At 60.2% G+C, this 57671-nt stretch carries 41 protein-coding genes, 1 tRNA gene and 1 other RNA gene (1 of these 43 running past the window's edge); 13 read left to right on the forward strand and 30 right to left on the reverse strand.

Features of this window, described 5'->3' with window-relative positions; translation table 11 throughout:
- Positions 1-214: 214 nt before the first annotated feature.
- Positions 215-1438: an iron-containing alcohol dehydrogenase gene (locus KSY82_RS00005; protein ID WP_195240295.1), complete on the reverse strand. Its 1224-nt coding sequence runs from the start codon at positions 1436-1438 to the stop codon at positions 215-217.
- A 500-nt stretch (positions 1439-1938) separates the two neighbouring features.
- Here KSY82_RS00005 and KSY82_RS00010 point away from each other — a divergent pair, with 500 nt between their 5' ends.
- The 4 genes from KSY82_RS00010 to KSY82_RS00030 all read left to right on the forward strand — a co-directional run bounded on the left by KSY82_RS00010 (position 1939) and on the right by KSY82_RS00030 (position 6656).
- Positions 1939-3015, forward strand: a complete 1077-nt coding sequence (locus KSY82_RS00010) for a tetratricopeptide repeat protein (RefSeq protein ID WP_217749766.1) — start codon at positions 1939-1941, stop codon at positions 3013-3015.
- Positions 3015-4058 (forward strand): hypothetical protein, encoded by a 1044-nt coding sequence (locus KSY82_RS00015; RefSeq protein WP_148346519.1) that lies wholly within the window; start codon positions 3015-3017, stop codon positions 4056-4058. Before KSY82_RS00010 ends, KSY82_RS00015 begins: the two co-directional genes overlap by 1 nt.
- A 45-nt stretch (positions 4059-4103) precedes the next feature.
- Positions 4104-6281 (forward strand): MurT ligase domain-containing protein, encoded by a 2178-nt coding sequence (locus KSY82_RS10295; protein ID WP_254881631.1) that lies wholly within the window; start codon positions 4104-4106, stop codon positions 6279-6281.
- A gap of 298 nt (positions 6282-6579) precedes the next feature.
- A tRNA-Glu gene (locus KSY82_RS00030) sits at positions 6580-6656 on the forward strand.
- 634 nt (positions 6657-7290) lie between these two features.
- Here KSY82_RS00030 and KSY82_RS00035 read toward each other — a convergent pair.
- Complete coding sequence (locus KSY82_RS00035; protein WP_118205277.1) at positions 7291-9378, reverse strand: glutamine synthetase III family protein; 2088 nt, start codon at positions 9376-9378, stop codon at positions 7291-7293.
- Positions 9379-9804: 426 nt separating this feature from the next.
- Here KSY82_RS00035 and KSY82_RS00040 point away from each other — a divergent pair, with 426 nt between their 5' ends.
- The 6 genes from KSY82_RS00040 to KSY82_RS00065 all read left to right on the forward strand — a co-directional run bounded on the left by KSY82_RS00040 (position 9805) and on the right by KSY82_RS00065 (position 17169).
- Positions 9805-10677, forward strand: a complete 873-nt coding sequence (locus KSY82_RS00040) for a methylenetetrahydrofolate reductase (protein WP_217749767.1) — start codon at positions 9805-9807, stop codon at positions 10675-10677.
- A complete protein-coding gene (locus tag KSY82_RS00045) occupies positions 10677-11465 on the forward strand; it encodes a vitamin B12 dependent-methionine synthase activation domain-containing protein (protein WP_217749768.1) in 789 nt (262 codons plus the stop codon). The genes KSY82_RS00040 and KSY82_RS00045 overlap by 1 nt, the downstream gene beginning before the upstream one ends.
- A 9-nt stretch (positions 11466-11474) precedes the next feature.
- Positions 11475-14033, forward strand: a complete 2559-nt coding sequence (locus KSY82_RS00050) for a homocysteine S-methyltransferase family protein (protein ID WP_217749769.1) — start codon at positions 11475-11477, stop codon at positions 14031-14033.
- A gap of 108 nt (positions 14034-14141) precedes the next feature.
- A complete protein-coding gene (locus KSY82_RS00055) occupies positions 14142-15506 on the forward strand; it encodes a PFL family protein (RefSeq protein ID WP_035136908.1) in 1365 nt (454 codons plus the stop codon).
- A gap of 317 nt (positions 15507-15823) precedes the next feature.
- Positions 15824-16711 (forward strand): methyltransferase domain-containing protein, encoded by an 888-nt coding sequence (locus KSY82_RS00060; RefSeq protein WP_368042009.1) that lies wholly within the window; start codon positions 15824-15826, stop codon positions 16709-16711.
- A gap of 158 nt (positions 16712-16869) precedes the next feature.
- The gene (locus tag KSY82_RS00065; protein ID WP_006234690.1) at positions 16870-17169 is read left to right on the forward strand and encodes a YhbY family RNA-binding protein; all 300 of its coding nucleotides are present in this window, start codon (positions 16870-16872) and stop codon (positions 17167-17169) included.
- Positions 17170-17238: 69 nt separating this feature from the next.
- On the opposite strand, the gene KSY82_RS00070 is transcribed toward KSY82_RS00065, so the two are convergent.
- From KSY82_RS00070 to ssrA, 8 genes are all read right to left on the reverse strand, one after another.
- Positions 17239-20241, reverse strand: coding sequence for an AfsR/SARP family transcriptional regulator (locus KSY82_RS00070; RefSeq protein WP_217749770.1), 3003 nt, complete (start codon positions 20239-20241; stop codon positions 17239-17241).
- Positions 20242-20689: 448 nt separating this feature from the next.
- Positions 20690-21418: a glucosamine-6-phosphate deaminase gene (nagB, locus tag KSY82_RS00075; RefSeq protein ID WP_055251013.1), complete on the reverse strand. Its 729-nt coding sequence runs from the start codon at positions 21416-21418 to the stop codon at positions 20690-20692.
- Positions 21419-21690: 272 nt separating this feature from the next.
- On the reverse strand, positions 21691-22158 hold the full coding sequence (locus tag KSY82_RS00080) for a PTS sugar transporter subunit IIA (protein ID WP_306421699.1): 468 nt from the start codon (positions 22156-22158) through the stop codon (positions 21691-21693).
- 101 nt (positions 22159-22259) lie between these two features.
- Positions 22260-23597 carry a phosphoglucosamine mutase gene (gene glmM / locus KSY82_RS00085; RefSeq protein ID WP_006234694.1) on the reverse strand — a complete coding sequence of 446 codons (1338 nt, stop codon included), beginning with the start codon at positions 23595-23597 and terminating at the stop codon, positions 22260-22262.
- Positions 23598-23720: 123 nt separating this feature from the next.
- On the reverse strand, positions 23721-24116 hold the full coding sequence (rpsI, locus tag KSY82_RS00090) for a 30S ribosomal protein S9 (RefSeq protein ID WP_022094634.1): 396 nt from the start codon (positions 24114-24116) through the stop codon (positions 23721-23723).
- A 2-nt stretch (positions 24117-24118) separates the two neighbouring features.
- Positions 24119-24562, reverse strand: coding sequence for a 50S ribosomal protein L13 (rplM, locus tag KSY82_RS00095; RefSeq protein WP_022094635.1), 444 nt, complete (start codon positions 24560-24562; stop codon positions 24119-24121).
- A 193-nt stretch (positions 24563-24755) separates the two neighbouring features.
- On the reverse strand, positions 24756-25634 hold the full coding sequence (locus tag KSY82_RS00100; RefSeq protein ID WP_217749771.1) for a patatin-like phospholipase family protein: 879 nt from the start codon (positions 25632-25634) through the stop codon (positions 24756-24758).
- Between the two features lie 679 nt (positions 25635-26313).
- Positions 26314-26677, reverse strand: a transfer-messenger RNA (tmRNA) gene (gene ssrA / locus KSY82_RS00105).
- A 237-nt stretch (positions 26678-26914) separates the two neighbouring features.
- Between ssrA and KSY82_RS00110 the strand changes: the two genes are divergently transcribed.
- Positions 26915-27349, forward strand: a complete 435-nt coding sequence (locus tag KSY82_RS00110) for a hypothetical protein (RefSeq protein ID WP_217749772.1) — start codon at positions 26915-26917, stop codon at positions 27347-27349.
- A 58-nt stretch (positions 27350-27407) separates the two neighbouring features.
- Here the strand turns inward: KSY82_RS00110 and KSY82_RS00115 are convergent, their stop codons facing one another.
- The 6 genes from KSY82_RS00115 to KSY82_RS00140 form a co-directional block, all read right to left on the reverse strand.
- The gene (locus KSY82_RS00115; RefSeq protein WP_217749773.1) at positions 27408-27923 is read right to left on the reverse strand and encodes a type II toxin-antitoxin system VapC family toxin; all 516 of its coding nucleotides are present in this window, start codon (positions 27921-27923) and stop codon (positions 27408-27410) included.
- Positions 27920-28273 (reverse strand): hypothetical protein, encoded by a 354-nt coding sequence (locus KSY82_RS00120; RefSeq protein WP_217749774.1) that lies wholly within the window; start codon positions 28271-28273, stop codon positions 27920-27922. The genes KSY82_RS00115 and KSY82_RS00120 overlap by 4 nt, the downstream gene beginning before the upstream one ends.
- Before the next feature lie 138 nt (positions 28274-28411).
- Positions 28412-30427, reverse strand: coding sequence for a heavy metal translocating P-type ATPase (locus KSY82_RS00125; RefSeq protein WP_368042010.1), 2016 nt, complete (start codon positions 30425-30427; stop codon positions 28412-28414).
- A 78-nt stretch (positions 30428-30505) separates the two neighbouring features.
- Positions 30506-30751 carry a DUF6110 family protein gene (locus KSY82_RS00130; RefSeq protein WP_055250999.1) on the reverse strand — a complete coding sequence of 82 codons (246 nt, stop codon included), beginning with the start codon at positions 30749-30751 and terminating at the stop codon, positions 30506-30508.
- Between the two features lie 195 nt (positions 30752-30946).
- Entirely contained in the window at positions 30947-32704 is a 1758-nt protein-coding gene (locus tag KSY82_RS00135; protein ID WP_217749776.1) for an ABC transporter ATP-binding protein, read from the reverse strand.
- Positions 32705-34531, reverse strand: a complete 1827-nt coding sequence (locus KSY82_RS00140; protein ID WP_217749777.1) for an ABC transporter ATP-binding protein — start codon at positions 34529-34531, stop codon at positions 32705-32707.
- A 114-nt stretch (positions 34532-34645) separates the two neighbouring features.
- On the opposite strand from KSY82_RS00140, the gene KSY82_RS00145 reads away from it, so the two are divergent.
- Complete coding sequence (locus tag KSY82_RS00145) at positions 34646-35650, forward strand: helix-turn-helix domain-containing protein (protein WP_217749778.1); 1005 nt, start codon at positions 34646-34648, stop codon at positions 35648-35650.
- Between the two features lie 64 nt (positions 35651-35714).
- Here KSY82_RS00145 and KSY82_RS00150 read toward each other — a convergent pair whose 3' ends face one another.
- From KSY82_RS00150 to KSY82_RS00215, 14 genes are all read right to left on the reverse strand, one after another.
- Entirely contained in the window at positions 35715-37079 is a 1365-nt protein-coding gene (locus KSY82_RS00150) for an ATP-binding protein (protein ID WP_195233721.1), read from the reverse strand.
- A 350-nt stretch (positions 37080-37429) separates the two neighbouring features.
- A complete protein-coding gene (gene gatB / locus KSY82_RS00155) occupies positions 37430-39106 on the reverse strand; it encodes an Asp-tRNA(Asn)/Glu-tRNA(Gln) amidotransferase subunit GatB (protein ID WP_217749779.1) in 1677 nt (558 codons plus the stop codon).
- Entirely contained in the window at positions 39106-40620 is a 1515-nt protein-coding gene (gene gatA / locus KSY82_RS00160) for an Asp-tRNA(Asn)/Glu-tRNA(Gln) amidotransferase subunit GatA (RefSeq protein ID WP_217749780.1), read from the reverse strand. The genes gatB and gatA overlap by 1 nt, the downstream gene beginning before the upstream one ends.
- Entirely contained in the window at positions 40620-40931 is a 312-nt protein-coding gene (gene gatC, locus KSY82_RS00165) for an Asp-tRNA(Asn)/Glu-tRNA(Gln) amidotransferase subunit GatC (RefSeq protein WP_055250987.1), read from the reverse strand. The genes gatA and gatC overlap by 1 nt, the downstream gene beginning before the upstream one ends.
- Positions 40932-41277: 346 nt before the next feature.
- A complete protein-coding gene (locus KSY82_RS00170; RefSeq protein WP_217749781.1) occupies positions 41278-42195 on the reverse strand; it encodes a class C sortase in 918 nt (305 codons plus the stop codon).
- Between the two features lie 280 nt (positions 42196-42475).
- Complete coding sequence (locus KSY82_RS00175; RefSeq protein ID WP_192919544.1) at positions 42476-42628, reverse strand: hypothetical protein; 153 nt, start codon at positions 42626-42628, stop codon at positions 42476-42478.
- A 304-nt stretch (positions 42629-42932) separates the two neighbouring features.
- Entirely contained in the window at positions 42933-44690 is a 1758-nt protein-coding gene (locus KSY82_RS00180) for an isopeptide-forming domain-containing fimbrial protein (RefSeq protein ID WP_217749782.1), read from the reverse strand.
- 114 nt (positions 44691-44804) lie between these two features.
- Entirely contained in the window at positions 44805-46475 is a 1671-nt protein-coding gene (locus tag KSY82_RS00185) for a SpaA isopeptide-forming pilin-related protein (RefSeq protein WP_217749783.1), read from the reverse strand.
- Positions 46468-49923: a Spy0128 family protein gene (locus tag KSY82_RS00190; protein WP_217749784.1), complete on the reverse strand. Its 3456-nt coding sequence runs from the start codon at positions 49921-49923 to the stop codon at positions 46468-46470. The genes KSY82_RS00185 and KSY82_RS00190 overlap by 8 nt, the downstream gene beginning before the upstream one ends.
- Before the next feature lie 503 nt (positions 49924-50426).
- Positions 50427-51248 carry an HAD family hydrolase gene (locus KSY82_RS00195; RefSeq protein WP_217749785.1) on the reverse strand — a complete coding sequence of 274 codons (822 nt, stop codon included), beginning with the start codon at positions 51246-51248 and terminating at the stop codon, positions 50427-50429.
- A gap of 218 nt (positions 51249-51466) precedes the next feature.
- Positions 51467-52753: an MFS transporter gene (locus tag KSY82_RS00200; protein WP_217749786.1), complete on the reverse strand. Its 1287-nt coding sequence runs from the start codon at positions 52751-52753 to the stop codon at positions 51467-51469.
- A gap of 330 nt (positions 52754-53083) precedes the next feature.
- Complete coding sequence (mobB, locus tag KSY82_RS10445; RefSeq protein ID WP_217749787.1) at positions 53084-54391, reverse strand: molybdopterin-guanine dinucleotide biosynthesis protein B; 1308 nt, start codon at positions 54389-54391, stop codon at positions 53084-53086.
- Between the two features lie 4 nt (positions 54392-54395).
- Positions 54396-55451: a GTP 3',8-cyclase MoaA gene (gene moaA, locus KSY82_RS00210; RefSeq protein ID WP_217749788.1), complete on the reverse strand. Its 1056-nt coding sequence runs from the start codon at positions 55449-55451 to the stop codon at positions 54396-54398.
- A 235-nt stretch (positions 55452-55686) separates the two neighbouring features.
- Positions 55687-56724: a putative endonuclease domain-containing protein gene (locus KSY82_RS00215; RefSeq protein WP_217749789.1), complete on the reverse strand. Its 1038-nt coding sequence runs from the start codon at positions 56722-56724 to the stop codon at positions 55687-55689.
- Between the two features lie 320 nt (positions 56725-57044).
- Here KSY82_RS00215 and KSY82_RS00220 point away from each other — a divergent pair, with 320 nt between their 5' ends.
- Positions 57045-57671, forward strand: the 5' portion of a protein-coding gene (locus KSY82_RS00220) for an MATE family efflux transporter (protein WP_217749790.1). The gene runs 720 nt beyond the window's last position; 627 of the gene's 1347 nt are visible here — the first part of the coding sequence; it begins with the start codon at positions 57045-57047; the stop codon falls past the right edge of the window.

The following is a 57671-nucleotide window of genomic DNA, read 5'->3' on the forward strand; positions in this document are numbered from 1 at the left end:
GAAGCGCACCCGCAAGAGCCCGCGGATATTAGCTTGCCAGGCAAGCGTCGACTAAACGTGCAGCGTGCGCGGGCCCTCCCGACGGGAAACGAAAAAGCCCGGTTTAAAACCGGGCTCGAACAAACACGCCTATTGACAATGGCTTTCTCATATTAAAAGAAAGGGGCTCCGTACAGATACGTGCGGAGCCCCTCGTTACGATAACAAGAGTCGATTAGAAATCGATGTCGGTGTCGTAGTAGCAGGCCTTGAGGATCTTCTCGAAGTCGGCAGCCTTGGTCTCACGCGGGTTCTCCGGCGTGCAGGCGTCGGTCTCGGCGTTCGCGGCGATCTCGGGCAGCTTGGCGAGGAACTCCTCCTCGGAAACCATCTGCGGGTTCTCGGCGTCGACCTTCACGCCACCATTCGCGTAATCCTTGATGGACTGCGGAATGTTGAGCTGGTCGTTGAGGTCGCGGATCTTCTGGACGAGCGCAGCGATGAGCTCCTCGTTGGTCTCGCCGGGAAGGTGCAGGATCTCCTTGGCCACGTAAGCGTAACGCTCGGCAGCACGCGGGTCCTTGGAGTTCCACTGGATGACCTTGCCCAGGTACATGGCGTTAGCAGCACCGTGGATGATGTGGCCGTTCTCGAAGGCAGCACCGGTCTTGTGAGCCATGGAGTGAACGATGCCGAGCAGGCCCGAGGAGAAGGCGATACCGGCGATGCACTGAGCCTCGTGCATGTGCTGACGGGCCTCATGGTCGCCAGCATAGGACTTGGGCAGCCACTCGACGATCTCGCGGATGCCGTGCAGAGCGTTGGCGTCGGTGAACATAGAGGCGCAGGTGGAAACGTAGGCCTCCATGCAGTGGGTCAGAGCATCCATGCCGGTGTGAGCGCACAGCTTGGCGGGCATGGTGTAGGTGAGCTCGGGGTCGACGATGGCGACATCAGGGGTGATGTTGAAGTCGGCCAGCGGATACTTGATGCCCTTTTCGTAATCCGTGATGACGGAGAAGGCAGTGACCTCGGTAGCGGTACCGGAGGTAGAGGAGATGGCGCAGAAATGAGCCTTCTGACGCAGCTCGGGGAAGCTGAACGGCTGGATGATGTTATCGAAGGACTCCTCGGGATACTCGTAGAAGACCCACATGGCCTTAGCAGCATCGATGGGCGAACCGCCGCCGATAGCAACGATCCAGTCGGGCTCGAAGTCGCGCATAGCGGCTGCGCCCTTCATGACGGTCTCGATGGAGGGATCGGACTCGACGCCCTCGAACAGCTTGACCTCCATGCCGGCCTCTTTGAGGTCGGCCTCAACGTCCTGCAGGAACCCGCCGCGGCGCATAGAGCTGCCGCCAGAAACGATGATGGCCTTCTTACCCTTGAGGTTCTTCACCTCGTGGCGAGCGCCCTCACCAAAGTACAGATCGCGAGGATTGGTAAAACGTCCCATACTGTGCCTCCTAAACAAGCCCCTCTTAGACTTGCGTATATAACGGAGCACCCAATTGGCTCCGTTAGGACCGGTTTGCGCGTTGCCGGCGATGACAATGCGCGATGTCTAAACGTCTCAACGCTCAGACAAACACTATTTTACCGTTCTGGTTGGTCAGTTATTCACCTAAAGCCGCCAATGATGAAACGTTTTTTCTATCCCTGAAGACCCTTGTGCGGCATTCATACTCCCAAGCTGGGCAAACGTTTTATCAAGGTTGACTACATATCCCGGGCAGGACGGTGCCCCTCCAAAATATGCACCGTTCGCCGCCAAAAATCGACCGTTTGCGGCACCGTGATACCACTCGGTCGTCCAAGGTGCCGACATTTGTGCGACATCCGTCTTCGTGGTGCAAAGGTGCAAGTCCAAGTGCGGCACCCCCGGTGTGCCACATGCGGGTAAACTAGAACCTTATATAGAAACATTTGAACCCTAACCGCAGCAAAGGAGGCCCCATGGCATTCGATCCCATTCAAGAGGATTGCCATCGCCTCGTTCTTGAGGCCTTGCGCCGCGACAATATCCCGCTCACCGACGCTGCCGCCGTAGAGCGTCTGATGGAACAATTCACCCGCAACCCCGCACCGCTCATCGTGCACGACCGCGACCGCGCCGGGCATCTGATTGCCAAGGTGGTCGAGGCTGTCGACTACCGCATTCCCTTTATCCCCGACGATACCCAGGCAGAGCAAGAAGAAGCCGCAGCCGAGAACATGCTCCGCGAGGCAGCCGCACTCGACCCGGCCAACTGGGATGCCCAGCGCATGCTGACGGCGCTCACCGCCGAATCCAACGAGGAATACGTGCAGTATCTGGTGTCCAAGTGCGACGAGGTGGAGCATGACCTGGCGCTCAAAATCGCCTCGGCGCAGGACCCCTACGAGCGTGAGGCCGCAGGCGACCTTACGCGCCGCCCCTATCTGCGCTGGCTTGCCGCCCTTGCGTCACGCGCGCTCATTAGCGGCCGCTATCGCATGTCGCTCGAAGCCGCAAACCGCAGCCTCGACTTTGCGCCCAACGACCCCGCTGGTGTCCGCCACACCGCGATGCTCGCCATGGCAAAGCTCGAATACCCCGCCGAGGAGCTCAAGCGCTTTCGCTCCGCTCACTCCGTGCCGTACCTCGCGAATACCCCGCTGCGCCGCCGCCCCAAAGATGCGGAGCGTGACTTGGACCCGTGGACGCTCATCGCGCTGATGAGCGCTGCCTGGCGCGAGCTGGACTACGAGGGCGCCGAACACTATTTGCGCATCCTCGCACGCTCGTGCCCGCACGCGGCCGAGGCGCTCTACTTCCAAACCGAGTTTCCCGATGGCGTCTATGCCCGCGTCAACGTGGGTGTGGGCTCCACCGACGAGCTTGTCCTCGCGCTGTCCGAGGCGACGCCGGTACTGCAAGAGGGCCTGGGCGCCCCCGACAACGCCAGCTTTGCTGCCTGGGTCGCCACCAACGATATCGTGCGTTCCCAAATCGATGAGCGCATCCTGCGCGCAGCCGAGCAGGGACTTCCATTTAAGGGAGGGGACCTCTAATGGATCCGAGCGTCTACATCCCCGCCTACCTGGAGCGCACCTATCTGGCGTCGCACCCCGAGCTCACCGATGCAGCACGCGAGCTTGTCCATAACGACGTGAGCGTCAACCCTCATAAGTATGCGCAGACCGAGCATGCCCAGGCACTGCTGTCCTATGCCGGTGTTCATCGCCACCTGCTCGACGAGCTCCATCGCATCGAGGACATGGGCAGTGACGAGGAGTTCGAACAGACGCGTAATCGCCTGTTCGACGACATGCGCGATGAGCTGCTCAAAATTGTCCGCGTCGATGCACTGGCCGTCGACGCGCAGCTGCTCGCCATCATCCTGGCCGACACGCCCGTTGACGCCTGCCTGGGTGACCTGATGAAGCTCGAGGCGACCACGGCCGATTACCTGCAGCAAAGCGTGCCCGGGTTCGACATGGAAGCCCCGCACTACTGGGCCAATAATGTTTTGGCCGACGGTGTCACTGCAGCAGACCTTACCGTGAGCGAGCCGGCTCTTATCGGGTGGCTTCATACACTCGAGGCCATCTCGCAGCTATGTATGGCGAGCGCTCGCTACCGTGCTGCCGCCAACTACGCCCGCCGCGTCCTTAAAGCAGAAGGCTATCCCACCCGAGCCGCAGGCACCGTGTTGCTCGCCCTCGCTCGTCTGGAAGACGAGGACGGCTTTTTTGCCCTAGCCCACCAACTCGAGGAAGAGATCGGGGCTGACGCGCTCGAGAACTCTCCTTGGTATCTGCTCGCCCGCACAATCCTATTGTTCAAAACGAACAAGATGCGCCCGGCGACACGCGCGCTGCGTGAGTTTGCCAACCGTTGCGAGGGCGGCGCGTTCTTCTTGCTGAACCCCATGTACCAGACGCCGTACCTTCCCTGCCGGCCCGAGCCGCGCGATCCCTGGGATCTTTCGCACCAGGCCGTTTGGGAAGCGGACGGTATTATCTCGGACACTCCCGACTTTGCCCCCTGGGCCAATGCCTGCGAAGACGTGTCGCAGCTTGCCCAGGAATTTGCGCGCCGCTACGGTTTTTAGTGACGCACTCGACCCGACCATGTCGTTTACGTTAGGAACGGTTTCATGAACCTCCGCTCATCTCTTGCCTGCACCTCGAGCGATATCGCCCGCTGGGGGCTGCGCTCCGTCCTTAAGCGCCAGGGCGGCGTACTCCCCGGCCGCATCGCCATGAAGATCGACCCCGAGCTGCTGAGCGACCTCGCCGGCCTTGTCGACCGCAGCGTGGTGATCACCGGCACTAATGGCAAGACCACCACCTCCAACCTCATCGCCGACGCCGTTGCCGCCAGCGGCGCCACCGTGGTATGCAACCGCGCCGGCAACAACATGGAGCCGGGCGTGGTGGGTGCACTGCTCGAGGCGCGCAGCGGCCTCAAGCGAGCCGGCGGCGGCAAGCGCGTGGGCGTTTTTGAATGCGATGAGCTCTACACCGTGCGCGTCCTGCCCAAGCTCAAGCCGACGTACTTCGTGCTGCTCAACCTGTTCCGCGACCAGCTGGATCGCTATGGCGAGATCGATCACACCCAAGAGGTCATCGCCCACGCGTTGGAACTTTCGCCGGCAACGACGCTCATCTACAACGCAGACGACCCGCTGTGTGCCGCGATCGCCGCACGCGTCCCTAACACGAGCATCGCCTTTGGCATCGACGGCGCCACGGGCACCGAGTCCGATCGCATTAGCGACTCGCGTTTTTGCTCACAGTGCAACGCGCCGCTGGAGTATGACTACGTGCAATACGGCCAGCTCGGCGCCTACCATTGCCCCTCGTGCGGCTGGGCCCGTCCCGCGCTGGTCCGTCGCGTGACGGGCGTGGAGCTCGGCTGCAACGGCTATGGTTTTGACCTGGTGTTTGGATCTGATTCCAGCGCACCAGCCGTACACATCGCCACGCGCTACAACGGCCTGTACATGGTCTACAACGTTGCCGCTGCATTCTTTGCCGCACATGAGTTAGGCGTGGATACGGCGCACCTGCAGCCCACGCTCGATGCCTACGTCCCCGCCGGCGGACGCATGGGCCGCTGGGATATCGCCGGCCGCACCGTCGAGGCCAACCTGGCTAAGAATCCCGTAGGCTTCGATCGACAAATCCAGTCCATCAAGACGGCAGGCGGCAGACTCTGCGCTTTCTTCCTCAACGATAACGATGCCGACGGCCACGATGTATCGTGGATCTACGACGTCGACTTTGAGCGCATCGCCGACACGCCGGGTCTTGTCGCCTTTGCCGGAGGCACGCGCGCGCACGACATGCAGGTGCGCCTCAAGTACGCCGGCATCGATGCCGCGATTATCTCGGACGTCGCGCAGGCAATTGGCGCCGTGGCAGACGAGGCCGCCGATGACACCTTCTACGCCGTCGCCAACTACACGGCCTTCCCGCCGCTGGTCAAGGAGCTCGACGGGCTGAAAGGCGCCACCGCCGACGCTGTTGCTGGGCGCGCCGTAGCCCGTGCCGACGGCAGCGCTCTTCCTGTCAGCATCGCGCCAGTCGAGCTTTCGCGCCCGCTGCGCATCGTCTACCTGTATCCCGATGCCCTTAACCTCTACGGCGACGGCGGCAACGTCATCGCCCTCGAGCGCCGCTGCGCCTGGCGTGGCATTCCCGTGCGCGTGGACGAGGTCCGTATGGGCGAGTCACTCGATCTCACCGGTGCCGATATCGTCATGATGGGTGGCGGCTCCGACCGCGACCAGCTAGCCGTGGCACACGAGCTGCTCGCCCAAAAAGACAAGGTCGCGGCCTATGTTGAGGACGGCGGCACACTGCTTGCCATCTGTGGCAGCTATCAGCTGATCGGCCGTTCGTACTACATGGGCGACGATCGCATTGAGGGCCTGGGCGTCATTGCCGCCGAAACCGTACGCGGCTCCGACCGCCTGATCGGCAACGTAGCCGTCAAAACCGATCTGGCACCTGAGCCCTTTGTGGGATTCGAGAACCACGGTGGCCGCACGCTTTTGGACGCCGAGGCCACGCCGCTCGGAACGTCCGTCGTCACGGGCACCGGCAACAACGGCGACGATGGCTTTGAGGGCCTCATCTACAAGGGCGTCATCGGCACGTACCTGCACGGACCAGCGCTGCCCAAGAACCCCGAGCTCGCCGACTGGCTCATTACCCACGCTCTCGAGCGGCGTGGCGATGCACAGGCCGCCGCCCTGCTGCCGCTCAAACCCCTCGATGACACCTACGAGCACGCCGCCCATGACGCCGCCATGAAGCTCCTCCCCTAGCACCCCACCACCACAAAGGGGACAGGCACCTTTGTGGTGGTTTTGACCCATCCCAGCGGTTTGTCTCAATCTGTAACATCTAGACCGTTAAAAGTCGTCTTACTGTTACAGAATGAGATGTTCGTCCCGACGCCTACCTTTTGTCTCGATCTGTAACAGATAGAGCCAATTTGCCCGCCCAGATGTTACAGATTGAGATATTTGAAAATCGGAATAGAAGCCTACTCCTTTGTGGTGGTTTTCCAGTTTGCCAACGATATACGCGCCGGCAAAAAAGTCTGCTATACTCTTTCCCGCTGTCCCCATCGTCTAGCGGCCAAGGACGCCACCCTTTCAAGGTGGATATCGCGGGTTCGAATCCCGCTGGGGGCACCATTTGAGATGTGAAGCCCGTTACCAATTCGGTAGCGGGCTTTTTGCTACCGAAATGCCGGGATTCGAACCCGACAGGGTGCGGAGCTGAGGAAACGCGAAGCGTTTTCCAGCGCAGCACGCAAGGAGCGAAGCGACGCGGCGAAAGCGGGCGGCGTCAGCCGCACGCGGACATCCCGCTGGGGGCACCATTTAAATCGAGAAGCCCGTTGCCCTCGCGGCGACGGGCTTTTTTCTTCCCCAACGCCGGGATTCGAACCCCGAGGGCATTAAATCACACTGTCGTCCAAGGGCCTGTGCGCAAAAAATGGCAAATATGAGTACTGTTACCATTTTAGTTACAGCGATTTCATGCCTTCAGAAGGCGATTTAGCCGTCGGGCGTCCTACGGCGGAATAATTGCAGACGTTTATCGGCTAAGTACTTGGACATATGTTGCGTAACACTACATATTTTGCAAATAAATAATGTTACAGGACTTGTGACAGTACTCATATTTGACGTTTTTTGCCCATAGCCCTTTATACCTAGGCAAATCGGCGGCAAAACGGGCTTCAAAGCGTCCTTCGCAAACAAAAACCGGGGCCCGCATGATGCGGACCCCGGCTCAATACCGTGACGATATGTCAGTTACGCCCTACACGTAGAACAGGATGTCGTCGTAGGTCGGAACCGGCCAGTAGTCGGCGGCCACGATCTCCTCCATGGCATCCACGGCGGCGCGCAGCGTGTCCATAGCGGGAACGACCTCGTGTGCATACACATTGGCCTGCTCCTGGCCATCGAGGGCCTCAGCCTTCTGATGCACGGCGTCAAGCGCCTTGATGGAGTCGTTGATGGTGGTGATGCCGTTGCAGAGCTTGTTGAGCGTGTTCTGCTCGCACTGCATGGCGGCCTCAGCACCGGCAGCACGAATAGTCTCAAGGCCCTTAGCGACCTTGGTGGCATAGGCGGTAATGACCGGGCGATAGGTACGACGCGCCTCGCGAACCATCGTGGTAGCCTCGATGTTCATGAGCTTGTTGTACTTCTCGAGCTTGCAGTCGTAGCGGCACTGAGCCTCGGCCTTGGTCAGGACACCCGTCTCCTCAAAGAGCGCGATGGCCTTATCGGAAACAAAGGCGGGCAGGGCGTCGGCCGTGGTCTTGTTGTTGGCAAGACCACGCTTCTCGGCCTCAACGGGCCACTCATCGGAGTAGCCGTCACCGGAGAAGAGGATGCGCTGGTGGTCGGTCAGGACCTTCTTGCAGTACTCGAGCGCAGCGTCCTGGAACTCATCCTCGGGCGTACCCTCAAGCGCGTCGGCGAAGGACTTGAGCGACTTGGCCACGGCGGCATCGAGCACCAGGTTGGAGTCGGAGACGTTCTGCTCGGAGCCGCAGGCACGGAACTCGAACTTATTGCCGGTGAAGGCAAACGGGGAGGTGCGGTTGCGGTCGGTGTTGTCCTGCATCAGCTTGGGCAGGGTATCGGCGCCCAGGTCGAGCACGCCGCGCGTGGCATGGACGGAAGCCTTGCCATCGATGATCTTCTCGACGACCTCGGTAAGCTGGTCGCCCAGGAAGATGGACATAATCGCCGGAGGAGCCTCGTTGGCGCCCAGACGATGATCGTTGCCGGCCGAGGCAACGGAGGCACGCAGGAGCTCCTGATAGTTATCGACGGCCTCGATCACCGCGGTGAGGAAGACGATGAACTGCAGGTTGTCGAGCGGGGTGTCACCTGGATCGAGCAGGTTCTCGGACTCGGTGCCAAGCGACCAGTTGTTGTGCTTGCCCGAACCATTGATGCCCTCGAAGGGCTTCTCGTGCAGCAGGCAGACCAAGTCGTGGCGGGAGGCGATGAGCTTCATCTTCTCCATCATGACCAGATTCTGGTCGATGGCCTCGTTGACTTCGCCATAGACGGGAGCAAGCTCATGCTGGCAGGGAGCAACCTCGTTGTGCTTGGTCTTGGCGGGAATGCCGAGCGCCCACAGTTCATCGTCCAGGTCCTTCATGTAGGCCGAGACGGTGGGGCGGATAGCGCCAAAGTAGTGCTCCTCGAGCTCCTGGCCCTTGCAGGGAGCGGCGCCAAAGAGGGTGCGGCCGGTGATGACCAGGTCCTTGCGCTTGCGGTAAGCATCCTTCTTGATCAGGAAGTACTCCTGCTCGTCGCCCACGGAAGGAACGACCTTCTTGGGGGTCTTGCCAAACAGCGCCAAAACGCGCTTAGACTCACGCGAGAGCGCGGTCATGGAACGCAGCAGCGGGGTCTTCTTGTCCAGGGCCTCGCCCGTGTAGGAGCAGAAAGCCGTGGGGATGCACAGGACATCGTCCTTGATAAAGGCGGGGCTGGTGGGATCCCAAGCGGTGTAGCCACGGGCCTCGAAGGTGGCGCGCAGGCCGCCGTTGGGGAAGCTGGAGGCGTCCGGCTCGCCCTGGATGAGGTTCTTGCCCGTAAACTTGGTAATGGCGGTGCCGTCGTGGTTGGGCTCCAGGAAGCTGTCGTGCTTCTCGGAAGTAATGCCCGAAAGCGGCTGGAACCAGTGCGCGTAGTGCGTCGCGCCCTTGGAGATGGCCCAGACCTTCATGGCATGGGCAACGGCGTTGGCCACATCCAGGTCGAGCGGCTCACCGCCCTCGAGGGTTGCAGCAAGGCGCTTCCAAATGTCCTTGGGGAGGTAGTCCTTCATGACTTCCTCAGAGAACACCATGGTCCCGAAGCGGTCAGTAAGTTCGGCCATACGGAACTCCCTTCGTATCGGCACCGCGTGAGAAGCGGTGTTGATTACTAACGAACGAGTCATAGCTTAGACCCGCCGTGTTTCCGCGACATTACCGTTATGTTGCTGTCGCGAAACCAATCAATGAGGTTACCCTATCGAGGCGGCGTTGCCACCCTCAACAGCCAATCAACTGCATAAATTGCAGACCTCTCCCCATGGTTTAAGGGTAGTCAATTTGGGATGGAGCTCTATTAACTGGTATTTTGCATCAGATACCATTCAATATAGCCCCATCCTACATTGACCACCCTGTTATAGGAAATGCCGATAGCGAAGCATTTTCGATTGGTATCCCCAAATAGCGAGTGAAACTCCACCGTGACACAGCGGTGCTGTAGAATCCTTACAACACATCGCACTATTACGTATCTAGAGGAGCACGATATGCGCGTCGACGAGGTTTTCAAGCAGGCAGCATCCCAGGGCACCGCACCCGTTTCGTTTGAGATGTTCCCGCCCAAGGGCGAGCTTACCCTCGACACGGCTCGCAAGGTGGCAGGCAACCTGTGCAAGCTTTCGCCGAGCTTTGTCTCGGTCACCTGCTCGGCCGGCGGCTCGGGCAACGGTGCCACCACCGCCCCCATCGCGCATATGATTACGAACGAATTCGATACACCCTCGGTGGCACACCTTACCTGTGTGGGCCGCTCGCACGCCGATATCGCCGCCAAAATCGACGAGTATCGCACCGCCGGCGTTGAAAACATCCTGGCCCTGCGCGGCGACCTGCCCGCTGGCGCGACCGAGGACGACAAGCCCGCCTCCGACTACGCCTACGCCCGTGACCTCATCCCCGAGCTCGTCGACGCCGGCTTTTGCGTGGGCGCCGCAGCCTACCCCGAGGGCCACATTGCCTGCGAGGATCTCAACCTCTCGGTCGAGCACCTCAAGCAAAAGCAAGACGCCGGCGCGAGCTTCTTTGTGACACAGCTCTTTTTTGACAACGAGTGCTTCTACCGTTTTCACGAGCTTGCCGACAAGGCCGGTATCACCGTGCCCATTACCGCGGGCATCATGCCGTTTATGGGCAAGTCGCAGATCAGCCGCATGGTCTTTATGTGCGGCGCATCGCTGCCCTCCCCCGTCATCAAGATCCTCGCCAAGTACGAGAACGACCCCGAGAGCTTGCAGGCAGCCGGTGTAGAGTATGCCGCCCGTCAGCTTTGCGACCTCAAAGAGCACGGTGCCGACGGTCTGCACCTGTACACTATGAACCGTCCTGCGATCGCCGCAACCATTATGGAGCGCCTGGGGTAATGGAAAAACCGCACGTCGATACAACCGTTGTTGAAGTGCCGGCCGACCTTGCGTCGCCGGCGCTTTACCGTATCGACGCTGCTCACCACCCTCGTGTCGACCGTGCCGAGATGCTGCGGTATCTGGGCTACGGCGGTCAGCAGATTGAGCCCGAGCTGTCGCAGCGTATTGAGCTTGTCGTTGAGCGTCTGGAGCTGGATATTGAACCCCGTGGCGTGCGCCGCGTATTTGCCGTCGATGCCACGGGAGTCGATGAACAGGGCGATCCTTGCATTCGCTTGGTCGGCACCAACGTTGAGCTGCGCGGTCGCGATATCTATCGCCATCTCAAAGACGCCCGCTTTGCCGCGCTCATGGCATGCACCCTCGGCATGGACGCCGAGCGTCGCCTGCGCACCACGGGAGCCCAGCAGCCCCTAGAGGGAGCCGTGCTCGACGCCGCGTGCTCCGCCTATGTGGAAGCCGCCGTTGAGCAGATGGACCAGCAGGTCAAGGCTGCGGCCGCTGCACACGGGCTCGCCGGCAACTGGCGCTTTAGCCCCGGCTACGGCGACTGCCCGCTCTCGGCCCAGCGCTCGATCGTCGATGCGCTCAACGCCACGCGCCTCATCGGCCTTACCGTCACGCCCACCTGCCTGCTCATGCCCACCAAGAGCGTGACCGCGGTGATTGGCCTGTTCGACGGCGAGGTCCACGACGCCCAAAGCCGCCCCACCTGCAATATCTGCCGCATGCGCGAGCACTGCCGCTTCCGCGCCGCCCACACCACCTGCTATTCCAGCCATTAGGAGCCCTCGATGTTTACTCCGCTTATCACTCATGATTCTGACGGCACTGCATTGGCGGCACCCGTTGATGCCGCACGTCGCAACGGTGCCACGTACAAGACGCGCACGATCGACGATCTGCGCATTAAGGACGATCGCCTGCGCGCCGCCATCGAGGGCACGGGGCACTTGCTGTTCGACGGCGGCATGGGCACCATGCTGCAGGCGGCCGGCATGAAGGCCGGCGCCCTGCCCGAGCTGCTCAATTTTGAGGAGCCCCAGGTCATTACCGACATTCAGCGCCAATACGTCGAGGCCGGCTGCGACGTGATCACCGCCAACACCTTTGGCGCCAACGCCCACAAGCTCGACGGAGCCGCCACCGTGGCAGACGTCTTTGCCGCCGCTGTCGCCTGCGCCCGTGAGGCCGGCGCCCGCTACGTCGCCGGCGACATCGGCCCCATCGGCGCCCTGCTGCGCCCCCTGGGCACCCTCAGCTTTGACGAGGCCTACGACCTCTTTGCCGAGGAGGTGCGCGCCGGCGTCGCTGCGGGTGTGGACCTCTTTATTATCGAGACTATGACCGACCTGGCCGAGATCAAGGCGGCAGTCCTCGCCTGCCGCGAGAACTCCGACCTGCCCGTCTTTGCCACCATGACCTTTGAGGAAGACGGCCGCACTTTCTTGGGCACGAGCCCCGAGGTCGCCGCCATCACCCTCGACGCCATCGGTGCCGACGTCCTTGGCATCAACTGCAGCCAGGGACCGGCCGAGCTCCGAGGGCTCGCTGCACGCATGCTCACCGTTACCGACAAGCCCGTTATGGTGCAGGCCAATGCGGGACTGCCCCGCGTGGACGATGACGGCAACACCGTCTTTGACATCCAGGCCCCCGAATACGCCAAGGCCGTCGCCGGCATGATTGCCGACGGCGTGAGCGTCGTGGGCGGCTGCTGCGGAACCACGCCGACGCACATGGCGGCACTTCGCACGCTTATCGACAACCACACGCCCAGCCCGCGCCGCCGCAAGCCCAGCATGTCGGTCACGAGCGCCCAAACGGTCGTGGACCTTCCCTGCGACGGCCACAAGATCGCCGTCATCGGCGAGCGCATCAACCCCACCGGCAAAAAGCGCCTGCAGCAGGCCCTGCGCGACGGCGACCTGGACTACGTCGTGAGCCAGGGTATCAGCCAGCAGGAACAGGGCGCCGACATCCTGGACGTTAACGTAGGCCTGCCCGAGATCGACGAGGTCAAGATCATCCAACAGGCCACCGAGCAGCTCCAGGGCTCCACGCTGCTGCCGCTGCAGATCGACTCCACCGACCCCGCAGCCGTCGAGGCCGCCGTGCGCCGCTACGCCGGCAAGCCCATCATCAACTCGGTCAATGGCAAGCAGCAGATCATGGATGAGATCTTTCCGCTGGTCGCCCACTACGGCACCAACGTTGTCGGACTTACGCTCGACGAAGGCGGCATCCCCGATACCGCCGAGGCCCGCTTTGCCATCGCCGAGCGCATCGTGGCCGAGGCTGCCCGCTACGGCATCGGACCGGACCGCATCCTCATCGACTGCCTGGTCATGACCGCCTCGACCAATCAACGCCAGGCCGAGCAGATCCTACGCGCCATGTCCCTGTGTAAGGAGCGTCTGGGCGTCAAATGCGCGCTCGGCGTGTCGAACATCAGCTTTGGCCTGCCTGCCCGCCCGCTGCTTGGTTCGGTCTTTTTGGCCGCCGCCTTTGGCGCGGGCCTGGACGCCCCCATCATGAACCCGGGTTCCAAGCGCTTTATGGACACCGTCTACAGCTATCGTGTGTTGAGCGTTGAGGACGAGGGCTCGACCGGATACATCGAGCGCTACGCCGGTTGGACCGATCCGTACAAGATCGCCGCCAACCCGGCAGCGGCTCAGGCCGCATCGAGTGATGCCGCGCCCGCTGCTGGCACCGCCGGCACCGACGGCAACGACGACCCGATTCGTCGCATGGTCGTCTCGGGCCGCAAAGGCGAGATCGCTGCCGAGACCGAGCGTCTGCTGGCAGACCACGACGCCATGGACCTCATCAACAATCACTTTATCCCCGCCCTCGACGAAGTTGGCGTCCTCTTTGACCAGGGCAAGTTCTTCTTGCCGCAGCTTATGGCCTCGGCAGAGGCCGCGCGTGTGGGCTTCGACACCATCAAGCGCCTGATGCCCGCCGGCGAGATTGCCGACAAGGGCAAGATCTGCGTGGCCACCGTCAAGGGCGACATCCACGATATCGGTAAGAACATCGTCAAGATGCTGCTCGATAACTACGGCTACACCGTCTTTGACCTGGGCCGCGATGTCGATCCGCAAGAGGTGCTCAAAACCGTAAAGGAGCGCGACATTAAGCTCGTCGGCCTCTCGGCGCTTATGACCACCACCGTCGTCGCCATGGAGGAGACCATCAAGTTACTTCATGCCGAGGTTCCGGGCGTCAAGATCATCGTGGGCGGCGCCGTGCTCACCCCCGAATACGCCAAGCAGATCGGTGCGGACTACTACGCCAAGGACGCCGCCGAGAGCGCGCGTATCGCCGAAGAGGTCTTTGGCCGGTAACATAACGGAAACAACCCCACACCAAAACGTGCCGCATGTGCCACTTAGCGCGTGCGGCACGTTAGAATAAAGGGGACTATGCTCGTTTTGGCAGATAGGAGCGCAAGGATGGCGATCACGCCTGCAGAAATCGCGGAAACCCGCGGCATGGTTGAGGAGCAGAACCTCGACATCAGGACCATCACCATGGGTGTTTCGCTCATGGGTTGCGGTGACGAGAACCTCGACCGCATGTGCACGAAGATATACGACCACGTGACGCACACGGCTGAGCACTTGGTCGAGACCGCCGAGAACCTCGAGCGCGAGTACGGTATCCCCATCGTCAACAAGCGCGTTTCCGTCACCCCGGTGGCGCAGATCGCCGCTTGCTGCAAGGATGAGGACCTCACCCCCATCGCGCATGCCCTCGACCGTGCGGCCGAGACCCTCGGCATCGACTACCTGGGCGGCTTCTCCGCGCTCGTCCAGAAGGGCATTGGCGACGCCGACCGCCGCGTTATCCAGTCCATTCCGCAGGCGCTCGCCACCACGAGCCGTGTCTGCTCCAGCGTCAACGTCGCCAGCCTGCGTGCCGGCATCAACATGGACGCCGTGCTCATGGCCGCACAGACCATCATCGACGCCGCCAAGCTCACGGCTGACCAGGACTCCGTCGGCGCCTCTAAGTTTGTCTGCTTTGCCAATATGGTCGAGGACTCCCCGTTTATGGCGGGCGCCGTCCACGGCGGTGGCGAGGCAGACGCCGTCATCAACGTTGGCGTCTCGGGCCCCGGCGTTATGGCCGCGGCACTGGAGACGCTGCCCGACTCCGCCTCGATGATGGAGGTCGCCGAGAAGATCAAGCAGACCGCCTTTAAGATCACCCGTGCCGGTGAGCTCATGAGCCGCGAGGCCGCCCATCGCCTGGGTGTCGAGAAGGGCATCGTCGACCTGTCGCTGGCTCCCACGCCTGCCATCGGCGACTCTGTTGCCCGCATTCTCGAGATCATCGGCGTGGGCACCTGCGGTGGCCCCGGCACGACCTGCGCGCTCGCCATGCTCAACGATGCCGTCAAGAAGGGCGGCGTCATGGCCAGTTCCAGCGTGGGCGGTCTCTCCGGCGCCTTTATCCCCGTGTCCGAGGACGCCGGCATGATCGCCGCCGTCGAGGCCGGCGCGCTTTCGCTCGAGAAGCTCGAGGCCATGACCTGCGTGTGCTCCGTTGGCTTGGACATGATCGCCATCCCCGGCGACACTCCGGTCGAGACCATCGCCGGCATCATCGCCGACGAGATGGCCATCGGCGTCATCAACAACAAGACCACGGCCGTCCGCGTGATCCCCGCCATCGGCAAGGGCGTGGGCGACTGCGTCGAGTACGGCGGCCTGTTCGGCCGTGCGCCCATCATGCCGGTGAACCCCAACGCCGGCACCGTGCTTGCCCACCGCGGTGGACGCTTCCCGGCGCCGCTGAACTCGCTGAAGAACTAGCTGAGGGAGACTGGCGAGGACCCCCGGGGAGGGCAAATATATAAGGTCGCCTGCTCGGACAGTCCTGACTCGCACGGAGAGCACATTAAGTGCTCTCCGGCTCGTGCGGAACTCGCGATCGACCTTATATATTTGCCCTCCCCGGGGGTCCCGCACAACGGGACCTCAGTTGGGTTCTATCCCGTATGGCAGTCGCTTCGCTCCTGCCCGCCTTGGTTGTGAGGGCGGTTTGGCGTTGGAACGGTTCTTTCTGATATATGCTGGTTGCGGCTCTTCTTTTGGGAGGAGTCGCTTTTTTGTTGCTAGGAGGTTGGCCCGTGGTTGATGGGGAGAATCGTTCTGAGCTGCTTGCTGCGGATTGGAATGGCGAATGGATGCGCCTGCAAGCTGGTCGGCGACGGGCTGATGATTCTTTTGAATGGGATAAGCGGGCTCGGCATTTTCGGCCGTTGGAGACTGCCCCGTATGCCCGGGACTTTATCAAGCTGTTGGCGTTAAAGCCTGGTGAATCCGTGCTCGATATGGGGTGTGGAGCTGGGTCGATTGCTATTCCGCTTGCGCAAGCCGGGCACCCTGTGATTGCGGCTGACTTCTCGCCTGCTATGTTGGGCACGCTTGATGCTGGCATTGAGTACTATGGGCTCGCGGGTCGCATTACACCGCTTGAGCTTGCTTGGGATGATGATTGGGATTTGGTTGGGCCGGTTGCGAAAGCGGTGGATGTTGCCTTTGCCAGTCGTTCGGTAACAACGACCAACCTGAAAGGCGCACTTGCCAAGCTTGATCGTACGGCTCGTCGGCGTTGTGCTGTCACGATGGTCGCTAACTCCAGCCCGCGCTATGACCTGCACTTGATGAATGCCATCGGTGCCTCGGTTACCTGCAGTAATGGCTTTGTGTATGCCTTTAATATCCTCATTCAGATGGGTGCCCTGCCGCAGGTCACGTACTTTGAATCGCCGCGTCGCGATACCTTCGACAGCCTTGAAGCGGGCGTGGCGGACTTTTCCCGCATGCTTGAGCATGGCAACGAGGATAAGGTCGACCGTCTGCGCGACTACATCGCCCAGCACATGATCGAGAATCCCCATGCCGGTGAGCCGGGCTCCAAGGGCGTGCCGCAGGGGCGCTATATGCTCGACCATATCCGTAAGGTTCGCTGGGCGTTTATTGCATGGGAACCGGTCTCTGCGCCCAGCTCATAGCCTGTTCGCAGCCCGCACCGCCCACTCACTCGGCATCCGCATTCTTTTTGAACTGGGCAAACGCGCTCCACACCGCGCCGTTCCTGCGCTATCGTGGGACAGCTCACGTAGATTAAGGCCCCGTCGCGGGGCGCCCCATACATAGAAAGCGAGAACCCATGGCACTGACAGGAGCCCAGGTCAAGCAGCTTCGCAGCATGGCCCATCACCTCAACCCCGCCATCATCATCGGTAAGTCCGATGTCAACGAGGGCACCGTCGAGCAGACGGTCGCCTACCTGGAGAAGCACGAACTCGTTAAGTGCTCCGTGCTCGATGGCTCCAGTCTTTCCGCCCGCGAAGCCGCCGAAGAGCTCGCCGAGCGCTGCCACGCCGAGGTCGTCCAGGTCATCGGCCGCAAGTTCTCGCTGTATCGCGAGTCCTCGCGCAAGGATATCGAGAAGATCAAGCTCGTCTAAGAGCCAATGATCCGGCGAGCCAACACATAGCAAGCTTACGGGTGCCCAAGTACTTCGGGCACCCGTTTTTTATCGCTCGACCAGCACGCGATTGAGCCGCCCCTCCACCAAGCGCTCGTATAGACGCCGCGTCTCGGGCTCGGGCACGCCATTGACCTGCTCCCTCAGGTGGTGCATATGCCCGCTGTACAGCTCGACGATATCGCGCCGCCGCCCCGCCGCACTGTAGACGCGCATGGCACAACAGCGCACCATATCCTCGCGCGCCGTTTCCTGCCGAAGCCCCGACTCCGCCAGCCAAATCGCCGACTGCAGATCGTTTTCTTCTAGAGCGGCATTTGCTCCCTTAATCATGCAATCGATGTACTTTGACTGCATAATGCGTCGCATACGTAAAAAGTAGGTGGGATTACAGCCATTGGGAACATACAGCGGTCCGGCATAAAGCTGCTCAATCTTAAGGCACAGCTCAACTAAATGGGGCCCGCACGCACCCGTGCGATTTCCCAAAACCTCGCGGCTTATCTGGTCAAACAGCCGTACATCGGTCTTGACGTAGTCGCCGTTGAGTCCGATGCATTCATTTTGGATGAGCACACACGACTTGCCATCCGGCGTCGGTCCCAAAGCCGACCGCAAGCGCGATATCGTCGAGTACAGGTTGTTGCGGGCGCTATTAAACTCGGCATGGGGCCACAGCTCCATGGCCAGCGTCTCACGATCGACGAGCGCATCCATGCCCAGCGCAAGCCGCTCGGCAAGCGTCGCCGCCTTCTTGCGACGCCACATTTTGTCCGTGATGGGAAACCCATCGCGCTCGGCGCGAAACGCACCAAACATGCGAATCTCGATATGGTCGATGGTATCAACGGCTTCAACCTCGCCGGCCTGGAACAGGCGCTCGCTCTCTCCTTCCAAATCGTCGCGCAGCGAGTACCGCGACAGCTCGCGCACGGGAAGCTTCTTGCGTATCCTGCCCGCCGGCTCGCCCAGACAATGCATGGCAAGGCGCGCAAAGAGCCGATACGATGGCTCTAGAATCCCCGCACGATTCATGGACATCCAGGCCGCAAGATCGCTGTCTCGGCCCGCACAGGCCAAATGCAGCGCCACCATCCAGGCCTCCGCTCCACCAACCTGCGTCTGGCTTATATCGAGCAACTCCGCTTCCTCGCGCACCGAAACCATCGAGGTGTTACGCAGATATGCCGCGCGCTCCAGCAGCAATGCGTTATCGCGCATGTACGCAATCGACTCCTCGGCAAGTTTGAGCACTTGGACCGCACGGAACTTTGCATTAACCGGCCGTCCCTCTGCCAGCGACTGCCAGCCTTCTAGCAACAGCCCAAACAGCTGAATCTGGTTGTCGCGCATGCGCACGGCAAAACGATCGAGCTCGTTGAACGCCGCGTCGTCGGTTACCGGCAAGCCGGAAAGGAGCCGCCGTGCCGCCAACACCATGCGCACCCAGATAGCCATCGCCTTAAGCCCACGTACGTCGAGCGCCTCCCGCACCACCGTCATCTCGTCGTCGCGCTCGTCGGTTCCCGCAAACGACCCGTCAAAGAGCTCCACCAGCATGCTATCGGCCCGTATAACAATCCCCGCGATGTCGAGCTCGCAGTCGTAGGCCTTGCTCGTTTTGAGCTGTTGTAGAACGCCGCCGTCATTTCCCCGCTCGGTCAGACAGCGTTTGACCTCGATATGCGCAGACAACATATCGAGTGCGGTATGGGACGTCTCTATTTCTGGCACGGCCAGGTTCGTAGGAAGCCCAAGCCCGTTGTCCCCATAGCAAACAGCCGTCAGTGTCTGGGCCACCCTCCATGAAACAGGGTCTATTTCGCAGGCCGCCCGTTCGCCCCCGCGTTCGATGACCGATGCCATATAGCGAGCGAGCTTTGTATTGGACACGCTGACCGCTGCCAGATATACGCCAAGCGCTTCGGCAGGCGTTGGCTCTGGAGCCGGATCGTCGGCATCGATCGTGCCCAGTGCCGCTCGGCAGATATCGGCCCCGTGCCCCGTCAGAGCCAGATCGACCCCATACTGCCCAGCAAGTTCAAGGACCGCTTCACGGTCCAAAAAGGCGTCCGCCAGGCCCATCGCCGCATCGCATCGGCCCGCCTTAAGCAAAATCCGGGCCGCCCTCGGAACAAGTTCGGGGCGGACCTCGGCCACCAACTTACGCAAGCGCAAGCGTCCGTTATCCTCCGTGCCCAGACACGTAAAACTCCGCTCGGCGGGATCCAAGCCAAAGATCGGGTAGTCGCGCACAAAATAGGACTGGTCGACCATCGACAGCCTCACCCCACAGGCCTCGAGTTCTGCGATATTGCCCTCGCCCATCAAAACCATGAGACATGCCACGCAAAACAGCGCATTATTGTCGAGCGAAGCCAGATCGGCAAGTGCCGCGCCATATACGTTGACAATCTCGTTTTCGAGCAGACCGGCTACGTCACCTTGGCCATACAGACCCGTCTGCAATGCCGAAACGAGCTCGGGCACGCCCTGCGTGAGCTGATAAAAGTCGAGCGATGTGCTGATCGAAAACGCCGATGCCCACGCCGAATACTCATAGGCATGCACCTTAAGCATCTGCGCATTGATCTTAACCGAATCGCCCAGCCCATGAATCAGCTGACGATTTGAAGGACGGCAGGAAATAAAGACCCCTACCCCCATAGCGCGCAGGCCGCGAATCCTGTCGATGAGGTCTTCGGTATCGTGCTGATCGAGGTTTGGCACATTATCAATTGCGATAAGGGAGTGCGGTTTGTCTTTGAGTTCTTCGGTAACCACCTCGAGCTGCATAAACACCTCGCGCCCAGTGGCGCGATCGGCCTCGATAATCCGCACGGGGCCTCGCGTCGGGTCGCATTTAACCTCATGGGTGTACTGCAGCAGCACCGAGGTCTTCCCAAACCCGTCGGGCGCATAAAGAACCACGATGCCGGCCTTTCGGCCCTTGGCGATAAGCTCATTCATCAAGCGCTCGCGTCGCACCATATAGCCTCCGCCCAGCGGCATCAGCTCGAGGTCGTCTATACCGCTCAAATCGTTTACCATGCCCGCTCCTCAACTCGACCGTATGGACACTGTAGCCGCAAGACCATACAAGCCGCGCTATGAATAGAGCGACCTTGTGTTTTAGGTTGTCTTTTGGTACGCAAGCGGCAAGTTTTTGTACAGCGAGGGCCGATTGTTATTAATCCCCCGACTAATCGGTCTTTAAGCAGGTAAATGAGCTTGTCAGCTTGTCCCATCTAAGCGGCAGTGTAACGCAAATGAACAAGGTTCAGCTATGTCATTCAACTCGCCTAGCACCCGCTACCGTCTACGACCTTTTAGTGGCATTTTTGCATAGAATCTGGTATGGAATGAATCAAGCTGTTGGGCATCCGGCATTCGTCAAGCTTGCGGCAAGATTTTGGTCAAGCGGGCGGACAGGGATAGCAAAAAGGCCCCCGCAAAGCGGAGACCTTAGGCAAGGCTATGTCGAGGTGCAGGATTCGCGCTACTCGCAGAGCGAAAGGGCGGCCTCGTCGGCAACGACAACGCAGTTGGTGTGCAGCTGCAGGATCGAAGCCGGGCACGCGGGCGTAACCGGACCATAGCACATGTCATGCACGGCCTGAGCCTTGGCCTCGCCGTTGGCGACGACCAGGATCATGCGGGCATACATGATGGTCTGGGTACCCATGGTGTAGGCCTGACGGGGGACGTCGTCGATGCTGTCGAACAGGCGGCTGTTGGCCTGAATGGTGCTCTCGGTGAGGTCGACGCAGTGCGTGCCCTTGGAGAAGTGGTCATCGGGCTCGTTGAAGCCGATGTGGCCGTTGTTGCCAATGCCGAGCAGCTGCAGATCCGGGTAACCGGCGGCGGCGACGATCTTGTCGTACTCAGAGCAGGCAGCGGCGGCGTCGGGGTTGGAACCGTCGGGCACATGCGTGTTGTTCAGGTCGATGTTGATATGATCGAAGAAGTTCTCACGCATAAAGTAGTGATAGCTCTGGGGATCGTCGTGCGAAAGGCCGCGATACTCGTCCAGGTTGTAGGTGCTGACCTCGGCAAAGTCGACGTCGCCCTTCTCGTACCAAGCAGCGAGCTGCTTGTAGGCACCGATCGGGGTGGAGCCGGTGGCAAGGCCCAGCACGCAGTCGGGCTTGAGAATAACCTGCGCCGAGATGATATTGGCTGCCTTGCGGCTCATATCCTCGTAGTCTTTAGCTTTAATAATCTTCATTACGCGTCCTTTCTCGTACAAGAGAGGCAAGGCTCCCCTTACAAGCACTTGCCCGCGGCCCGCGTCGGCCGCAACCAACGTGTGCGGCCACCAGGGCGAGGTCGCGTAATGTATGTGTCTCGTGTCTAGCCGCGTCGAGGCCCCTGCCCGTCCACGGTGACCCGAAGCCTTTTAGCTTCGGACAAATCCCATCTTGCCACGGAGGGCGCCCTCTTTCAAGGGCGCCCTCCGTAAACGTGTTTGAATTGTAGGCTAATGGCCACGTGCACTTGCTAGCGCTCGCGAGCAACGATGAGCTGGTCCATCTCTTCGACATGCACGCCAACGGAGCCCTTGATGCTCGAGAACTCAACGGAGTTGCACACCAAGATGGGAACCGTCACATCATAGCCCTCGGCAGCAATTGCCTCGCGATCGAACTCAATGAGCACATCGCCCTTGTGGACGATGTCACCCACTTGCGCATGTACGGTAAAGTGCTTGCCCTCAAGCTGAACAGTGTCCAAACCAACGTGGATGAGCACGTCCAAGCCATCGACCGTGTTAAGCGCAACAGCGTGTCCCGTGGGAAAAATGGCCTCGACCTTGGCATCAGCCGGTGCAATCACACGCGTGCCGGTAGGCTGAATCGCCACGCCCTGGCCCAAAAGGCCGGTGGCAAATGTCTGGTCGTTTACCTCGGAAAGCGGAATGACGTCGCCCGAGATGGGAGCATCCAGCGTAAGGACTCGACCACGCATACCAAAAGACCTTAGGACTTTAGTGAACATGCTCCCCCTCGGACATACCAATCGACCAAAATAGCCTTAACAGTTTACCACTTGGCACTCGTTTTTGACCATTAGGGAAGTTCGCGCTTGACAACCTCGACGATGTCGTCGACAACGCGCTGGGTCAGCTCGTGCGTCTCGGCCTCGGCCATAACGCGGACCAGCGGCTCGGTACCGCTCGGACGTACCAGAATGCGGCCGCGGCCGTCAAGCTCCTTCTCGGCAGCAGCGACGGCATCCCAGATGGGCTGGCAATCGTCCAGGCCGGCCTTGTTGTCGGAATGCACGTTGACGAGTACCTGCGGGTACTTCTTCATGATGCCGGCAAGATCGGTGAGGGTACGACCGGTGCGCTTGAGCACGGCCAGCAGCTGCAGAGCCGTCACCAGACCGTCACCGGTGGTGTTGTGCTCCAGGAAGATGATGTGGCCGGACTGCTCGCCGCCGATGACGGCGCCATCCGCGAGCATACGCTCCAGAACGTAGCGGTCGCCCACGGCGGTCTGAACCATCTCGAAGCCCTGCTCCTTCATAGCGATGGAGAAGCCCAGGTTGCACATGACGGTCGAGACGATCTCGGAGTTGGCGAGCTTGCCGCGGGCGGCGAGGTCAGAACCGCAGATAGCCAGGATGTAGTCACCGTCGATCTCATTGCCCTCGCTGTCCACGAACAGCACGCGATCGGCGTCGCCGTCGTGGGCCAGACCGATATCGGCGTGGGTGCGCAGCACGAGCTCGCGCAGGGGCTCAAGGTGAGTGGAGCCGCACTCAACGTTAATGTCAGTGCCGCAGTAATCGGTGTTGATAGCGTGCACCGTGGCGCCCAGGCGCTGCAGCGCGGCGGGCGTAGTCTGGCAGGAAGCGCCGTGGCCGCAGTCGACGGCAACGACTAGGCCATCGAGCCTCAGGCCGTCGAGCGTATCGATGGCATGATCGACATATGCCTTGCGGGCGTCCTTCATCTTGATGATGTGACCCACGCCGGCACCGGTCGGAAGCGTGTCGGCAGCCATGGCCTCCTCGGACATGACCCAGGCGCTGATCTCTTCCTCGACAGCGTCGGGAAGCTTCATGCCCTTGCGGCTAAAGAACTTGATGCCGTTGAACTCCGGCGGATTGTGCGAAGCGGAGATGACGATGCCGCCGTCGAGCTCATTCTGGACGGTGAGCAGCGCCACGGCCGGCGTGGGGATGACGCCGCAGCAGTGCGGGCGGCCGCCCTCGGCCATAATGCCGGCGGTCAGAGCGCTCTCGAGCATGGTGCCCGAAAGACGCGTGTCGCGGCCGATGCAGATGTCCGGACCAAGGAACTTGGTCGCCGCGCGGCCCAGGCGAAACGCGAGGTCGCACGAGAGGTCGGCATTGGCGACGCCACGGACGCCGTCGGTACCGAAGATGTTCTGGGGCATAGGATCGCTCCTTCCCTAGCAGGCGATATACAACCGCCCACCCTAGTCGAAAAAGAAAAGCGGGACCCGCCGAGGAATCGGCAGGCCCCGCTTGTACATTGTATCTCGAAAGGAGATAAAACCTTAGCGCTTGGAGAACTGGGGAGCGCGGCGGGCCTTCTTGAGACCGTACTTCTTGCGCTCGACCACGCGAGCATCGCGCGTAAGGAAACCGGCCTTCTTGAGGTCAGCACGGTAGTCGCCAGCGTTCAGAAGAGCGCGAGCGATGCCCAGACGCAGAGCGCCGGACTGACCGGAGATGCCGCCGCCATCGCACAGAGCGATAACGTCGAACTGACCGGCGGTGTCGGTCACCTTGAAGGGAGCAAGGGCGTTCTCAACGAGCTGATGACGGCCGAAATACTGCTCGGCGTCACGCTTGTTGATGGTCACCTTGCCGGTGCCGGGGACGAGACGGACGCGGGCGACGGCGTTCTTACGACGGCCGGTACCCTGGTAGACAACGGTGTTCTCAGCCATCTTTAAGCCTCCAGCTCAATCTTCGTGGGGTTCTGGGCAGCATGCGGATGCTCGGCACCAGCGTAGACCTTAAGCTTGGTCATCTGGGCACGGCCGAGGGTGGTCTTGGGCAGCATACCGCGAACGGCGCGCTCGATAACCTTCTCCGGGTGCTTCTCCATAGCCTGGCGGAAGCTCTCAGCCTTGAGGCCGCCGTTGTAGCCGCTGTGGCGATAATAGGTCTTCGTGTCGGCCTTGTTACCGGTAAGCTGGACCTTATCGGCGTTGATGACGACAACGAAGTCGCCGCAGTCGCTGTTGGGCGTGAACTGGGGCTTGTTCTTACCGCGCAGGATCATTGCGATCTGGGTGGCAAGACGGCCCAGGACAGCACCATCGGCGTCGACGAGAACCCAGTTGCGCTGGACCTCGCCCTGCTTGGCGTAGTGAGTCGATTTCGAAATCACTTAGACTCCTCCATGTACAGTACGTGTTGTTACAGAGATTCACGGGGCTCTGCAAGTAACCCGTCCATATTACCCCGCTCGCCGTACGAGTCAACAGGTATTTTGGCTCCGACCAGAGTTTCTGCACATGTCATCCACGAGCCGTGATTTTCCAGCTCTTTAGCTGTTGTCATTTTTTGAGGGTTCGCCGTCGCTAGCGCTCAACGAACTCTTGGATTTCCGCGAGCAGGCGCTTTGCCTCCTGACGACCCTGGATATACAGGTCCAAAAGCTTTGCCGAATCGTGCTCGACATGGCCGACCTCGACCGGCTTTTGCGGAGCGACGACCAGCGCGCGGCCCTCGCGCTCATACTTCCACAGATGCATGCGCTGGATGTTATAGCGGTCATGGCGCGTCTCGATGGCCTCGAGCAGGTAGGGGTAGTCGGCATAACGCGCACGCGCGGCCGGCATAAACTCGTAAGGCTTCTTTTCGTACGAACGGTCCTGCGTGACGATGACGACCGCACGGTCGAAGCCCGCCTCCTCAAGCACGTGCTCGATAGGAACCGAATCGGCCACACCGCCGTCGACGTATTTGTGCCCGTCGATCTCGACCGGCGGCGTCACCAGCGGCAACGAGGTCGAAGCACGCACGGCATCGAGGTCGAGCACGGCGCTTTTGACCGGCAGGTAGGCAGCAGTTCCAAAGAGCATGTCCGTCGCGACGGCATACATATCGATGGGACTCGCGTCGAAGGTCTCGTTGTCAAAGGGGTCCAGGCGGTCCTGGACGTCGTTGAAGATAAAGTCGTAGCCCACGATAGAGCCCGTGGACGCAAACGACGCGGCGCCCATGTAGCGGTTGTCATTGCAAAAGGTCAAATTGACTCGGTTGGTGCGGCCGATCTGGTGCGACTTGTAGTTGACGCCGTTGAGGGCGCCGGCCGATACGCCGTACACCGCCGGGATCTCGACGCCGGCCTCCATGAGGACGTCGAGCACGCCCGCGGTAAACTGCCCGCGAAAACTACCGCCCTCCAGGACGAGCGCGACCTTGCCAGCGTTTTTCGCCTTATCTTCTGCAGTCATATTGACCTCCTGCGATTGCGTTTTGGCCTTCTTCTACCCAGTTTTGGGATGGCGAGCGCACGGGTTTTTCGAGGCGGCAGGTGAAGCGGAAAGTGTGTCCCAGTTTGAGGCGGGATTCCGGGATGCGCTTTCCGCTTGGACCGCCGCTGGGAAAGCGCGTCCCGTTCTGAGCGCGGATTCCGGGATGAACTTTCCGCCAACAACCCATCCGGAAAATGCATCCCATTCTGAGCCGATATTCTGGGATGCAGCTTCCGCTTGAGGCGCCATCCGGAAACTACGTCCCAGTCTGAATGCGGATTCCGGGACGCGCTTTCCGCCTGGGCTGCCATCGGGAAAGCGTGTCCCGGTCTGCGTTGCCAAGGCGTTTTCTTTACGGCCGCGCCCTGCATAGAGTTCGATTCTCCGCGGTTGGGGGAATCCGTTGATGGGTTGAAACCGGGGCAAGACGCCCGATCGGCATCGCATCTATATCTGGCTGAAGCATTGCGCGGAGAATCCGCGTATTTACTTCGCAAATACGCACCGGCTTCGGCCGCCTACCGGCGTCCTCGCCCGCGGGCTAAAAACGCTTACGCGTTTTCTTTACGCCCGCGCCCTGCACAGAGTTCGATTCTCCGCGGTACGGACTAGAAATAAAAAGACAGGCAGATACGAATATCTACCTGTCTGTTGCTTATGGTGGAGGCGCGGAGAATCGAACTCCGGTCCACGAAAGCCCCCTGATTGGCATCTCCAAGCTCAGTCGCTGGTTTAGTCTCGGACGCTTTGCGCGCAGCGACACGCTCGCGGCATCCCAACCGGTTCGGTCTTAGCCCGCGCCATACCGATTACGTGCGCGGGAGCATTCCCCTAAAATGACGTCGCGCCGGTGTCGGGGAAATCACCGGGTTGACGCGCCGCTATAAACTAAGCAGCGAGAGCCATAGGCTCAAAAGAAGAGTTGTTGTCAATTCAATTTGACGGTACCCCTGTTTAACGAGGCGAGGAGACCTCGGCTTGCTTCCTCTCTCAGAGCTATCGTGTCGAAACCAGTCGCCCCCGAATGTTGGGAAAGTCTGGATGGCATTGGGCACGAGCGCCCAACACCCGTCGACTTTTCAAGGAACATGCAGGGCGAGCCCCGCTTGTGGAGTGTTATCTTACCACGTTCTGAAAGCGGACAGCTGTTCTATGCACGAGCTGTGAAGACCCCAATGTGCGCCGCACTTCGCACTTTTGCTACCGATCGCGTCACGTATATTTTCGCCAAGCAAAATTGACCCGTCGAAAGGACCGTTATGGATACCAAGCAGCAACTTGTCAATGCCCTCGCAGGCCTGGGCTCAACCATTACCGAAGCTATGGATGTCATCGAAGGCTTTGTCCCCTGCGGACATCCCGCCCTCACGGTTTCGAACGCCCTTGTTGCGCTGGACGCTGACGATGATGCAGCTCTCGCCCAGCAGCTTGAGACCGTCGAGGGCTTTATCGACCACGTGAGCGAAAACCGCGGCGTGACCGCCTACCACGGCGTCGAGGTCGAGCTCGCGGGTCCCAAAGCCGATCTGCTCGCAGCAATCCGCGAGTTAGGCGCCCTTATGCAGACCGCAGGCGTCAAAAACACCCAGGTCAACGAGTGGGTCTACCGCAGCCTGGCAGCACTCGACAGCTCCGACGAAAAGGCAGCCGAGCAGCTCGCAGAAAGTCCCGCCATTAAGGCCGAGCTTTTGTAAATAGCAGACGCGGGCCCCTTGGCGCATCGTCGTCCAAGAGGCCCGCAAACAGTTCGCGTCAACCGATAGCCGCGCCGCCACGTTCGGTCAAAGCCAGAATTGGCATCATTTGGCGCGGGGTCTTTGCTGCAAGATCGGCATGTTCGAGCAGCTTACGATCGTTGGTCACCAAGTAATCGACCTGCGCGCGCTTGCACGCGGCGAGCACCAAGTTGTCCTCGTAATCGCGATGGAGCGCTAAGTATTTGTCGGCCAGCCAAAGGTCCGACGCATCTGCGCCCACGGCCGTGGCGTTTTCGGTCATGTTCCGAACAAACGCCAACGCCGCATCGCCAATTGCACGGGCAGATGCCTCGTCGAGCGCTCCCCCGCTGGCAAGAACGCTGCGCTTCAGTTCGTGTTGGACAACGTACAGCACGTCCTTGGCGATATGCACCGGAAAGAACAGCAATGCCCCCGCCTCCGTCGCCTGCCCAATAAACGCGCGTGCGGCAAGCGACTCGGCATGGTCAACGCAAAACGAATCGACCCATACGTTGGCGTCCACCATGATCTTGAGAGGAGCCCCGCTCACAGGATCATCCCCTTTTGGCGATAGCGCTCGTCCATGGCTTCGGAATAGATTGTGTCCCAATCGCGATCGTCGGATACAGGCGACGCAGCGATGCCCATATCTGCATAAAGCTGATCTGCCGCTGCCCACGACGCGGCGAACGGAGTATCGGGCGCGACGGCCTGCTGCCGGTCGTCGACGGCCGCAAGCACTTCCTCGCACTGCCCGCCACCCTGCGCGACCTTGGCCACCACCTTTTTGATGAGCTCGGGCAGCGACCCGCCCGAAAGCCGCAGCGCCTCCTCGGCACGGTTCTTGACCTGTCGATCCACGCGAACGTTCACCTGCGCCATGCCGCTAACAGCACCCATCTCAACCTCACCTTCGACTTTTGCTATCTAAGCTAGCACAACTATATATTTCTGCTAGCACATGGTCAAACGCAAAAGGCCTGCATTCTGGCGGCTGCAACACCGCCCAAATGCAGGCCAAAAACTTAAGTAAAAGCGCTAGCGCAGGTACGCCTTTGCGTTGCCCAGGCTGTAGGCGATCGTTGAGCCGTTGTGCAGCAGTGACGACGTCTGCGGAGTGATCATGCCGGTAATACCCAATGCCAACAGCGCCGAGTTGGTGAGCATCACCTTGGAATACGAACTCGTCAGACGGTCGATAAGCCCCTGGCTCATGCGGCGCAGACGCACGATCGCGGCGAGATCCGTGTCGGTCAGGATGATATCGGCGACCTCCTTGGCGATGTCGCTTCCACCGCCCATGGCCAGACCCACATCGGCCAGGCCCAGCGCCGGTGAGTCGTTGACGCCGTCGCCCACCATGGCAACGTGGCGCCCCTCGCCCTTAATGCGCTCCACATAGGCGTACTTGTCCTCGGGCAGCAGCTCGGCCTTAAACTCGTCGACACCTGCCTCGCGAGCAATGCGCTCGGCCGTGCGCTCTGAGTCGCCCGTGAGCATGACCACGTGCTTAACGCCCAACGCGTGCAAGTCGGCGATGGCCTCGCGGACCCCGGGCTTAAGCGGGTCCTCGATGCCGAGCACGCCCACAACGGTGCCATCGACCGCCAGGTACAGCGGCGACAAGCCCTGCATCTGGGACTCGATGCGCTCCTTGATGTCAGATTCGAGCCGTGCGCCCTCGTCCTCAAACACAAAGTGTGCCGAGCCGATAATCGCGCGACGCCCCTCGATGGACGAAGCGATGCCGTGCGCCACGATGTACTCGACGGCAGCATGGCGCTCGCGGTGCTCGAGCCCACGCTGGTGAGCAGCGTTGACCACGGCACGCGCCACCGGATGCGGGAAATGCTCCTCCAAGCAAGCGGAAAGGCGCAGGATCTCGTCCTCGCTCCAGCCATCGGTGGTGAGTACGCAGGCAAGACGCGGCTGCGCCTCGGTGAGCGTGCCGGTCTTATCAAACACAATGGTGTCGGCCTTGGCAAACGACTCAAAGTACTTGGCGCCCTTGACCATGACGCCCATCTTGGCAGCGTCGCTCATGGCAGTCATGACGGCGACGGAACCCGTGAGTTTGAGCGCGCACGAGTAGTCGACCATCAGTGCCGCTGAGGTCTTGATGAGGCTGTGGGTGGTAAGCGCAACCAGGCCCGCGAGCAGGAAGTTCCACGGGACGATCTTGTTGGCAAGGTCCTCCATGTGCGACTGACCCTCGGACTTGAGCGAGTCGGCCGTCTGCACGAGCGAGATGATCGAGCGGAGCTTGGTCTGAGCCGTGTTGGCGCGCACACGCACCAAGATGCTGCCATCTTCCACAACGGTGCCGGCGAACACGTCGTCGCCCACGCTGCGTTCGACGGCCAGCGGCTCGCCGGTCAGGGTCGCCTGGTTGACCATAGCGCTCCCCTGCTCGACAACACCGTCGATGCAAATGGACATGCCAGTACGCACGGCCACCAAGTCGCCGGGCTCGAGCTCGGTGGCGGCAACGCTTACCTCGATGTCGCCGACGACCTTTTGCGCCTTATCGGGCACATCGAGCAGCGAGTTGATGAGCTCGTTTTCGCTCATGGCGCGGGTGTAGTCCTCGAGCAGCTCGCCCACGTTGAGCAGGAACATCGTCTGGCCTGCGGTGTCGACATCACGTTTGACGAACGAAATGCCGATGGCCGAAGCGTCGAGCACGGGAACGGTCAGGCGCGGCTGCGCGAGCTCACGGAGGGCGGCACGCAAAAAGGCCATGTAACCGGCCACGACAAACACCGCACGCAGGGGCGTGGGCAAGAACCAGCGACGTGCGTAATGGGCACCGACGAGTGTCGCCAGGTCCATGACGAGCTTGTGCTTACGCGGCTCGAGTTGTATCACGTAGCCCGACTTGGCATCAGCGATAGCTTGAGCATCGAGTGCGCCCAAGGCGTCGAGCACGCTCGCGCGACGCTGCTCGTCGTATTCGAGCGCCATCTGGCCAATACGGCCGTAGACGCGCACCTTGCGCACACCATCGATTTCGCCACTGAGCTTTAGAAGTGCATCGAGATCGCTCTCTGGCACAGGACCCGCCAATTGAAGACGGGTCCTGCCGGGGATCTCGCTGATAATCGAGAATCTCATAGTTTGTGCCTGGGAGCGTTACTCGGCTGCCTCGTCAGCAGCGGCCTCGCTCTGGGTGATGTAGGCAGCCTCGGCAACCATGTCGTCGACATTAGCCTTGGCCTGCTCGACCATGTCCTGGTAGCCGTTCTTGATGCGCATACCGCACGCAATACCCTGCACGCAGGCATTCTTGACCGGAGCGCTGGTAAGCAGCTTGATGCCGGCCGTGCCAAGCAGAAAACCGCCACCGACAAGCAGGGTATTGAACGTCGACTTCTTCATGTTGCTTCTCCCTTTTGCCGCATTGGACGCGGCATGGTGCTTCAGCACCCGAGTAAACAAGTTTGCTCGAGCACGCTTTTGAAATATCTCAATTTTATCTAACTATCTAGGTCAGCCATGGCTAACCTTTTGAAAATTAACGATGCGGAGTAACCGATTGTCAATATGACAAAGGGACTGTCCCTTTGCCCCTTCTTACAACTGCCAGGTAGCTGCTTCCTTTTGCAGCGCCACCATGCGGGCGAATTCTCCGCCTGCCGCTTTGAGTTGTGCCGGAGTGCCTTGCTCGGCTACCACACCATCCTTGAGCACAACGATCTTATCGGCATTTTCTACCGTGCGCATACGGTGGGCGATCACGATAACTGTCTTGCCTGCAAGCAGACGGGAGAGTGCCTGCTGTACCACGGTCTCGTTCTCCACGTCCAAGCTCGCCGTCGCCTCGTCCAACAGCACGATGGGCGCATCTTTGAGCAGCGCGCGGGCGATGGAGATGCGCTGACGCTCGCCACCGGAGAGTTTGGAGCCGTTCTCGCCGATCATGGTGGCGTAGCCCTGCGGCATGCGGTTCACGAACTCGTCGCAGTTGGCGGCACGCGCGGCCGCAAGCACTTCCCCATCGGTGGCATCACGACGCCCGAGGCGGATGTTTCCCATCACCGTGTCGTCAAAGAGCAGCACGTCTTGGAACACAATGGCGTAGTCGCGCAGAAGCACCTCGGGATCAACGCTCGCAACATTCACACCGCCCACGGTAACCTTGCCCGCAGTGGCATCCCAAAAGCGCGCGGCCAGGCGGCTCACCGTAGACTTACCGGAACCCGAAGGACCGACCAGCGCCGTAACTTCGCCTTCCTTGGCGGTAAAGCTCACATCGGTAAGAACTTTCTCGCCGGCGCGTCCGTCCTCGCCCGCACCATAGCCAAATGCCACGTGATCAAACACCACATCGTGGCCCGCGGGCTCAAATTTCTCGCTGCCCCGCGCCACAGGCTCTTCCATGATGGAACGCATACGCTTGGCAGACGACTCGGCGGCAAACAGCTCGGACATTAACATTAACGCCTGGTCAAAGGGCGCATAGATACGGCTCACCATAAGCAGGAAGGCAAACATCACCAAAAAGTCGACCTGCCCGGAGGTGACCATCGCGGCACCCGTGACCAGCGTGGTGGCAATGCCCAGACGCAGGATGGCAAAGGCGGAGTTGACCAAAAGCCCGTTAGCGAGCTCGCCCTTGGTGGTCTCGCGCTCCTCGACATCGATCACGGCGTTGAGCCCCTCAAGATAATGGGCCTCCTGGTTGGTGGCGCGGATCTCGCGAACGCAGTCGAGCGTCTCTTGAATAGCCTCGGTAACCTTGACCTTCTCGGCACGCACGCGATCGAACACCGGGGTCATGGGACCGCGTGTTAGATACAGCACGGCAAAGGCCACGGGAACGCTCCAAAACGCCGCGATCGCCAGCTGCCAGCAAAAGAACAGCGACGCCACGAACACAATGGCGCTTGCGATGATGGCACCCCAAAGCTCTCCCAGCACGTGGCTGTAGGCGTGCTCCATAGCCTGGACGTCACCCATGATGGTCTCGGTTAAATCGGCCAGATCACGACGACCAAAAAACGACAGCGGCAGTTTGCGCAAGCGCTCAGCAATCTCCATACGCTGCTTGCCGCACTCCTCGTAAAAGATGCAGTAGGTGTAGTAATACTGCTGCCAGTTAGAGGCAAAGAGCAACACGAAAAAGACCAGGAGGCCGCCCACGATCGGCAGGGCATCCGGCAGGTCAGCCCCGCTGGCGAGATGCTCGACAAAGCCGGCCATAACCAGGAATAAAAAGCCCATGCCGGCCATGGTAATGAGATTGGTGAGCGTGGTCCAGAAAATGCCGCGTTTTACGCCGGCGACGCCTTTATCGGATAGGAAATACTTCTTTTGGAATGAGGCGAACATTTAGGCCTCGCCTCCCTTCGTGACGGCGGCATCCGCGGTCGCTGCAGTGATTTTCCAGCTCGCGGCCTGTTCGTATTCGGCCCACATCTTGGCGTACAGACCCTCTTTGGACAGCAACTCGGCATGGGTACCCGACTCCTGCACGCTGCCCTGGTTGAGCACCACGATTTGGTCTGCGCCCACTACAGTCGAGAGTCGGTGCGCGATCATAATGACCGTGCGGCCCGCCGCCAGCTTGCTAAAGGCGCGCTGGATGAGCGCCTCGTTCTCGGGATCGGCAAACGCCGTGGCCTCGTCGAGCACCACGATAGGCGCGTCTTTAAGGATCGCGCGGGCGAGCGCCACGCGCTGAACCTCGCCGCCCGAAAGATATGCTCCGCCGGCGCCGAGCATGGTATTGATACCCTGTGGGAGCTTGGCCACAATGTCGTCGCACTGAGCTGCGGAGAGGGCCGCACGCACTTCGTCGTCAGTGGCCGTAGGCTTGGAGGCGCGCACGTTATCGGCAAGTGTTTGCCGGAACAGCTGGTTGGTCTGGAACACGAAGGCGACCTGGTCCATAAGCTCGTGCGGATCCATATCGCGAACGTCCACACCGCCTACGAGCACTCGACCCGAGGAAACATCCCAAAAACGCGGAATCAGGCTTGCGCAGGTTGACTTACCGCCACCCGAGGGACCCACCAGGGCGAGGGTGCTACCAGCGGGAACGCTGAAATTTACATGGCTAACGGCAGGTGCTTCGGCACCCTCGTAGGTAAAACTCACGTCCTCAAATCGCACGTCGCTGCCGGCAGGGTGCTTGGGTTGGGCGGGCACGGAGAGCTGCTTGGAATCCATGACGCTTCGAATACGAGCCAACGAATCGGCACTCATCTGAGAGGCCTCGCCCACAAACATGAGCTTGGTCATGGTCGTCGGTACCACGGCCGAAAATATCGCGTAAAACGTGAAGTTGGTCATAAAATGCGCGAAGTCCGTCTCGCCTGGCGCCAACAGCAACGCCACGGGCAACAGGAATGCCACAAGACCATTGAGCGCGGTAAGGTTGAGTACCTGCGGACCTCGGCAGAACGTACCCGCATAGTTTTGCGCCATGTCGGCGTATTCGGCGATCGCATCGTGGAAGGCCTTAAAGGAGTAGACCGTCTGCTGAAACACCTTGACCACGGGAATGCCGCGTACGTATTCGGTGCCGGTCTTGTTCATCTTGACCAGCGCTCCCATGTAGGCCTTCATGAACTCGGCGCCTTTGCCGCCCATCATGGCGGCCATGGCGCCAAGCGAAATGGCCACCGAGATGAGGCATGCCGCGCCCAAGCGCCAATCGAGGGCGAAAAGCAGCACGAGCAAGCCCACGACCATGGCAGCGGCGCCTGCGATATCGGGCAGCATGTGTGCGAGCAAAGTCTCGGTGGAGGCGGCGCATCCGTCTACAACACGACGCAGCTCACCGGTGGCGTGTGTGTCAAAGTAGCCAAGCGGCAGCTTAAGCAGGTGCTCGCTCGTAGTCTTGCGGATATTGGACGCGCAGCGAAACGCAGACAGGTGCGTGCACATGAGCCCCATGAAATAAGCTACGATGCTTGCTAGGGCAAAACCCACGGCCCACCAGCCATACATCGCGATATCGGTGGCTTCGCTCCAGTTAGGTGCCACGGCGATCAGATCGCGCGCGACAAGCCAAATGCACACGTACGGGCCAAAGCTCAGCAGCTGCGAGAGCGCCGAGAGCGCCATGCCCAAATACGTTAGGAATTTGCGGTCACCGGCATACGCGAGCAACTCGCCGATGCCTCCACCTTCCCTTTTTGATTCCTTTGCCATGTGATTCCTTTCTAACGGCTTGAGAGTTAACCGCAATGAACTTATCATTGATGTGTTAGCCATGGCTCACAATCAAGCCAGGCGTGGACGTTTCTGCAAAGGAAAGGGACGCTTTTGCAAATACGGCGGGCAGCGACCGACATAACCGAACTCTACGCACCGCAGTTTGAGCAGTTTGGCCTGGAGCTTACCGGCAAGGGCGCCGTCTTTACCGGCGAGGTGGCAAACGACCGGGCGCACGGCCGCGCATGGATCATGCCCCTCTCCCCCACCTGCATCGTCATGGAGCATTTCATCACCCCGACGCACGATATGTACCTGGCCGAATACACACCCGAGCCATACGCCTGCGTGAGCGAGGTCAGCGCGCCCACACTTACATGCATGCCCGAGGCTGGCATAACGCCCGCGAACCTTAAACCATTGCATGGACCGTGGCCAAACAATGCCGTTTGCAGCTTTATCCAAGATAGCTGTGGCGAGGAATTAAGCCCGCTGTTTGCGGGACGGCTTTATCACTCGCGCTCGGTGCTCTTTTTGCCCGGATATTTTGACGACCTGGAGCACCGCTATCCCACCGAGTTCGCGGGAACCTTTGAGGCGTTTGCCGAGCCATGGCACGAGGAAGCGACGTCTGCGATCTGCCACACGCTGCGCCGGATTAACGAGGACCGCGCCCGCACCGTAGGCGGACACGTCTATATGCAGGGCATCGTGGAGACCATGGTCGCGGAGCTCGCCTGTTCGCGCGCGGCCCACAAGCAGGCGCGGCAGGCGGCAGACACACACGTCAGCATAACCATTGCCGAGGAAGCGACGGCAATGATTGAGCGTGCGCTCGACAAAGGCAGACGTGTGGGTATCAACGAGGTGGCCGAGAGGCTCTACACAAGCCGCTCCAAACTATGCGCCACCTTTAAGGCCCAAACTGGCGAGTCCCTGGGCGCCTACATTCGCAGACGTCGTATAGAGCGAGCACAGGACCTTTTGGCCGATAGCTCGCTCACGATAGCGCAGGTCGCAGAGCGTCTAGGCTACCCCCAGCAGGCCGCCTTCGCCCAAGCCTTCAAGCAATACACCGGCATGACACCCACGGCTTGGCGAAGCAAGCATCGCTAAGGCCCAAGCTCCCTGGCCGTAACGGAGCGATTAATTAGCCGCCGCCCGTCAGCTCACCCGGGATCTAAACGTCAAGATGCGCACAATCAAGCGCCTTTTTGATAAGAGGGACAGATCGATCAGCCAAATACAACGGAATGTTGAGCACCCCGTCGTCGAGCTTTAGGTTCTTAAGTGAGTAGCGGACCCTCAATGGAGTCGTCTCCGCATGCTTGTCGGCATAGTACTTAAGGCTCTTGGAATGAACGACCTCTCCCGATTTGACCTCGACGGGAACGATTTCGTTTCCGACCTGAATCAAAAAATCGACTTCGTGCTTCGGCTTCTCGTTTGTCCAATAACGCGGAGCAGCATCTAACTGTGAAAGTAATGCCTGAAGCACATAGTTCTCGGCGAACGAACCTTTGAACTCCGAAAATAGCGCATCCGAGATGGCAAAAGCGGACGCATCCAGCCTTGCCATGCGGCGCAGCAAGCCGACATCAAGACAGTAGACTTTAAATGCCTTGAGGTCATCGTACGCAGAGAGCGGCACACCACCGGCAGCATTAAGGCGAACCGCCGTGATGAGCCCAGCATCGGCAAGCCATTCCAGAGCATCCTCGTATTCTCGAGCACGAGCCCCCTCGCGCACCGCACCCCAAACGAACTTTTTGTTCTCGCGCGCCAACTGAGCTGGAATCGAGTTCCATATTTGCGAAAGCTTGGCGAACTGCGCACGGCCACCATGCTTGGCAAAATCGCGCTCGTAGGAATCCAAGAGATCAGACAACACCTTATCGACCTGAACGATATCGCCCGTCTCCACCCACCGGCCAAGAGCCTCTGGCATGCCGCCGCATGCAAAATAACGACGAAGATGCTCGACGAGACGGACATGGAAGAAATCGGGCACTGTCTCGATCTGATCCAGGCCGCCAAGGTATTCGTCGTAGTTTGCAGCGCCCTCGGCTTTCAGAAACTCGGAAAAGCTCATGGGGCGCATCTCCATGAACTCGACCTTTCCCACCGGAAAAGCGCTGGTCTCACGGGACAAGCGAACGCCCAACAAAGACCCTGCGCATGCGACGTGATACTCGGGGGCCTCGTCACAGAAGTATTTAAGGGCGCCGACTGCAGAAGGACAATCCTGGATCTCATCAATAATAAGCAGCGTTTCGCCGGGCTCGATAGGCTGTCCAAGTGCCAGGGAAAGATTTGAGATGATCCGTCGAGGATCGCGCGTACCTTCGAAAAACTGAGCGTACTCGCTCTGTACCCCAGGTGACGGCTCCTCGAGCGTCAGATACACAAAATTGAGGTACGAGGTTCGGCCGAACTCCTTAAGCGCCCACGTCTTTCCAACCTGGCGCGCCCCCTTAAGGATAAGCGGCTTACGATATTCTGACGCTTTCCAAGCGTTAAGCTTGGCAATGATATCTCGCTGCATGACCGAACCTCCCGCAAAGAAACTTCCGTAAACGTGATATTTCCCACATTTTACCCCAGGGAAAACGTGATGTTTATCACATTTACAGAAGTTTTAAGCTCATTTCGCCACACTTTCATCACATTAAAAAGGCGGAGGCGCATTTTGCGCCTCCGTCACCATCTTTCCTATCAGCCCGCCTGACCCGAACGGCCGAGTCGTCACGGAACCAGGGAGCCCCGGCAGGGCGGGTGCTTGCTCAAAATGAGTTCCGCACGCAAAGAAGGCCACTTAATGTGGCCTTCGTCTTGCGCAGGACTGTTCGAAATTTTGAGGAAGCACCCGCCCTGCCGGGACTCCCGGGTTCCCGTTTACGAGAGCGACGTTCTCAGCAACTCGTTGAAGAGCTTCGGGTTGCCCTTGCCGCGGCTCGCCTTCATGCACTGACCCACCAAAAAGCCGATGACCTTCTGGTTGCCGTCACGATACTGCTGCGCCTGATCGGCACAGTTTGCCAGCACCTCGTCCACGATCGGCTGCAGCGCGCCGGCATCGCTCACCTGACGCATGCCGCGCTCGTCGACGATCTTGTTGGGGTCGTCGCCAGTTTGGGCCATGGCCTCAAAGACCTCGTGCGCCTGGTTGGAGCTGATGGCATCGGTCGCCAGCAGCTTAGCCAGCGCTGCCACCTGAGCCGGCGCAATGCTGGACTCGGCTAGTGAAACGCCTGCACCCTTAAGGTAGGCGATCATCTCGTTCACCAGCAAGTTTGCAACCGTCTGGGCCTCTTTGCCAGCCATACCGGCAGCGGCGGCCTCAAAGAAGTCGGCAAACTCGGGGTCGCCAGCAATCTGCTCGGCGTCGGCCGTCTTAATGCCAAAGTCGGCCTCAAAACGGGCACGCTTGGCATCGGGCAGCTCGGGGATCTCGCCACGGCAGCGGTCGATGAACTCGTCGTCCAGATCGAACGGCGCCAGGTCGGGATCGGGGAACAGGCGATAGTCGTCGGCCGTCTCCTTCACGCGCATGACCACGGTACGCTTGCGGCTGGGCTCCCAGTGGCGGGTCTCCTGGTAGATAATGCCGCCCTCCTCGAGCACCTCGGCCTGACGGCAGATCTCGTAGGCAAGGCCGTCATGCAGGCTCTTAAACGAGTTGAGGTTCTTGAGCTCGGTCTTGGTGCCCAGCTTGGTCTCGCCGCGGCGGCGCAGCGACACGTTGCCGTCGCAGCGCATGGAACCCTTCTCCATGGAGCAGTCCGAAATGCCCAGCGTCACAAAGATGCGACGGAGCTTCTCCATAAACAGGCGAGCCTCCTCGGGCGTGCGCAGGTCGGGCTCGGTGACAAGCTCAATCAGCGGCGTGCCGCAGCGGTTGTAGTCGACGAGCGACTCGGCCGCGGCGGTAATGCGACCCTCGGCGCCACCCACGTGAACCATCTTGGCGGCATCCTCCTCCATATGGATACGCAAGATGCGGATAGGCACCGTGTAGGAACCGTCCTCGCGACGCTCGGGCATCTGCAGGTTGGACGCGTCATAGCTGGCTAGGTGGCCGGCGCGCTGATTGCCTTCGCGCATGGTCGACGTCATGGACGTGGACAGGCCCTCGGCGTTGGCCGAAGCGCTCGCCAGGCTCTGGGCCTCGGCCTCACCAAACGCGCAGTCGGGGCGCTCGGCGGCACCGCGACCGGTCACGTCCAGGTCCAGGTGGCCGTACATGGCAAAGGCGACCGGACCCTGCGTGGTCTGGAAGTTCTTGGCCATGTCGGGATAGAAGTAGTGCTTGCGGTAGAACATCGAGTGGCGCTGGATCTCGCAGTTGGTAGCGAGACCGGCCTTGACGATGCTCTCGATGGCGCGCTTGTTGGGCACCGGCAGGGCACCAGGCAGGCCCAGGCACACCGGGCACACGTTTGCGTTGGGCTCGTCATCGTGACTGAGCTTGCAGCTGCAGAACATCTTGGTATCGAGTGCGGTGAGCTCGGTATGGATCTCCAGGCCGATCACGGCCTCCCAATCCTGCAGGACCTCGGAAAGCTCCTTCATTACAGCTCGCCTCCCTTCCCGGCAAAATCGGGCGCGACGGAAAGCGCGGGCGCACCCGTGGCGGCATCGGCAAAGCCACGCTCCAGGGCGCGGGCAAACGTGAGCAGCTGACGGTCCTTAAAGGCCGGACCCACCAGCTGGGCAGAAACGGGCAGCTTGCTATCCTCGCCCAGGCCCAGCGGCACCGAGATGCCGCCGTTGCCGCAAATGTTGAGCGAGATGGTGTACAGGTCGGAGAGGTACATCTGCGTGGGGTCGCTGATCTCGCCAAACTTAAAGGCCGTGCGCGGCGAGGCGGGCATGAGGATGGTGTCCACCTTGGCATACGCGGCGTCGTAGTCCTGCGTGATGAGCGTGCGGGCCTTTTGCGCGGCGTAGTAGTACTTGTCGTACACGCCCGAGCTCAGTAGGTAGGCGCCGAGCATCTGACGGCGCTTGGCCTCGGCGCCAAAGCCGTGGGCGCGCGAGAGCGAGCTCTGGTCGGACAGGTTGGCGCAGCCCTCCTCCTGGTAGCCGTAGCGAATGCCGTCGAAGCGGGCCAGGTTGGAGAACGCCTCGGCCGGGCCGATGACGTAATAGGCGGCGATAGCGGCATCCAGGTGCGGCAGGTCGACCTCGACCAGCTCGGCGCCCTGGTTCTGCAGCTCCTGGGCGGCGCGCTGAACAGCGGCCTTGACCTCGGGCGTCAGGCCCTCGGCCTCCATAAACGCGGGGATGATGCCCACGCGCTTGCCCTCGATGCTGTCGTTGAGATGCTCGGTAAAGTCGACGGCGCAATCCTGGCTGGTGCAGTCGTACGGATCGTGGCCCGCGCCGGTAAGCGCGTTCATGGCCAGCGCGACATCCTCGACCGTGCGGCCGAAGGGACCCACCTGGTCGAGCGACGAGCCAAAGGCAACCACGCCGTAACGGCTCACGGCACCATACGTGGGCTTAAAGCCCACCACGCCGCACAGCGATGCCGGCTGGCGAATGGAGCCGCCGGTGTCCGAGCCCAGCGAGAGCGCGACCTCGCCCGCGGCGACGGCGGCAGCGGAGCCGCCCGAGGAGCCGCCAGGCACGCGATCGGTATCCCAAGGGTTGTTGGTGCGGTGAAACGCCGAGCTCTCGGTGGAGCTGCCAAAGGCAAACTCGTCCATGTTGGCCTTGCCCATGGGCAGGCAGCCGGCATCGAGCATGCGCTGGACGCAGGTAGCGGTGTAGATGCTCTGGTAATCCTCGAGCATGCGAGAAGCGCAGGTAGTGCGCGTGCCCACGAGGTTCATGTTGTCCTTAATGGCCAGCGGCACGCCCGCGAGCGGGGGCAATGTCTTGCCTGCGGCACGGTCGGCATCCACGCGCGCAGCGGCCTCGAGCGCGAGCTCGGGCGCCACCTGCAGGAATGCCTGGACCCCACCCTCGCGCGCCTCGATGGCGGCAAGGGAGGCCTGGGCCACCTCGGTAGCGGTAAAGTCGCCGGCGGCAACGCCCGCGGCGATCTGGGCGGCGGTAAGGGAATCGAAGCTCTGCGCCATTACTCGCTCTCCCCCTCTCCCAAAATGGACGGCACGCGGAAGTAGCGGTCGCGCGCGCTGCCAGCGTTTTCAAGCGCAACGTCGAGCGGCAGGTCGCGCTCGGGCTCGCGCAGGTCGTCGCCCATCACGTTGGACAGGCTTCCGATGGGATGGAACGTGGGCTCCACGTCGGGCAAGTCATATTGCAAGACGGGCTCGAGCATCTGGACGGCGTCGTTCATGTAGGACGTCATCTGGGTGAGCTCGTCATCGGTCAGTGCGATCTTTGCGTACTCGGCGATGCCGCGCACGTCTTTCTCGCTGAGTGCCATAGGCGCTCCCTTCCGCATAACAGTTAAACCGCTCTAGTATACAAGGCAACGCCGGCTTGGAGCAGGCGCTTTACCCAAATGCAGCGAAAACGTAACGAGGGCGGCGGGCTGGCAGGCGGCGGGCTGGCGGTTCTGCAACGAAACCGCACCGTCCATAGCGAAAACCGTACTGCCCGCAATGAAAAGCATCCCGCCCACAACGAAAACCATCACAACATTCGACGCTTTTCGCCGAAATCGCGATTTTCATCGAATGTTGTGATGGTTTGGAAGCCCCCGACCACCACAAAGGTGCCTGTCCCCATTGTGGTGGTCTGTCCCCATTGTGGCGGTTCTGGAGAATGTCTTATGCCGAGGCCTTGGCCTTGCGGCGCTTGCGGACCGCGTGGATCACGATGTCCAGCAGCAACAGCACAATGGCTACGACCACGATGAGCACGGCAAACTCGCGCTTGCCCCAGTGGCGGCCGGCCAGCGACTTTTGCTTGTCGACGTCCTTCTTGTTGTACTTGGTGCGCACGCAATGCACCAGCAGGCGATGGTCGTTCACGCCGTAGGGCGTGCAGGTGACGAGCGTCACCTTGTCGGCGCCGGGCTCGATGGTCAGCGACTCCATCTCCTCGGGCAGCACCACTTCGGAGTCCACCATCTTGTAGGCGAGCGTCTTGTTCATGGTGTGCAGCAGCACCAGGTCGCCGGGCTCCAGCGAATGGATGTCGTCGAACATGCTCAAGTTGCGCATGCCCGAGTGCGCGGTGAGCACGCAATGCGTCGAGGTGCCGCCCACCGGCAGGCTCGTGCCCTCCAGGTGGCCGACGCCCGCCATAAGGACTTCCTCGCTCGTGCCGTGGTAAATGGGCATGCTCACGTCGATGGAGGGAATCTCGACCCAGCTCATCATGGGGTCGCGGTCAAAGATAAGTTGCTGAGCGTAAGGCTCGATCTGGTCGACGGGAAGCTCGGTGGCCTCGCCCGCCAGCTGCTCGTTAAAGGAGCGAGCCTGGAGCAGGATGCGCTCGCGCTCCTCGGCAGACAGCGCGTCCACGGTGCTGGACACGGTGCTGATCTGGTTGAACACGCCCGAGGCCTCGAGCCGGTCCAAGATCCACGGCCAGGTCATAAGGCCCACGCCAATAAGGATGATAACGATGGTGATGAGCCGGTCGGCCCAACGCGGCAACCGCTTGCGACGGCGTTTGGGTTTTGGTTGAGGTTTGGGCTGGGGGTTTGAGCCGCCGTTGGCCGCGGCGTTATTGCTCTTCATATGTTTGGCGCCCTGCACCATCGCCGGTCACTCCTCTACAACTCAAGTTGTCTAAACAAATAATAGCCGATTAGCAGGCTCCCCCGTCCGACAACACAGCTTGACTGCACCGTCCGGTCGAGGTTAGGCCAGCATTTGAGTTTTCAGAATGTCCCGAATCGGCGGGGCGATTCGGGATACAATAACTACAGGAAACGACGCACCCCGCGTAAGTACTTAGGAGCGCGGGCGACCAGTTTCCGACGTTGTTAAATGCCCGGGCCTCTAACCCCGGGCATTCTTATTTGCGCTTGTTGCGGCGCAAATGCCTTCTACCGTCCGCACCGCGCGTGCGCCTACGGACCTTAAACCGAACCTCATACGAGTCAAGAAACGCGATGACGAACGTGCCCACCGCCGCGAGGGCAGCGAGCGCGTTAAGGAATTTCAGCATTTGGGGACCTCCGATCGAGTCGTCGGCCGCCCGCGCACGGAATGCGTCGCAAAGCCATTTTACTGCGAGTTTATGCACCCACAGCTGGTAAACGCAATAATTGCAAACATCTGTTCGATAGTCATACGCTCGATCCATCGGGCAATGGAACCTGGCTGCGTTATCCAAAAAAACGGGGCAAACTCCAGTGCGGAGTCTGCCCCGAAAAGAGAATGGCAAAGCAAGAACGTAGATGGACGAGAAAAGTGTCCGCAAGTCTAATGGCCATCACATCCCACCTGCCAAAGAGATGGGTGAGTGAGCGTTACTCCTGCTCGGACTCCTCGGCACGCTTACGGCCGCGGATGAGGTGCGCCACGCCGATGCACAGCACCGCGCCACCAGCGATCCAAGTGAAGGTCACGCCGTTAAGACCGGTGAGGGGAAGGCCAGAGCCCTTCTTGTTCTTGATGGTGACTGGGATCTTGGTCGAATCGATGCTCGCGTTCGTCTTTTCCGAATCGACCATATTGGAGGTATCGGAAACAGTGAGCCCCGTCAGATTGCCAGCAGTATCGTAGTCCGGCTTCACCGTAATCTGGAAGGGAGCGATGGTGTTGTAGCCCGAAGGAGTGGTCGTCTCGGTAATCTCATACGTACCGGCATCAAGACCGGGGATGAAGACCTTACCGGTATTGGCTTTCGTCATGAACTCATGAGCATGTTCACTATCGACAATTTCGCCGTTTGCGCCAAGCCACTTGTCTTTCAAAGTGTCCTCGTCGCCTTCAACAACTCGAACCTTAAAGCCCGCTTGGAGTTTCTCATCTCCCTTGAGCGGATCACCTGTGCCCTCGTCCACCTTGGTAACATCAAAACCGAAGACGTAGTCCGTCACGACCTTGGTCTCGGATTTGCCGGTGCCTCCGGCCATGGGGTTATTGGAGTACTCGAGATAGACCTCGTTTTTATTACCATTACCGGTAGCTTCATAGCTAGCCTTGCTATTGAGTTTGGCCTTGTAAAAGACAACGATCTTAGTCTCTGCGCCGATATTAAGCGTCTCGTCGGCATTAGCCGCAGTAGCCGACTTCAACCCCTTTTCCTTATCAAAATTCACCGTCAGAACATTATTGCTCTCAGTAGGCTCAACCAAGGTGTAGCTATTCGGGCTAATCTTGGTATAGCCCCCGTCATTCAGCGCATAAACCTCGAGCGAGTCATCAACATAAGTAAGGCCCTGCGAAAGGGTATCCGTAAACTTGTATGCATAGGAATCATACGTGGCATAGTTGTCAGCAATCGAGCCGGTGAGCTTATAGCTTACTTCCTGACCCACCTGGGAGTCAGCAACATTACTCCACCCCTTTTGAGCGGTGTAGCCGTCTTTGCTCTCCTTGACGTTAAGGACCTCCTTATTGATCGTCGGGATGCTGGTCTTCTCGGTAACGGTCACGGGGTTGCCGCCAACGATGGCAAAGATCGGGGAGGTGCCAGTGCTCGGCTTGGTCGCATCGAGATCGCTGGTCACAAACAGGTAGTAGCCGCTACCACTCTGGGCACTGAAAGTCCAGGCATCAACGGTATCGTCACCATCCACAGCCGTCGCATGGTCCTTTACAGCATTCGCGACTGCGTAGAGGACATTGTCGGTCGCGAGCCGAGTCCCCTCGCTCGACCCGTCAGCCGACCCAGCGGTAGTGGAGCCCGCGTGCGCCATGAGAAAGTCGGCGACCTCCTGAGCCGTGGGATTCCTGGACAACTGCTTATCTTCAGCCAAGCCGTTATAGCCAGTCCAATTATTCTTGATGGCGTTGACAACTGTCGTTCCGAGTTTGTCATTCGCCCACGTGATGTCCTGAGCGGTCTTGCCTTTTGCAGTGTCAGTAACCTTGGCCTTAAAGATCTGATACGCCTTGTACTTAACGTTCTTGTTGCCGGCAATCTTGTTGATGGTGATGCTATTGGTCGTAGTAGTCGCACCCTCAGCAAACGCCATCGTGACCGGGGCCATCACGCCACCGAAGCTCAGCGCTGCTGTGAGGCCGGCGGTTACTGCCAGGCGTGCGATGTTCTTGCTCATGCTCATCTTCTTTTCCTCTGCTTTCTGCTCGAATTCCATTTGATCTAAATCTGTCTGTCTGTGTCTTAGCATCTACTTCGCTACGTCTCGCCCCGCTCTCTGTGGGGCTGCCAGCTACTCTTTATGGCTGCCACCTCCCCGCTTGACCAGGAGCGCGACCACGATGAGCGCGGCTCCGGCGACCGCTGCGGCGGCCGCAGCGTACATTGCCATATCGCCAGTCGAGGGCATAAAGCCTCCGGTGGTAATGCTAGGGGGTGTGCCGGTGGGCGTGTTGATGAGCGACGCCTCCAGGCTGCCCGTCGACCCGTCCGCGCTGTCGGCGCGCAGGGGCGACTCGGCTGTGATGGTGAGTTTGGGCTTGGCGGCGGCCACCTGGTCGACGTCCAGGCCCTCGGCCTTGACCGTCACGGAGCGCGCGCCCTCAAAGGCGGTGTAGCCCTTGGGCGCCTTGAGCTCGCGGACCTCCAGCTTGCCCGAGTCCACGCCCGAGACGGTCACGCGGCCGTCCTCGCCCGTGGTGACGGTGGCCTTGCCCTCCGCATCCCACGTGCCGTCGGCCGCCAGTGTGCGACCGCGGTCGTCGGCGATGCTCAGGACCGCCCCGGCAAGCGGCTTGTCGCCGTCGCTGCCGCGCTTGGTGAGCGCGAGATCCCAGGTGTAGGCGCACGCGTCGTCACTCGGCGTGCGGGTAAAGCCGGCGTCGCCGGACTGGTCGGCAAAGGGAGAGCGCGGGTAGCGCAGGTAGACCTCGTTGGGGTTGCCCTTCGCGATGCCGTGGTTGCACGCGCTGTTGAGCGGTGCGTTGTACACGGCGACCACGCGGGCGCCTGCGGCGAAGGCGTCGACCCCGCCGAGCGCGGCGATCAGGTCGCCGGTGCGCACGGTGAAGGTCTTGCCGTCGACCGCTACCTTGGTGGCGCACTGGGCCGTGATGTCGGTCCAGCCCTTCGCGGACTCGGTGCCGGCGCGCCCGTCCTTGCCGGTCTGGACCGCGTCAAAGCCGCCGTCCGCGCCCGCCGCCACGTATACATGCATGCTCGCGGCCACCTTGGAGGGGTCGAGTCCCGCGCTCATGGTGTCGACGAACCGCACCGTATAGGTGTCGTAGGCCGTGAGCCCCGCCGGGACCGTGGCAGAGAGGCGCCAGTACAGATCGTCGGCGACCGTGGCGTCGGCGGCCTTCTGCCAGGCGGCGGTGCTGTCCTCCAGCACGTGCTTGGCGACCTTGGGGGTCGCGGCCTTGGGCTTGACGGTGACGGCGCTGCCGCCCACCAGGGCCATGATCGGCGCGGTGCCGGCCTCGTTCTGGGCGATGGCGTCGTCGTCGGGGACGATGAGCCAGTAGCCACAGGGCAGTTCGGCCGCCGTGCCCGCGTTGAGGGCCACGGACACGGCGCCAGAGCTCTGGAGGGAACGAGCGAGCTGTGCGCTCAGCGCGCTCGTAAGATGGGAATCGGTGTTGAGCCACTCGGCAGCTTCCTGCGCGGTGGTCTGGGATTTGGGCATGCCGGCGCCGTGCAGCACAGGCAGCGCGGCGTCGCGCACGGCGTCGCTTGCCCAGGCGAGATCGGTGGCGGTCTTGGCGTCGCTGTCGCCGTCGACGACGTTGGCGCTAAAGATCTGGTAGGCCTCGTAACTGCTCGCCACGGTGCCGCTCACCGTGATGGAACCGGCCGAGGTCGGCGCAGCCTGCGCGGAAGCGGGGAACACGACCGCGCAGGTGCCGATCAGGAGGGCAAGCAGCACAAACAAGATCGGGAAGGAGCAAACTTTCTTATTCACGACGCTTACCTCCCTTCGCATTCGCCTTGCGACGAATGTGCATCCAGGCCGCAGCAGCGCAAAGCACCGCCGCGCCGGCAAGGTACGTCAGAGTGACGCCTGACATACCAGAAAGGGGCAAAGAGGTGGAGTAGGTGTTGGTGAAGGTGGGGATGGAGGTGTCGGTGGATTTGGGGGCGGAGGTGTCAATGAACGTCCGTTCTTTGGCATTGGGGTCTGCTGTCCAATCGCCCTTGGAGTCAACGGATCCCTTCATGTAGGTCACCCTACAGTTGATCTCTCCTTTTTCGGTGTCATACGTTGGCACAACCGTGAACTTATAGACCGACTGGTCGTACGTGTAGTGCGAGAACTGCGAACCGTTGGTTTTCTCGCGCACATAGTACGTAAAGGTCTTGAAAGAGCCACCCGTGGAGCCGCCCGGGTCGTCGGAATTATTCCTGATATCAGAGAGCGAGTACTTGAACTCAATCGTTTTATCTTTATCAGTGGCGTCCTTGAACGAAAGCGTCTGCTTCGTATCTTTACCAGAGGTGGTCTCGGCAGTACCGATGATGTCTGTGTCTCTAAAGCGGCTGTCTGTCGCGAGCTGAAGTGTAAACTTCTTCATCTCGCCACCCTCAACGATCTTAGTCGCCATAGGAGTCCAGGAAACACTAGGGGTGTACTTGTTGGTGAAGGTCTTTCCCCCGTCGGGGCCGTCAATCGAATAATAACCCCCAATAGCATCTAGTTGCACATCAGCGTTCCGGTGGTCAGTTTTGCCCTCGGAATGCTCGACCGCGCTCACATTTTTGATCTCGTAGTTATGGATTTTGATCTCTATGGTCTTGTTCGGATCGTTCCGAGTCGGAACAGTCATGAGCACAGTCGAGTGGTCTTCGACTGTCACCTTAATCTCGTACACGGCGGGGTCGTATGTGATGCCGGAAACCTTTCCGGCATTTTCGACTAGGTAGTATGTAATCGTGCCAGCCGTACCGTTCGCTGCAGACTGCTCACCCAGGTTAAACGTGATGTTGCCTCCGTCAACATTACTTGCAGTTCCAACCGGGGTGCAAACGTCATGATTGAATACCCCGCTAGCGAAAGGATCAACCGAATCCTTGCGGTAGACCGTAAAGGAGAACTCCCCCTTATTGATCTTGCGGCCGGACAGCGCCTTGGTCGCCTTCAGCTTAAGGCTCGGATAGACATACGTGTCTGCTGGCTGACCCAAGTACAGGTCGCCATTCGACATGATGCCGCCACCATGGTTCCAGGAATAGTTGTCCGTGATGAAAGTTGTCACTTTATTTTTCTGTACTGCCTCAGTCACCGCTTTATCCGTGGCACTAACAGCCGAAGTCAGACCGATGCTATTTTTTACCTGAGCAACACCGTTGGCGGGGATGGTAATGGGATCATTTAGCTCAATGCTTCCCGAATACTTGGCGTCTATATCGCCAAGCATCTTGCCGCTTACCACTGCAACCGGCGTTGTGCGACCTGTCGCTGCGAGGAAGAAATCGGCATGACCGTACGTGCGAAACGTCTCCGAATCGTATGCATCTCTATCTTCAGTCTTATTAGTACCTTCAGCACCACCAGCTGAAAGATGGGGCGTACCATCATTACCACTACCATCTACCCGATTGTATTCTTTGAAATTTTGATCACTGTCAGCAGACGAATTGCCAAAGATTGCCGTGCCCTCAGTGTTCGTTACCAACGTCTTGCCCGTGGGGCAGACTGCTACGCCGCCGCCATAGCCGCCAGCGGTATTGCTGCTAATGTACGAGTTGTATACAAATAATCTACCAGCGGTCTTTTCCATACCCTCATTCGAGTTTCCCTGGACGAAGATACCGCCACCGCCCCAGTCAAAGCGAGACATGCAGCGGTTGTGAGTGATGTAGACTTTGCTGTTTGGAGTGCCGTTAATCATCGCGTCAACTTGCTGGCCCACTCGGATACCGGCACCTTCAGATCGGTAGCTCACGTTAGAGGCAATAATTCCTCCCGTAATGTCGAGCCATGCCATACCTGATTGATCTTGATTGGTAACGTAAACGCCGCCACCAGCTTCTTCAGAATAATTGCCAGTAATCTTGCCACCAGAAATGGTGACATGGGCGCCGTTATTGGCAGCAAGCCCAGCGCCGCCATGGTTACCCCAGCCATCGTGGCCGCAAAACTTAGCGTATTTATTGTTAGTGATGTAGCCACCAGAAACGGTCACACTACCGCCCGAAACCAAGATGCCGCCACCGAGACCATCCGCCTCGCCGTACGTAGCGTTGCCAGAGATGATTCCACCCGTAAGCTTCAAGGTGGCTCCGTTGTCAGCATAGACGCCGCCGCCAGAAGCTGCCTTGTTTCCCGCGACCACGCCGTCTGTCATTTCGAGGCTGGCATTCGCGCCCGTTATGCACAGACCACCGCCCCAGCCACCGCGGTTGCCGTTGGTGACGTAACCGCCTTCGATTTTGACCTTACCCGTAGAAAGAATCACATGGCCGTTATCGCTCAGATTGGCGGCCGTGGTAATCATGCCGCCCTTGAGATCGAGCATGCCGCCCTCATTAACGGTGACCACTTGCTTTACGGAACCGTGGTCCGATGCCGCAACGATAGCGCCAAAGCCCGTAACGTCATGCCTGTACGTAGTCTCGGTGGTGCAAAGTCCATCTGTATTGGGCGTGCTCTTAGTCTCATAGTAAGTAAGACTCTTAGGAGCGCCGTTATTAGAGCTAGACTCGTCTCCCCTTTCCCATGTCATAATCGCAGGCTGACCCGCCGGCGCATTGTCGACCGGAGTCTTTTCGTCTTTTGTGCTATCTGAGCCCTCGATAATGTTCTCGATGGTGAGCGTGACTCCGTTTTCGACCACAAAGAAGGAGTCTAAGCCGCCGGAGCGGTTGTAGAGCATGTTTCCTGCAAGATTAATGGTGGTGTTTTTTTTGATGTCAATCTGCTGACTCGAATAGGCAGGACCCGTCAGTTGAAACTTGCCGCCGTTGTCGAATTTCCCAGAAACATCACCATTTACCTTGTCATAGTCATCGTCACTGACGCTGGCGGGGGCAATTGCGTTTTCGTCGCTATTTTCATCATCAGAAGTCTGTGCGTCGGAAGGCTGCGCGGCGCCCTCGGCCTCCGCGTCATCGGCTGTCGAGTCTGGTGCAACGGTTTCCTCGTTCGCCTCATTCTCGGCATCATCACTATTCTGGTTTTCGGCATCCTCGTTAGTAGTGTTGTCTACACCAGTAGACTCACCTGAGGAACCCCCCCCCATCACAGTTTCCTCGGCAGAAACCGTCTGGGCATCGTTAGCAATGGCCTGCGAGATTGGAGGCATGACGAGCGACAGTACCAGGCTCAACACGGAGGCTCCGCACAAAACGCCTGCCAATACACGGCGCGTCGCTTTTTTACTCTGCTTAGATTTGTCTGAATTCGCTTTCATCGATGTCTCCTCCCCAAGAGACTGCGATCTTGCTCTTTCACTATCAAACGTATCTGCGCAATCTGTAATTGCGCACGTTTAATGTACAAATTTTAACGATTGTTTAGACATCTGAGCAACAAAACCGACATTTTTGTAGCGGATTCTCAATTCTCTTGACATTTGCTCAGATTTACCTTCGTTTATTCGCTATCTATTTTTTGTTTCTACTGGTAATTTAGTTGCACATCATTTTTTAATGGCATTAGATTTTTTGCACAAATTTTTGCTCAATAGCAAACATCCCGCTCACGGTCGAAAATCGACCGTGAGCGGCAGGTCATTAACCAAGAGGAATATCCTACCAAACTGATGAGAATATCTTTAACCCATCGGTGGTTAGAAGCATGATGTTCAAACAACTAAATTTGAATTTTCGCGCAGATTTTAGGCATCAATTCGCCCAAATCGTCTGAGGCTACCGCAAAGGTGCCTGCTCCCTTTGTGGTGGTCCCCCCCCTGCGCTACAGCAGATGTTCCTCGATAAAGATCGCGATACCGTCTTTGTCGTTATTCGCGGTCACAAAGTCGGCGGCGGCGCAGGTGGCGTCGCTGCCGTTTGCCATGGCCACGCCCACGCCGGCGTCGGCCACCATGCAGGTGTCGTTATCGGCATCGCCAAACACGCAGATGTCCTGGAGCTCCATGTTGTTGAGCTCCGCTACGCGCACAAGACCGCGCGTCTTGGACACACGCGGATCCATAAACTCGTAGAGGCGCTGCGTGGTTTGTAGGGCGGCCGCCTTAACAGTGTTATCGGCAAACGTCGACGCCCGCTCAATCACCCGCGGCATTACCTCGGGCGCCATGGTAAACATCACCTTGGGCTGCGGCTCGCGCAAAAACTCGGCAAAATCGACCACCTGGTAGGGAACGCCGTCGACGCGCGACAGGTGCTCGACGCACGCGTTGCTCTCGGGCACGTAGAACACGCCGTCTCGGGGGCAGACGGGCGTTGCCGGAAGGTCCGCCATGTGCTTGCAGATGCGCGCGATGGTCTCGCCCGGCAGCGGATAGCTCAGCTCGTTGATGTCGTGCGCGCGGTCGATGACCTCGGCGCCACCGCAGCCCACGAGCACGTCCACCAGGCCTTCGATGCCCCAGAGCTCGTACATGGCCTCGGTCGCGTGGGCGTCGCGCCCGGTGCACAGGCCGAAGAGCACGCCGCGCTCGCGCAGGGCGCGGATCGCCGCCACGGTGCGCGGGGACACCGTGTGCTGGCTCGTGAGCAGCGTGCCGTCGATATCGCAGAACACGGCTTTGATGTGGCTGAAGGTGGTGTCCATGGGGACCTTTCTGGGTTGTGCGGCGGTGTGGGGTGTATTCGTGAACGGCGTACATGGTATACCAAGGCGCAGGCCGTTGGGGCCCGATCGCCACAAAGGTGCCTGGCCCTTTTTGTGGTGGCCGAACCCGAAGGGCGGCCTGGCCCGGGGCGCAAACCATCACAACATTCGACGCTTTTCGGCAAAATCGCGATTTTCGCTGAATGTTGTGATGGTTTTTACTGCCTTGCGGCACGATCAAAGTGCCGGCGACCAAACAGCAGCAACGCCGCGGGAACCGCCGTCACGACCATACCCGCCCCTACGAGCGTCTGCTGCACACCAAACGTCGCCGCCAGCCACGGGGCAATCGCCAGCGGGGCCACGCCGGCGAACATGTTGCCAAAACCCATGACCGAGTTCACGCGACCGAGCTGCTCGAGCGGGGCCGTCGTTTGCACGATCGTGTTGTGGAGCGGGTTGACGACGCCCCAGGCCACGCCCAGGGCAATCTGGCCAATGAGCGCCACGCCCACATACGTTGTTCCCACGTAGAGCAGGCTTCCCAGACCCACGGACATAAGCGCCGCGAGCAGCGTTTTAAGGTTGATCAGATGCGGCGGCAAACGGAGCGCAATAACGGCGCCCAGCACCGCGCCCACACCGCTGGCCGACGAGAGCCAGCCCATCCACTCAACACCGACATGCAGAACATCGCGGTAGAAGAACGACTCCAGCGGATCGAAAGCTCCATAGCCAAAGTTCGAAAGGAAAATAATACAGAACAGCAGGGCGAGGACGCTGTTGGTGAAGACTGTCTTGATGCTGGTCGCGAAGGTGACGCGGGCGAACGTGCTGGAGTCGGAGTTTTGACTGGCAGTACTTGCCGTTGTGCTGCCGTCCGCAGGAGTACTTTCGCGCGCGGCGACGCGACCTCCTTGCGGCCTAAAGCCCCAACCGGCGGCGAGCGCCAGTACGGTAAAAATCACCATGAGCACGAACACCGCGCGTGACGATGCAGCCGCCGCGACAAAGCCGCCCAGTGTGGGGCCAACGATGATACTCACGTTTGAAAACATGGCGATGGCGGAGTTGATGTCTTTGAGCTCGACAGGATCGTCGGTGAGGTAGGCCGGATAGGATGTGGCGATGGACTGGGCGAACCCCATCACAAAGCCCAGGAGCACCGCGCCGAGCAGGACGATGCCGGTCGCGCTGCCAAAGGCGATGATTGCCGCACCCGTCGCCAGCGTGCCGACGATGCTCAGCGAGAAATGACGACGTGGCCCCCAGGCGTCGAGTGCCGCGCCACCCGCAAAGGATCCCAAGATCACGAATACGTTCATAAAAAAGACGGCTAGCGATGTCGCGATGACCGAAGCACCGTCCGCATAGGTGAGCGTTCCGATGACGCCGATAAAGTAGCTGGTCTGAAAACCGGTGTAGATGAGAAAGCGCATCGCCACCAGGCGCTTGGCCTGCACGGACAGCGATGGTTGGGATTTAGGAAATGGAGATGTAGACATGTGGGCTCCTTGTTGTATACGAATACGGGCCGCAGGCATTGACCGCCGACCATCGACTCAATCTTTCTGTATGTAACGTTAAGGACGCATCGGGCCCCTTCTCTCCGTCTTCGCCCGGATGAACTACTTGGTAGATTTTAAGGCATGTCCCAAAAATCTACCAAAGCAAAGGCCACCACAAAGGTGCCTGCCTGTGGTGGCCCAATGATATGGCAGCGTAGCGAGCCGGTTCCAAGTGCCCCAGGTCGCCCCGAAAGAGGAGCGACGCGTACTTTGGTACGCGAGCGACGGCTTGAGGGGCGAGATGGGGTGCTTGGGGCCGGCGCAGCGTCAAGCCTGAAGGTGGTCTTGGATCAGGTCGCAGATGGCTCGGGCGTCGTTGATGTTGATGGCTCGGGTCGCAAAGCCGGCGTCGAAGGCCTGACGCGCCAGGGCCTCATTGCAGGCAAGGGCCAGCGTGTGACCGTCGACCAGGTCGAGCGAGCTCTTGCCGCGCAGACGGTCGACACCGGAGCGCGCGACCACGATGTTGTCGAAGCCCTCGGTCTTGTAGCCCTCGATGATCACCACGTCGACATCGTTGTAGCGCGACAGCAGCTCGCGCGCGGGCATCTCGTCCTCCTCGCGCGTGTCGGCGTACTCCGCCCAGCGCGTGGCGCAGATGAGGCCCACGTGCTTGGATCCGGCTTGGTGATGGCGCCAGGTGTCCTTAGCGGGCACATCGATATCAAAGCCGTGATGCCCATGATGCTTAAGCGAACCCACGCGCAGGCCGCGGCGGGTGAGCTCGGCGATAACCTTCTCGACAAGTGTGGTCTTGCCCGAGTTCTGGTAGCCGATAAACGCGATCGCGGGGACGGCCGGTGCCGGAGCTGCGGGCGCGACGGCGACGGGTGCGCTTGCGGGCGCGGCACCGTCAGCGGCCACGGCCTCAACAGCAGCGGCCTGGCGTTCGGCACGATCCCACACGCCCGAGCGGCCACCCTCCTTGTGCAGCAGGCGCACATCGACGATCTCCATGCCGCGATCGACGGCCTTGCACATGTCATAGATCGTTAGACACGCGGCACTCGCGCCGGTCAGGGCCTCCATCTCGATGCCCGTCTTACCCGTCACGCCGGCCGTAACCAGTACGTGAAAGCCAACCTGCCCGTCCGCGCGCGCCGGCGCCCAGCCCTCGGGCACATCCTCGTCAGGCGTCCCCGCCGGAGCGATGGGCACAATGTCGCACTTGCTCTTGGTAATGAGCAGCGGATGGCACATGGGGATGATGTCGCTCGTGCGCTTGATGGCCATGATGCCCGCCACGCGCGCACAGGCAAGCACGTCGCCCTTTTTGGCGCGGTCCTGCAGCACCATGGCTTGCGTCTCAGGGTGCATGAGGATGGTGCCCTCAGCGATGGCGATGCGATGCGTCTCGGCCTTGTCGGACACGTCGACCATGCGCACCTCGCCCTTGGCGTCCACGTGCGTCAGCTCGTCGCGACGGGCGTCGCGGGCGGGCTCGGTAGCAGCGCTGGCAGTCGGCTGTGCGGACGCGTCGGCGTTACCAGCATTCGCTGCAGCCGTGACTTTGTGGGCAGACATCGCGGCCCTGCGAGCGGCCTTGGTGGCATCGGCGTACCTGCTCTTGGCCATATGATCATCCTCCGATTTGGGACATAAATCGTTGCGTGCCCTCAATTATCGCGTGTTCCTGCGGTTTGTGGGCCACGGCATCGCGCCAAATCGAAAGTACCTGCATATCATCACCACGGCGCAGCGCCTCACGCACCGAATACTCGGCATCGCTGAACAGGCACGGGCGCACGTTGCCATCGGCCGTCAGGCGCAGACGGTTGCAATTCGCGCAAAAATGGTTGGACATGGCGCTGATGAAGCCGACTGTTCCCGCCGCGCCAGGAAAGTGCCAATAGCGCGCAGGGCCCGCGCCGGCAGGAGCGTCGTTGATGTCGAGCGGCTCAAGCTCGCCCAGGCCCACCGCAGCGGCACCGGCATTAATGCGCGCCCGCAGCTCGTCGCTCGGTACGGTATCGCTCGCGTCCCACAACTCGGGATTGAGCGTGGGTGCATGAGGATCCACGGCGCAATGCGAGCTCGTGTGCTCATCGCCGATGGGCATGTATTCGATAAAGCGCAGGTGAATGGGGCGGTCGACCGTGAGCCGCGCGAGGGCCGCCACGTCCTGGTTGAGGCGGCGGACGATCACGCAGTTGACCTTAACCGGATCAAAGCCCCAGGTCAGCGCCGCATCGATGCCCGCCATGGTTTGCTCGAGCCGGCCCAGGCGCGTGATCTTTCCAAAGAGCGTGGGGTCGAGCGTGTCGAGCGAAATGTTGACGCGGTCGAGCCCGGCGTCTTTGAGCTGCGGCGCCAGCTTGGGCAGCAGGGCGCCGTTGGTGGTGAGCGAGATGTCCTCGATCTGCGGAATCGCACGGATATCGCGGATGAGCGGGATAATGCGGCGGCTGACCAGCGGCTCGCCACCCGTCAGGCGTACGCGGCGAATGCCCTCCCCCGCCACCAGACGCACAAAGCGGGCGATTTTCTCGGCGCTGAGTAGCTCGTCATGCGCGCGCGGTGCCACGCCGTCGGCCGGCATGCAGTAGATGCAGCGGAAATTGCACTTGTCGGTAACGGCAATGCGCAGGTAGTTGATATCGCGGCCAAAACCGTCATGTTGCGTGCGCTCGTCCATGCAGCCCTCCCCTCACGCGGCGTTTTATTCTTCGGAAAACATAATACCCCACGAGAGAATCATGCCGACACCCGTACGACAGGACAGGTCGCTTCGAGCAAGACCGGCTTCCCAAGCCCATCCTCAGCATACAAACCATCACAACATTCGATGCTTTTCCCGTTTTTGGCGATAAACGTCGAATGTTGTGATGGCTTGCCTGCCCACGGCACCCCGTAGAAGGACCAAAACGCCCCTAAAGGCCGCCGTCCCAGTGTCGAATCACGAATTCTCGCAGGTCGTTTTGACGTTTCTGGAACGCTTCGCTTCGGTCGCACTTAAGGCCCATAGCGAGCGCGATGGCGTTCATCGCCCGGTGCAATTGCAGCTGGTGGGCAAACTGAGTCCCGGTGAGGACGATCATCCTAAAGCCCAGCGCGCTCAGCACGGTCATACGCTCCGCATCCGACGCGCTGCGCTGTTTATCAAGATGGTCCGAGCCGTTGTATTCAATCCCTGTACCGCTTGCAGGCGCATATACATCGATCTCGAAATACCCGGCCTTTGCGAGATACTTGAACTCGTTGGGAACATTGACCCGATGGTTGAGCTCGATCTTGGCGTATCCCAGCCCGCCCTGGGAACGTTTTGCTACGACCATGATTGCGGTGGCCGTCTCCATGGGCGACCGCGCACCATCGTGCACGCGCTTGAGCGCGGCGGCCGCGCGTATAGCCCCCTGACGAGATCGGTTCTCATTGCAATAAGCAATCAAGTCGGCAACGGTATACCTCTGCCCCATCTCGATATAATCGCCTGTCGACAGATGGTTCAAATGGTAACGGGCGCAGATTTCGTAGCCATATTCCAGCCGCTCGGGCTCACTCATCCACGAACCCGCCTGGACAAAGCACATGGCCTCATCAACCACTAGAAGGCCCTCTGCCACCTCGATAAGATGGCCTGGAGGTACCGGCGCTCCAAACACGTGGCACCTAAATCCAGCCGGCGTCGAACGCTCAAAATCGAAGTTGACGAGCGTGTCGATATGATCGAGCTCTTCTCGTGGAATACCGAGCGAAACCAGATAGTCGGTAACGATCCCAACTGCCGTTGAAGCCCTCAGCCCCTTGGCATCGAGCCCCAATTTGGGCAGGCTCGCGGTCGGCTCCGCCTCGTTAGCAAGCGAGTCCTCATCGTATAGGCTGCTTGCTCGCGAGAGCGGCTCGGACGGGCGCGCCACGTTGTGGTACAGCCAGGCAGTCTTATGGGACAGGACGATCGGCAGGTCCATGAGCCCTCCAATGGAGTCGGATAACCAACCTTATTCCCCGGCCCACGGGTCCGCACACCTTCGTGCGCAAGAAAGCGATTCCACCCGGTCGAGTGGCAGAAAAACCATCACAACATTCGATGCTTTTCCCGATTTTGGCGAAAAACGTCGAATGTTGTGATGGTTTGAGGCGAGGTGAGGGGCACGGAAAGGTCAAAGCATCATGCTCGGAGCGTGACTTTTTTTCGCCCCACTGTCGACACAAACCTTGACTCTACAATCGTTGTAGGGTTTTCACTACACTGGTAGCTAAACGAACCCAGCCAGAAAGTGCCCCGCCCATGGAACACGACCTCGCACGCGGCAATGTCCTTAAGACCATCGCAGTCTTTGCCCTGCCCTATATGCTCTCGTACTTTTTGCAGATGCTCTACGGCATGGCCGACCTGTACATGATGGGGCAGTTTAGCGGCGCCGCCGGCATCACCGCCGTGGGCAATGGCGCGCAGACGCTCTATATCATTACCGTGACGCTCGTGGGCCTGGCCATGGGAACGACGGTCATCGTCGGCCACGCCGTGGGTTCGCGCCGGTTTGACCGTGCCGAGACCGCCATCGGCAACACTATCACACTCTTTATGGGCGTCTCGGTGGTGCTGGCCGCCATCTTGTTTGCACTATGCCCGCAAATCGTGGCGCTCATTGGAACGCCGGCCGAGGCAGTCGAAGGCACCGCCGCCTACCTGCGTATCTGCTTTGTCGGCATTCCCTTTATCGCCGCGTACAACATTCTTTCGGCCATCTTTCGCGGCCTGGGCGATTCGCGCTCGCCCATGTACGTGATCGGCGTGGCATGCATCATTAATATCGCGCTCGATTTTCTGTTTATCGGCCACATGGGGCTCGGCCCCGTGGGCGCGGCGCTCGGCACGGTGACCGCCCAGACGGTCAGCGTTGCCCTCGCGCTC

This window comes from Collinsella aerofaciens (assembly GCF_019131995.1).
Taxonomy (GTDB): Bacteria; Actinomycetota; Coriobacteriia; order Coriobacteriales; family Coriobacteriaceae; genus Collinsella; species Collinsella aerofaciens_S.

Excerpts from the sequence above, each read along its gene's own strand:
- gatC (WP_055250987.1), bottom strand. The coding sequence starts at position 40,931 with ATGGCACTCAGCGAGAAAGACGTGCGCGGCATCGCCGAGTACGCAAAG.
- KSY82_RS00010 (WP_217749766.1), top strand. The coding sequence starts at position 1,939 with ATGGCATTCGATCCCATTCAAGAGGATTGCCATCGCCTCGTTCTTGAG.
- gatB (WP_217749779.1), bottom strand. The coding sequence starts at position 39,106 with ATGAAGGAGCTTTCCGAGGTCCTGCAGGATTGGGAGGCCGTGATCGGC.
- KSY82_RS00050 (WP_217749769.1), top strand. The coding sequence starts at position 11,475 with ATGTTTACTCCGCTTATCACTCATGATTCTGACGGCACTGCATTGGCG.
- KSY82_RS00215 (WP_217749789.1), bottom strand. The coding sequence starts at position 56,724 with ATGGACCTGCCGATCGTCCTGTCCCATAAGACTGCCTGGCTGTACCAC.
- nagB (WP_055251013.1), bottom strand. The coding sequence starts at position 21,418 with ATGAAGATTATTAAAGCTAAAGACTACGAGGATATGAGCCGCAAGGCA.
- KSY82_RS10295 (WP_254881631.1), top strand. The coding sequence starts at position 4,104 with ATGAACCTCCGCTCATCTCTTGCCTGCACCTCGAGCGATATCGCCCGC.
- KSY82_RS00200 (WP_217749786.1), bottom strand. The coding sequence starts at position 52,753 with ATGTCTACATCTCCATTTCCTAAATCCCAACCATCGCTGTCCGTGCAG.
- KSY82_RS00065 (WP_006234690.1), top strand. The coding sequence starts at position 16,870 with ATGGCACTGACAGGAGCCCAGGTCAAGCAGCTTCGCAGCATGGCCCAT.
- glmM (WP_006234694.1), bottom strand. The coding sequence starts at position 23,597 with ATGCCCCAGAACATCTTCGGTACCGACGGCGTCCGTGGCGTCGCCAAT.
- KSY82_RS00135 (WP_217749776.1), bottom strand. The coding sequence starts at position 32,704 with ATGTTCGCCTCATTCCAAAAGAAGTATTTCCTATCCGATAAAGGCGTC.
- KSY82_RS00150 (WP_195233721.1), bottom strand. The coding sequence starts at position 37,079 with ATGCAGCGAGATATCATTGCCAAGCTTAACGCTTGGAAAGCGTCAGAA.
- rpsI (WP_022094634.1), bottom strand. The coding sequence starts at position 24,116 with ATGGCTGAGAACACCGTTGTCTACCAGGGTACCGGCCGTCGTAAGAAC.
- KSY82_RS00045 (WP_217749768.1), top strand. The coding sequence starts at position 10,677 with ATGGAAAAACCGCACGTCGATACAACCGTTGTTGAAGTGCCGGCCGAC.
- KSY82_RS00035 (WP_118205277.1), bottom strand. The coding sequence starts at position 9,378 with ATGGCCGAACTTACTGACCGCTTCGGGACCATGGTGTTCTCTGAGGAA.
- KSY82_RS00175 (WP_192919544.1), bottom strand. The coding sequence starts at position 42,628 with ATGCTGAAATTCCTTAACGCGCTCGCTGCCCTCGCGGCGGTGGGCACG.
- KSY82_RS00015 (WP_148346519.1), top strand. The coding sequence starts at position 3,015 with ATGGATCCGAGCGTCTACATCCCCGCCTACCTGGAGCGCACCTATCTG.
- KSY82_RS00055 (WP_035136908.1), top strand. The coding sequence starts at position 14,142 with ATGGCGATCACGCCTGCAGAAATCGCGGAAACCCGCGGCATGGTTGAG.
- mobB (WP_217749787.1), bottom strand. The coding sequence starts at position 54,391 with ATGGCCAAGAGCAGGTACGCCGATGCCACCAAGGCCGCTCGCAGGGCC.
- KSY82_RS00130 (WP_055250999.1), bottom strand. The coding sequence starts at position 30,751 with ATGAAGAAGTCGACGTTCAATACCCTGCTTGTCGGTGGCGGTTTTCTG.
- moaA (WP_217749788.1), bottom strand. The coding sequence starts at position 55,451 with ATGGACGAGCGCACGCAACATGACGGTTTTGGCCGCGATATCAACTAC.
- KSY82_RS00080 (WP_306421699.1), bottom strand. The coding sequence starts at position 22,158 with ATGCGTGGTCGAGTCCTTACGCTGGATGCTCCCATCTCGGGCGACGTC.
- KSY82_RS00140 (WP_217749777.1), bottom strand. The coding sequence starts at position 34,531 with ATGGCAAAGGAATCAAAAAGGGAAGGTGGAGGCATCGGCGAGTTGCTC.
- KSY82_RS00170 (WP_217749781.1), bottom strand. The coding sequence starts at position 42,195 with ATGAAGAGCAATAACGCCGCGGCCAACGGCGGCTCAAACCCCCAGCCC.
- KSY82_RS00070 (WP_217749770.1), bottom strand. The coding sequence starts at position 20,241 with ATGGTAAACGATTTGAGCGGTATAGACGACCTCGAGCTGATGCCGCTG.
- KSY82_RS00195 (WP_217749785.1), bottom strand. The coding sequence starts at position 51,248 with ATGGACACCACCTTCAGCCACATCAAAGCCGTGTTCTGCGATATCGAC.
- KSY82_RS00180 (WP_217749782.1), bottom strand. The coding sequence starts at position 44,690 with ATGAGCAAGAACATCGCACGCCTGGCAGTAACCGCCGGCCTCACAGCA.
- gatA (WP_217749780.1), bottom strand. The coding sequence starts at position 40,620 with ATGGCGCAGAGCTTCGATTCCCTTACCGCCGCCCAGATCGCCGCGGGC.
- KSY82_RS00120 (WP_217749774.1), bottom strand. The coding sequence starts at position 28,273 with ATGGGTGCTGTTAGCGGCATGGCGCAGGTGAACGTTCGCGTGGATCGA.
- KSY82_RS00100 (WP_217749771.1), bottom strand. The coding sequence starts at position 25,634 with ATGACTGCAGAAGATAAGGCGAAAAACGCTGGCAAGGTCGCGCTCGTC.
- KSY82_RS00040 (WP_217749767.1), top strand. The coding sequence starts at position 9,805 with ATGCGCGTCGACGAGGTTTTCAAGCAGGCAGCATCCCAGGGCACCGCA.
- KSY82_RS00005 (WP_195240295.1), bottom strand. The coding sequence starts at position 1,438 with ATGGGACGTTTTACCAATCCTCGCGATCTGTACTTTGGTGAGGGCGCT.
- KSY82_RS00190 (WP_217749784.1), bottom strand. The coding sequence starts at position 49,923 with ATGAAAGCGAATTCAGACAAATCTAAGCAGAGTAAAAAAGCGACGCGC.
- KSY82_RS00110 (WP_217749772.1), top strand. The coding sequence starts at position 26,915 with ATGGATACCAAGCAGCAACTTGTCAATGCCCTCGCAGGCCTGGGCTCA.